The 57,249-nt window shown below is 73.0% G+C and carries 46 protein-coding genes (2 of these 46 only partly in view); 32 read left to right on the forward strand and 14 right to left on the reverse strand.

Annotated elements, in window-relative coordinates; all coding sequences use genetic code 11:
* Both dxs and folE2 read left to right on the forward strand, forming a co-directional pair.
* Window positions 1–1,628 carry the 3' portion of a 1-deoxy-D-xylulose-5-phosphate synthase gene (dxs, locus tag AACH11_RS05540; protein ID WP_341373199.1) on the forward strand. 286 nt of this gene lie to the left of the window's left edge, so the window shows 1,628 of its 1,914 coding nt (coding positions 287–1,914); its start codon lies beyond the left edge, outside the window; it ends in the stop codon at window positions 1,626–1,628.
* 79 nt (window positions 1,629–1,707) lie between these two features.
* Entirely contained in the window at window positions 1,708–2,517 is an 810-nt protein-coding gene (folE2, locus tag AACH11_RS05545; RefSeq protein WP_341373200.1) for a GTP cyclohydrolase FolE2, read from the forward strand.
* 30 nt (window positions 2,518–2,547) lie between these two features.
* Here the strand turns inward: folE2 and AACH11_RS05550 are convergent, their stop codons facing one another.
* Both AACH11_RS05550 and AACH11_RS05555 read right to left on the reverse strand, forming a co-directional pair.
* Window positions 2,548–4,062, reverse strand: coding sequence for an ATP-binding protein (locus AACH11_RS05550; RefSeq protein ID WP_341373201.1), 1,515 nt, complete (start codon window positions 4,060–4,062; stop codon window positions 2,548–2,550).
* Between the two features lie 224 nt (window positions 4,063–4,286).
* Window positions 4,287–4,919 carry a response regulator gene (locus AACH11_RS05555; RefSeq protein WP_341373202.1) on the reverse strand — a complete coding sequence of 211 codons (633 nt, stop codon included), beginning with the start codon at window positions 4,917–4,919 and terminating at the stop codon, window positions 4,287–4,289.
* Window positions 4,920–5,372: 453 nt separating this feature from the next.
* On the opposite strand from AACH11_RS05555, the gene AACH11_RS05560 reads away from it, so the two are divergent.
* From AACH11_RS05560 to AACH11_RS05575, 4 genes are all read left to right on the forward strand, one after another.
* Window positions 5,373–7,535, forward strand: a complete 2,163-nt coding sequence (locus tag AACH11_RS05560) for a TonB-dependent receptor family protein (protein WP_341373203.1) — start codon at window positions 5,373–5,375, stop codon at window positions 7,533–7,535.
* A 49-nt stretch (window positions 7,536–7,584) separates the two neighbouring features.
* Complete coding sequence (locus AACH11_RS05565; protein WP_341373204.1) at window positions 7,585–8,508, forward strand: quinoprotein dehydrogenase-associated SoxYZ-like carrier; 924 nt, start codon at window positions 7,585–7,587, stop codon at window positions 8,506–8,508.
* 47 nt (window positions 8,509–8,555) lie between these two features.
* A complete protein-coding gene (locus tag AACH11_RS05570; RefSeq protein ID WP_341373205.1) occupies window positions 8,556–9,746 on the forward strand; it encodes a quinoprotein relay system zinc metallohydrolase 1 in 1,191 nt (396 codons plus the stop codon).
* Window positions 9,747–10,073: 327 nt separating this feature from the next.
* Window positions 10,074–11,828, forward strand: coding sequence for a PQQ-dependent methanol/ethanol family dehydrogenase (locus tag AACH11_RS05575; RefSeq protein WP_341373206.1), 1,755 nt, complete (start codon window positions 10,074–10,076; stop codon window positions 11,826–11,828).
* Between the two features lie 126 nt (window positions 11,829–11,954).
* Here the strand turns inward: AACH11_RS05575 and AACH11_RS05580 are convergent, their stop codons facing one another.
* On the reverse strand, window positions 11,955–13,082 hold the full coding sequence (locus tag AACH11_RS05580) for an HD-GYP domain-containing protein (RefSeq protein ID WP_341373207.1): 1,128 nt from the start codon (window positions 13,080–13,082) through the stop codon (window positions 11,955–11,957).
* 269 nt (window positions 13,083–13,351) lie between these two features.
* Here AACH11_RS05580 and AACH11_RS05585 point away from each other — a divergent pair, with 269 nt between their 5' ends.
* The 3 genes from AACH11_RS05585 to AACH11_RS05595 are packed head-to-tail and all read left to right on the forward strand — an operon-like array spanning window position 13,352 to window position 15,887.
* The gene (locus AACH11_RS05585) at window positions 13,352–14,254 is read left to right on the forward strand and encodes a sulfurtransferase (protein WP_341373208.1); all 903 of its coding nucleotides are present in this window, start codon (window positions 13,352–13,354) and stop codon (window positions 14,252–14,254) included.
* 19 nt (window positions 14,255–14,273) lie between these two features.
* Window positions 14,274–15,353 carry an aldo/keto reductase gene (locus AACH11_RS05590; RefSeq protein ID WP_341373209.1) on the forward strand — a complete coding sequence of 360 codons (1,080 nt, stop codon included), beginning with the start codon at window positions 14,274–14,276 and terminating at the stop codon, window positions 15,351–15,353.
* Window positions 15,354–15,395: 42 nt separating this feature from the next.
* Window positions 15,396–15,887, forward strand: coding sequence for an aminoacyl-tRNA deacylase (locus AACH11_RS05595; RefSeq protein ID WP_341373210.1), 492 nt, complete (start codon window positions 15,396–15,398; stop codon window positions 15,885–15,887).
* Window positions 15,888–15,945: 58 nt separating this feature from the next.
* Here the strand turns inward: AACH11_RS05595 and AACH11_RS05600 are convergent, their stop codons facing one another.
* From AACH11_RS05600 to AACH11_RS05615, 4 genes are all read right to left on the reverse strand, one after another.
* Window positions 15,946–16,224, reverse strand: a complete 279-nt coding sequence (locus AACH11_RS05600) for a hypothetical protein (RefSeq protein WP_341373211.1) — start codon at window positions 16,222–16,224, stop codon at window positions 15,946–15,948.
* Between the two features lie 94 nt (window positions 16,225–16,318).
* Window positions 16,319–17,692, reverse strand: a complete 1,374-nt coding sequence (locus AACH11_RS05605) for a DUF3422 domain-containing protein (protein WP_341373212.1) — start codon at window positions 17,690–17,692, stop codon at window positions 16,319–16,321.
* A complete protein-coding gene (locus AACH11_RS05610; RefSeq protein WP_423228696.1) occupies window positions 17,689–19,221 on the reverse strand; it encodes a sensor histidine kinase in 1,533 nt (510 codons plus the stop codon). Before AACH11_RS05610 ends, AACH11_RS05605 begins: the two co-directional genes overlap by 4 nt.
* An 81-nt stretch (window positions 19,222–19,302) precedes the next feature.
* Window positions 19,303–20,232, reverse strand: coding sequence for a LysR family transcriptional regulator (locus AACH11_RS05615; RefSeq protein ID WP_341373295.1), 930 nt, complete (start codon window positions 20,230–20,232; stop codon window positions 19,303–19,305).
* Window positions 20,233–20,433: 201 nt separating this feature from the next.
* Here AACH11_RS05615 and AACH11_RS05620 point away from each other — a divergent pair, with 201 nt between their 5' ends.
* The 11 genes from AACH11_RS05620 to AACH11_RS05670 all read left to right on the forward strand — a co-directional run bounded on the left by AACH11_RS05620 (window position 20,434) and on the right by AACH11_RS05670 (window position 33,526).
* Window positions 20,434–21,936 (forward strand): ribulose-bisphosphate carboxylase large subunit, encoded by a 1,503-nt coding sequence (locus AACH11_RS05620; protein WP_341373213.1) that lies wholly within the window; start codon window positions 20,434–20,436, stop codon window positions 21,934–21,936.
* A gap of 361 nt (window positions 21,937–22,297) precedes the next feature.
* Window positions 22,298–22,738, forward strand: coding sequence for a ribulose bisphosphate carboxylase small subunit (locus AACH11_RS05625; protein WP_341373214.1), 441 nt, complete (start codon window positions 22,298–22,300; stop codon window positions 22,736–22,738).
* A gap of 32 nt (window positions 22,739–22,770) precedes the next feature.
* Window positions 22,771–23,787 (forward strand): CbbX protein, encoded by a 1,017-nt coding sequence (gene cbbX, locus AACH11_RS05630; protein ID WP_341373215.1) that lies wholly within the window; start codon window positions 22,771–22,773, stop codon window positions 23,785–23,787.
* A 149-nt stretch (window positions 23,788–23,936) separates the two neighbouring features.
* Window positions 23,937–25,013, forward strand: a complete 1,077-nt coding sequence (locus AACH11_RS05635; RefSeq protein ID WP_341373296.1) for a class 1 fructose-bisphosphatase — start codon at window positions 23,937–23,939, stop codon at window positions 25,011–25,013.
* Between the two features lie 466 nt (window positions 25,014–25,479).
* Window positions 25,480–26,358, forward strand: coding sequence for a phosphoribulokinase (locus AACH11_RS05640; RefSeq protein WP_341373216.1), 879 nt, complete (start codon window positions 25,480–25,482; stop codon window positions 26,356–26,358).
* Between the two features lie 40 nt (window positions 26,359–26,398).
* A complete protein-coding gene (gene tkt, locus AACH11_RS05645; RefSeq protein ID WP_341373217.1) occupies window positions 26,399–28,525 on the forward strand; it encodes a transketolase in 2,127 nt (708 codons plus the stop codon).
* Between the two features lie 81 nt (window positions 28,526–28,606).
* Window positions 28,607–29,374, forward strand: a complete 768-nt coding sequence (locus AACH11_RS05650) for an HAD-IA family hydrolase (protein ID WP_341373218.1) — start codon at window positions 28,607–28,609, stop codon at window positions 29,372–29,374.
* Window positions 29,375–29,469: 95 nt separating this feature from the next.
* Window positions 29,470–30,546: a class II fructose-bisphosphate aldolase gene (gene fba, locus AACH11_RS05655; RefSeq protein WP_341373219.1), complete on the forward strand. Its 1,077-nt coding sequence runs from the start codon at window positions 29,470–29,472 to the stop codon at window positions 30,544–30,546.
* A gap of 583 nt (window positions 30,547–31,129) precedes the next feature.
* Complete coding sequence (gene rpe / locus AACH11_RS05660) at window positions 31,130–31,822, forward strand: ribulose-phosphate 3-epimerase (RefSeq protein ID WP_341373220.1); 693 nt, start codon at window positions 31,130–31,132, stop codon at window positions 31,820–31,822.
* 14 nt (window positions 31,823–31,836) lie between these two features.
* Window positions 31,837–32,628, forward strand: coding sequence for an HAD-IA family hydrolase (locus AACH11_RS05665; RefSeq protein ID WP_341373221.1), 792 nt, complete (start codon window positions 31,837–31,839; stop codon window positions 32,626–32,628).
* A gap of 205 nt (window positions 32,629–32,833) precedes the next feature.
* On the forward strand, window positions 32,834–33,526 hold the full coding sequence (locus AACH11_RS05670) for a substrate-binding domain-containing protein (RefSeq protein ID WP_341373222.1): 693 nt from the start codon (window positions 32,834–32,836) through the stop codon (window positions 33,524–33,526).
* Between the two features lie 21 nt (window positions 33,527–33,547).
* On the opposite strand, the gene AACH11_RS05675 is transcribed toward AACH11_RS05670, so the two are convergent.
* From AACH11_RS05675 to AACH11_RS05690, 4 genes are all read right to left on the reverse strand, one after another.
* Window positions 33,548–34,582 carry a VWA domain-containing protein gene (locus tag AACH11_RS05675; RefSeq protein WP_341373297.1) on the reverse strand — a complete coding sequence of 345 codons (1,035 nt, stop codon included), beginning with the start codon at window positions 34,580–34,582 and terminating at the stop codon, window positions 33,548–33,550.
* Window positions 34,583–34,632: 50 nt separating this feature from the next.
* Window positions 34,633–35,871, reverse strand: coding sequence for a DUF58 domain-containing protein (locus AACH11_RS05680; protein ID WP_341373223.1), 1,239 nt, complete (start codon window positions 35,869–35,871; stop codon window positions 34,633–34,635).
* 21 nt (window positions 35,872–35,892) lie between these two features.
* Window positions 35,893–36,858 carry an AAA family ATPase gene (locus AACH11_RS05685; protein ID WP_341373298.1) on the reverse strand — a complete coding sequence of 322 codons (966 nt, stop codon included), beginning with the start codon at window positions 36,856–36,858 and terminating at the stop codon, window positions 35,893–35,895.
* 237 nt (window positions 36,859–37,095) lie between these two features.
* Window positions 37,096–38,154: a S1C family serine protease gene (locus tag AACH11_RS05690; RefSeq protein WP_341373224.1), complete on the reverse strand. Its 1,059-nt coding sequence runs from the start codon at window positions 38,152–38,154 to the stop codon at window positions 37,096–37,098.
* Between the two features lie 218 nt (window positions 38,155–38,372).
* Here AACH11_RS05690 and AACH11_RS05695 point away from each other — a divergent pair, with 218 nt between their 5' ends.
* Window positions 38,373–39,329 (forward strand): TatD family hydrolase, encoded by a 957-nt coding sequence (locus tag AACH11_RS05695; protein WP_341373225.1) that lies wholly within the window; start codon window positions 38,373–38,375, stop codon window positions 39,327–39,329.
* On the opposite strand, the gene AACH11_RS05700 is transcribed toward AACH11_RS05695, so the two are convergent.
* A complete protein-coding gene (locus tag AACH11_RS05700) occupies window positions 39,278–40,096 on the reverse strand; it encodes a mechanosensitive ion channel family protein (RefSeq protein ID WP_341373226.1) in 819 nt (272 codons plus the stop codon). The genes AACH11_RS05695 and AACH11_RS05700 overlap by 52 nt on opposite strands.
* A gap of 106 nt (window positions 40,097–40,202) precedes the next feature.
* Here AACH11_RS05700 and AACH11_RS05705 point away from each other — a divergent pair, with 106 nt between their 5' ends.
* The 3 genes from AACH11_RS05705 to AACH11_RS05715 all read left to right on the forward strand — a co-directional run bounded on the left by AACH11_RS05705 (window position 40,203) and on the right by AACH11_RS05715 (window position 43,679).
* Window positions 40,203–40,736, forward strand: a complete 534-nt coding sequence (locus AACH11_RS05705) for a DNA-deoxyinosine glycosylase (protein ID WP_341373227.1) — start codon at window positions 40,203–40,205, stop codon at window positions 40,734–40,736.
* 10 nt (window positions 40,737–40,746) lie between these two features.
* Window positions 40,747–41,583, forward strand: coding sequence for a class I SAM-dependent methyltransferase (locus AACH11_RS05710; RefSeq protein ID WP_341373228.1), 837 nt, complete (start codon window positions 40,747–40,749; stop codon window positions 41,581–41,583).
* Window positions 41,584–41,756: 173 nt separating this feature from the next.
* Window positions 41,757–43,679 (forward strand): serine hydrolase domain-containing protein, encoded by a 1,923-nt coding sequence (locus tag AACH11_RS05715; RefSeq protein WP_341373229.1) that lies wholly within the window; start codon window positions 41,757–41,759, stop codon window positions 43,677–43,679.
* A gap of 469 nt (window positions 43,680–44,148) precedes the next feature.
* Here the strand turns inward: AACH11_RS05715 and AACH11_RS05720 are convergent, their stop codons facing one another.
* Window positions 44,149–44,937, reverse strand: coding sequence for a hypothetical protein (locus tag AACH11_RS05720; RefSeq protein WP_341373230.1), 789 nt, complete (start codon window positions 44,935–44,937; stop codon window positions 44,149–44,151).
* Window positions 44,938–45,141: 204 nt separating this feature from the next.
* A complete protein-coding gene (locus AACH11_RS05725; protein ID WP_341373231.1) occupies window positions 45,142–47,544 on the reverse strand; it encodes a helicase-related protein in 2,403 nt (800 codons plus the stop codon).
* Window positions 47,545–47,709: 165 nt separating this feature from the next.
* Between AACH11_RS05725 and AACH11_RS05730 the strand changes: the two genes are divergently transcribed.
* The 8 genes from AACH11_RS05730 to AACH11_RS05765 all read left to right on the forward strand — a co-directional run.
* Window positions 47,710–48,324, forward strand: a complete 615-nt coding sequence (locus AACH11_RS05730) for a LysE family translocator (protein WP_341373232.1) — start codon at window positions 47,710–47,712, stop codon at window positions 48,322–48,324.
* A gap of 324 nt (window positions 48,325–48,648) precedes the next feature.
* Window positions 48,649–50,190 carry a glycosyltransferase family 2 protein gene (locus AACH11_RS05735; protein ID WP_341373233.1) on the forward strand — a complete coding sequence of 514 codons (1,542 nt, stop codon included), beginning with the start codon at window positions 48,649–48,651 and terminating at the stop codon, window positions 50,188–50,190.
* Complete coding sequence (locus tag AACH11_RS05740; RefSeq protein ID WP_341373234.1) at window positions 50,187–51,326, forward strand: bactofilin family protein; 1,140 nt, start codon at window positions 50,187–50,189, stop codon at window positions 51,324–51,326. The genes AACH11_RS05735 and AACH11_RS05740 overlap by 4 nt, the downstream gene beginning before the upstream one ends.
* 108 nt (window positions 51,327–51,434) lie before the next feature.
* The gene (wecB, locus tag AACH11_RS05745) at window positions 51,435–52,649 is read left to right on the forward strand and encodes a non-hydrolyzing UDP-N-acetylglucosamine 2-epimerase (RefSeq protein ID WP_341373235.1); all 1,215 of its coding nucleotides are present in this window, start codon (window positions 51,435–51,437) and stop codon (window positions 52,647–52,649) included.
* Window positions 52,650–52,728: 79 nt separating this feature from the next.
* A complete protein-coding gene (locus AACH11_RS05750; RefSeq protein ID WP_341373236.1) occupies window positions 52,729–53,625 on the forward strand; it encodes a YaiO family outer membrane beta-barrel protein in 897 nt (298 codons plus the stop codon).
* Between the two features lie 104 nt (window positions 53,626–53,729).
* On the forward strand, window positions 53,730–54,548 hold the full coding sequence (locus AACH11_RS05755) for a hypothetical protein (RefSeq protein ID WP_341373237.1): 819 nt from the start codon (window positions 53,730–53,732) through the stop codon (window positions 54,546–54,548).
* A gap of 5 nt (window positions 54,549–54,553) precedes the next feature.
* Entirely contained in the window at window positions 54,554–56,113 is a 1,560-nt protein-coding gene (locus AACH11_RS05760; RefSeq protein WP_341373238.1) for a hypothetical protein, read from the forward strand.
* A protein-coding gene (locus tag AACH11_RS05765; protein WP_341373239.1) for a polysaccharide deacetylase family protein crosses the window boundary here: on the forward strand, window positions 56,110–57,249 show its start. Its footprint extends 1,143 nt past the window's final position; only the first 1,140 of its 2,283 coding nucleotides appear in the window; the start codon lies at window positions 56,110–56,112; its stop codon lies off the right edge, out of view. Before AACH11_RS05760 ends, AACH11_RS05765 begins: the two co-directional genes overlap by 4 nt.

The following is a 57,249-nucleotide window of genomic DNA, read 5'->3' on the forward strand; positions in this document are numbered from 1 at the left end:
TCGGTGGCATCAGCGGCTTCCCGCGCCGCGCCGAGAGCGAGTACGACACCTTCGGCACCGGGCATTCGTCGACCAGCATCTCGGCCGCGCTCGGCATGGCCCATGCCGCGCGCCTGAAGGGCGAGCACCGCCGCGTGGTGGCCGTCATCGGCGACGGCGCGATGACCGGCGGCATGGCCTTCGAGGCGCTGAACCATGGCGGTGCTCCGGGTGGCGCCGGCCTGGCCGACATGCTGGTGATCCTCAACGACAACGACATGTCGATCAGCCCGCCGGTGGGCGCGCTGAACAAGCACCTGGCACGCCTGATGAGCGGCCGCTTCTATGCCGCCGCGCGCGAGGGCGCCAAGAGCGTGCTGAAGAACACGCCGCTCTACGAGTTCGCCCGCCGCTTCGAGGAGCACACCAAGGGCATGGTCGTGCCCGGCACCATCTTCGAGGAGCTCGGCTTCACCTATGTCGGCCCGATCGACGGCCACGACCTGGACGCGCTGATCCCCACGCTGGAGAACCTGCGCGACAAGAAGGGCCCGCAGTTCCTGCACGTGGTGACCAAGAAGGGCTACGGCTACGAGCTGGCCGAGGCCGACCCGATCAACTACCACGGCCCGGGCAAGTTCGATCCGGCCGTCGGGCTGACCCCGCCGGCCACCGCGCCGAAGACGACCTTCACCCAGGTCTTCGGCCAGTGGATCTGCGACATGGCCGCTGCCGATGCGCGCCTGGTCGGCATCACGCCGGCGATGCGCGAGGGCTCGGGGCTGGTCGAGTTCGAACGCCGCTTCCCGACCCGCTACCACGACGTGGGCATCGCCGAGCAGCATGCCGTCACCTTCGCCGCCGGTCTGGCCTGCGAGGGCCTCAAACCCGTGGTGGCGATCTACTCGACCTTCCTGCAGCGCGGCTACGACCAGCTGATCCACGACGTGGCGCTGCAGGAGCTGCCGGTGATGTTCGCCATCGACCGGGCCGGCCTGGTCGGCGCCGATGGCGCGACCCATGCCGGCGCCTACGACATCCCCTTCCTGCGCTGCGTGCCCAACATGGCGGTGCTGACCCCGTCCGACGAGGACGAGTGCCGCAAGGCGCTGACCACCGCCTGGCGCCGCCCGCAGCCCACCGCCGTGCGCTACCCGCGCGGTGCGGGCTGTGGCGCGCCGGTGTCGGCCGGACTCGACGAGCTGCCCTGGGGCCAGGGCGTGGTGCGGCGCGAGCGCCAGGGCGCGGCGGCCGACGGCCAGCGCGTGGCCATCCTGGCCTTCGGCACGCTGCTGCAGGCCGGTCTGAAGGCCGCCGAGGCGCTGGACGCGACGGTGGCCGACATGCGCTTCGTCAAGCCGCTGGACCAGGACCTGGTGCTGCGGCTGGCGCGCGGGCATGACCTGCTGGTCACGCTGGAGGAGGGCGCGATCGCCGGCGGCGCCGGCAGCGCGGTGCTCGAATGCCTGGCCGCGGCCGGGGTCACGGTGCCGGTGCTGCAGCTCGGCCTGCCCGACGAATTCATCGAACACGGCGACCACGCGCGCCTGCTGGCCGGCATCGGCCTGGACGCCGCCGGCATCGAGGCCGCGGTGCGTCGCCGGTGCGGCCCTGCGCTGCAGCTGGTGCGTCCGTCCGACGCCGCCTGAGCGCGTCCCGCGCATCCCCGGGCCCGCCAAGGACATTTGAATGATGCGATCCTTTCGGCTGGCTTGATTGAGTCCTGCTATGAACCAACTGACCGACGCGCTGCACATTCCCGACACCCAGAGCGAGCGTGACCAGCGCCATCTGGCGATCCAGCGCGTGGGCGTGCGCAGCGTGCGCTGGCCGCTGACCGTGCGCGTGGCCGGCGAGCCGCAATCCGTGCAGGCGCAGTGGGCGCTCGACGTCGCGCTGCCCGCCGAGCAGAAGGGCACGCACATGTCGCGCTTCGTCGCCTGGCTCGACAGCCTGCAGGCGCCGCTGGACGCGCCCGAGCTGCAGGCCCAGTTCGGCCGCATGCTGGAGCTGCTGCATGCCGATGCCGGCCGCGTCGAGGCCGCCTTCAGCTTCTTCGTGCGCAAGCGCGCGCCGGTCTCGGGCGTGCAGAGCCTGCTCGACTACCGCGGCCGCTGGATCGCCGAGCGCGTCGACGGCCGCACCGTGCTGTGGGCCGAGATCACCGCGCCGGTCAAGAGCCTGTGCCCGTGCAGCAAGGAGATCTCCGACTACGGCGCGCACAACCAGCGCTCCGAGGTGACGATCCGCGTCGAGCTGCTGCCGGCGGCCGTCGACGGTGCGCAGGCCCTGCAGTGGACCGAACTCCTGCGTTATGCCGAGGAATCGGCCTCCAGCGAGATCTGGCCGCTGCTCAAGCGTGCCGACGAGAAGTGGGTGACCGAGCGCGCCTACGAGAACCCGAAGTTCGTCGAGGATCTGGTGCGCGATGTCGCGCTGCGTCTGAACGCGGATGCGCGCATCGGTCGTTATCGCGTCGATGTCGAGAACTTCGAGAGCATCCACAACCACAGCGCCTGGGCCCGCATCGAGCGCTGAGCGCGGGCCGCGGGCCGCAGGCCGGCCCGTTCAGCCGGCCTGCACGGCCGCGCGGTCGACCGTGGCCCGGGGCGCGAGAGGCTTCGGCGCCGGCACGCTCGGATGACGTGCGGCCGACAGCCTGGCCAGCAGTGCGTGCAGCCGCGCCAGGGGCGGCGGCTTGGGCCAGCAGTCCAGCGCCCCCAGGGCCCGGGCCCGCAGCCACAGGCGCGGGTCGACCGCCGCGCTGACCACCACCACCGGAATGCGGCGCAGCTGGGCGTCGGCCTGCCAGGCGCCCAGCAGCTCCCAGCCGCCGGGCAGGGCCGGATCGACCAGCACCAGGGCCGGCCGGCAGGTCTGCGCCAGCGCCAGGGCCTCGGTCAGGCTGGCCGTCTGACGGACCAGCCAGGGGCGGGCCGATGCGGTGCCCGCGGTCGCCGTGCTCGCCGTGTTCGCCGTGTTCGCACGAGGGGCGACCAGCCGGGCGTCCAGCCACTGGGCGAGCACCGGGTTGGCGTCCACGCACAGCAGAGCCGGTGCACCCTGCGTTGACCGCATCGCCGGTGCGGACCCCGTCGCCCCTGCGGGCTGGGCCGTGTGCGCAGCCCGCGCCGCGAGGGTGTCCGTCACGGTGCTGGCGGGGTGGTCGATGGGGTGGCTGAGGGCGTGGTTCAGGGCGTGTTCCAGGGCGAGCCTGGCCGCCGGCTCGCGGACCGTCGCCGGTGCGCCCGGGTCGCTCGCCCCGTCGACCTCGACCGGCGCGGCGCCAGCGGTCGCCGCCGCCCGCCCGGGCAGCCGGACGGAGACGACGCTGCCGCGACCCGGCTCGCTGTGGAACTCGAGCTGACCGCCCATGCGCCGCAGCAGCGCGCGCGACAGGGCCAGGCCCAGCCCCTGGCCCTGGCCATCGGTCCGGCCCAGGCGCTCTCCGGGAATGAAGACGCGCTCCAGCGCGGCGGCATCCAGGCCGGGGCCTTCATCGTGCACGCTGAAGCAGGGCCCGGGGCCGACGTGCACGGCCACGGTCGTGCCCTGGCGGCTGTATCGAACCGCATTGGCGATCAGGTTCAGCAGCACCTGCAGCGTGCGCCGTGGATCGGCCCAGGCGGTTGCCGTGGGTTCCGTGCCGGCCAACCGCAGGCTCAGGCCGCGGCGCGCGGCCGGTGCCGTGTGGAAGCCCAGGGCCTGCGTGGCCAGGCTCTGCAGGTCGACCTGCTCGGCATGGCAGGGCCAGAGCCCGCTGTCGGAGTCCCTCAGATCGTCGAGCAGGCCCAGCAGGTGGCGTCCGGCCGACATCAGGTGCTCGAGCTGGTGGCGCTGCCGTGGGCTCAGCGGAGCGTCCGCATCGTCGGCCATCAGGGCGGCCAGATCCAGCATGGCGGCGGCCGGGCCCTTGAGCTCGTGCACCGCGGAGTCCAGCAGCCAGCCCGCGGCCGGTTCCGGCGCGGCGACGGAACCCGGCGTGCCGGGGCGTGCGGTGCGGATCGGCTGGCCCCTGCGCAGGGTCGGGCCGGGGCCCGGTCCGGTGGTGGACAGGCGGGGGGCGGACGGGAGCTGAGGCAACACGGTCTCCGGCGTACGGGCGCCGGACATCCGCACGCCTCGCGGACGATTGTTCAGCCGTGGGCCGGTGGTCGCAGTGGGGAGCTCTTGACTCGGCCCGTACAGAAGGCCCGGCGCGGTGCGCGGGCGGACTGGACCCGGATGCCGGCGTCATCACCCGGCAATCCCCCGGGCGGACATCCGCACCGGCGGTCAGCGCCCTGAGACGCCGACCCGCAGGGCGGTCATTTCTCGACCAGCCCCTCGCGCACGGCCAGACGCACCAGCGCGGTGACCCCGTTGACGCCGAGCTTGGACATGATGCGGCTGCGGTAGGTGTCGACCGTCTTCGGCGACAGGTGCAGCTGGGTGCCGATGGTGGCCGAGGACAGGCCGTTGACGACCATGGTCACGATCTGGCGCTCGCGCGGCGACAGGATGGCGAAGGGGTCGTTCGGCGCCTCGTCGGTGAGCGCCTGCAGCGCCAGATCGGCGACCTGCGGGCCGAAGAAGCGGCGGCCGCCGGCCACCGTCTCGATGGCCTGCAGCAGCTCGGCCGCCCCGGCGTCCTTCAGCACGTAGCCGGCCGCGCCCAGGCGCACCGCCTCGGCGACGTGGCGCGGCTGGGCCGACATCGTCAGCACGATGGCCTTGACCGGCGAGTCGCGGCGCTTGAGTTCCTGCAGGACCTCGAAGCCCGAGCGCTCGCCCAGGCCGAGGTCCAGCAGCATGACCTGGGCCTGGCGCTGCTGCGCCTCGGCCACGGCCTGGGTGGGGTCGCTGCTTTCGCCGACCACCTGGTGGCCGGCCGTCTCCAGCAGGGCGTGGAGACCGTCGCGCAGGATCAACTGGTCATCGACGAGGTAGATGCGTGTCATCAGATCGGGGCTCTGGGCTGGGACGTCGGCGGGCGGACGGGCAGGCCGCGCGGGCCCGCGGTCCTCCGCAGGGTGCGCTCTCTCGGAACGCCGGGGAAGTCTTCACGCCCGGGCCTTCGACCACCTGACACCGCGCCTGCATGATCTTGATGCAGCTCATATCGGACTCCCCCGCGGCGACTTGAGAGCGCCTTACATCCCGCCACGATACCAAACGTCCGGCCTGTGCTGATCCGTTCTGGCGCACTGCTCGGGAAAACGTGGGCTTGGAGCAGCGTCGTGCCCACGGTTTGATGCGAGGTGACGGTGCCGCGCCACGGGCCGTGCCTGTGCGACGCTGGTACAGGTCGGGGGCCGTGGCGGTGGTGCCCGGGCCGTGTGTCCGGTCCCGTCGTCCCCTCTGTCTTCCACCCTGTGCGCCGCTCCGGGCGTCGATGTCCGGAGCCTGTCGAGATGCCCTGTTTCCGTCTACATCCGCTGGCACGTGCCGGCCTCGTGCTGTGCCGCTGGCTGCCCGCGGTCTGTGTCCTGGGTCCGGCTGCGGCCCGTGCCGCGCAGGCGGATGCCGTGCCGCCCGATGCGCCGGCCGCCGTCGAGCGCGTGGTCGTCACCGGCGCCACGCGCGCGGCGCGCACCCTGGATCTGCCGTTCGCCGTCTCGACCATCGATGCCGCCGCGCTGCGTGCCGGCGGGCCGATGCTGGACCTCTCGGAGGCCACCGCCCTGGTGCCGGGCCTGACCGTCAACCAACGCCACAACTACGCGCAGGACCTGCAGATCAGCTCGCGCGGCTTCGGCGCGCGCACCCCGTTCGGCGTGCGCGGCCTGCGCCTGTATGCCGACGGCATCCCCGCCACCATGCCCGACGGCCAGGGTCAGGTCGCGCACTTCGACCTCGCCGGCGCGCAGCGCATCGAGGTGCTGCGCGGTCCGTTCTCGGTCCTCTACGGCAACAGCTCGGGCGGCGTGATCGCGCTGTTCGGTGCCAGCCCGCGTGAGCGGCGCACCGAGTTCGCGCTGGACGCCGGATCCTTCGGCCTGCGCCAGGGCCGCTTCGCCGTCGCCTTGCCCTCGGTCGACGGCAGTCCCGATCTGCGCGCCAGCCTGACCCATGCGACGCTCGACGGCTACCGTCCGCAATCGGCGGCCGATCGCACGCTGGCCCAGCTGCGCAGCAGCTGGCAGGACCGCGACGACCGGGTGGTGGTCTCGCTGTCGGCGCAGCGCCAGCAGGCGCAGGATCCGTTGGGGTTGATGGCGACCGATTTCGCGATCGATCCGCGGTCGACGATCTCCACGGCGACGACCTACGACACCCGCAAGTCGATCGAGCAGACGCAGTGGGGCGTGAACTGGCAGCACCGCTTCGGCGAAGGCGGCGCGCTGCAGGATTCGGCGGTGACGGTGTATCAGGGCTGGCGGTCGGTGACGCAGTTCCAGGGCCTCCTGCCGACCTTCCAGGGCACCACAAGCAGCGGTGGCGTGATTGACTTCGACCGCACCTATGCCGGTCTCGACGGTCGGCTGAACTGGCGGTTCGGGACGGTGGATCTGGTGACGGGGGCGGCCTACGAACGTCAGACCGACGACCGTCAGGGCTACCAGAACTTCCTGGGCACGGCGGTTGCGCCGACTGCCCGCGGCGTGGTCGGTGCCCTGCGCCGCGATGAGACCAATCGCGCGCGTTCGCAGGACGTCTACGCCCAGGCCACGTGGCCGCTGGCGACCGACTGGACCTTGACCGCCGGCGTTCGCTCGGGCGAGGTGACGCTGTCGACCTCGGATCGCTACATCACGTCGGACAACGGCGACGATTCCGACCGCATGGCGCTCAGCTACACGAATCCGGTGGTCGGCCTCGCCTGGAAGGTGACACCAAGGTGGTCGGTGCATCTGAGTGCCGCGCGTGGTTTCGAGTCGCCCACGCTGGGCGAGCTCGCCTACGGCAGCACATCGGGCGTTGGGGGCTTCAACCGCGATCTGAAGGGGCAGTCGAGCCGTCAGGTCGAACTGGGCACGAAATGGTCCGATGCCCGCAGTTCGGCCGAGGTGGCGATCTTCGAGGCCGACACCCGCAACGAGATCGCTGTCGATGCCAGCTCGGGTGGCCGTACGACGTATCACAACGTCGGTGATACGCGGCGCCGTGGCCTTGAAATCGGTGCATCCGCCCGACTGGCCCCAGGGCTTTCCGTCCAGTCGGCACTGACCTGGTTGCAAGCCGAGTACCAGCAGAGCTACTCGACATCGGCGGGCACGGTCGCCGCCGGCAACCGCATCGCCGGCACCCGCCGCGGCCAGCTCGCGGCCGATCTGGCCTGGCGTCCGGCGCCCGGGCTCGGTGAGTGGGCGCTGGAGTGGCGGGCCTATGCCGCGCTGATGGCCAACGACGTCAATGACGCCCATGCGCCGGGTTATGCGCTGGTCAACCTGCGTTGGCGCGGCGAGGTGGCCCTGGGGGCGGAGGACGCACTGGAGCTGCTGGCGCGCGTCGACAACGCGGCGGGCCGTGTGCACGTGGCCAGCGTGATCGTCAACGACGGCAACCGGCGCTACTTCGAGCCCGGCGCACCGCGCAGCCTGCTGGTCTCGGCCCGCTGGCAGCACCGCTGGTGAGTCCGGCGCCGTCGGCCACCCCACCTGACCCCCGAGCCGGAGCCGCCCGATGCGCCGCACCCCGCGCCCCCTGCCGATGCCGCCCCGCGCGTCGGCGAGTCCCGGAGCCCTGAGCCGTCGTCGGCTGTCCGGCTGGCTGCTGGCGCCGCTGCTGGGCGCGGCGCGGTCGGTGCCGGCCGGCCCGGCCGCGGTGGCGGCTGCGCTCGGCGCGGCCGGCGGGGTCGGCATGGCGGGATCCGCGCAGGCCGCACCGCCATCGGACATCGATCCCTTCGGCAGCCTGGTGTGGCCTTCGCTGCGCCAGGAGTTCCTGGGCGCTGATGCACGGGTGGTGTTCGACGACCGGGTGCAGGTCCAGGGCCCGCCCTTCGCCGAGGACCCGATGAACGTGCCGATCAGCGTGCGGGCGGCGCTGCCCGAGGTGCGGCGCCTGATCGTGCTGGTCGACCGCAACCCGATCCGCAAGGTGCTGGAGCTGCAGCCGCTGGCCGCTCAACCGACGGTCGCCTTCCGTTTCAAGCTCGAGCAGGCCTCGCCGGTGCGTGCCGCGGCGCAGACGGCCGACGGGCTGTGGCATGTCGGCGGCACGCAGGTCGATTCGGCGGGCGGCGGCTGTACCGTGCCCGGCGGCAGTCGCGCCGACGGCAGCTGGTCGCAGACGCTGGGCCAGGTCAGCGGTCGCCTGTTCGAGGCCGACGCGACGCGCGCGGCGGGGGCGGATGCCGCCAGCCGTCTGCGGCTGCGCATCATGCATCCGATGGACACCGGCCTGGTCAACGGCGTGCCGGCCTTCTACGTCAGCCGCCTGGTGGTGCGCGATGCGCGCGAGCGCGAGCTGCTGCGCATCCAGACCTTCGAGCCGGTCAGCGAGAACCCGGTGTTCTCCTTCGACTTCGCCGAGCCGCCGCTGCGTCCGCTGCGCATCGTCGGCCAGGACAACAACGGCAATCGCATCGACAGCGTGCTGCCATGATCCATCCGCTTTCCGATGCCGTGAACCGTGCCGGCCCGTCCGGTCCCGTGAACCCGACCGGTCCGCGCCCCCTCCGTCGGGGCCGCCGGCTGCGCCAGCGTGCGCTGCTGGCCGTGCTGGCCACCGTCTGTGCCGGGCTGTTCGGGGCGTCCGTGCCGTCGGGCGGCGGGCAGGGCCCGCAGGGCTGGGACGGCGAGGGCTGGTCGCCGTTGAGTGCGCGCCAGGCGATGCGTGAGCTCGGCCGTGCGATGCCGCTGCCGGCGGCCCAGGCCCAGACCCAGAACCAGACCCTGTTGCAGGTCGCGCGGGCGTCGGCCGATGGCGCCGAGCCGCCACGCCCGCCGCGTCCGGATCCGGCCCGGCTGGACTACGGTCTGCAGGCCCGTGCGCTGGCTCCGGGCGTCTGGGTGGTCGAGGGCCGCAACGAGGACTTCAGCCGCGACAACGGCTGCAACATCATCAACACCGGCTTCATCGCCACCGGCCAGGGCGTGGTCGTCATCAACACCGGCCCCAGCCGCCGCTACGGCGAGCAGCTGCGCGCGCTGATCGCCCGCACCGTGGCCGAGCCGGTGGTGCAGGTGCTGCACCTGAACCAGCATCCGGACTATTTCCTCGGCAACCAGGCCTTTGCCGACGTGCCGCAGCTGGCCACCGTCTCGACGCGGGCCGGCATGACGCGCGAGGCCAAGGCCTACGAGGACAACCTCTACCGCCTGTGCGGCGACTGGATGGGCGGCACCGAGGCGCGGCTGCCGGCGCAGACCATCGGCGCCGGGCCCTGGCGGGTGGGCGCGCGCGAGTTCGTGCTGCACGAGTACCGCGGTCACACCGACAGCGATCTGGTGCTGGTCGACCGCCGCAGCGGCGTGGCCTTCGTCGGTGGCCTGGTCTTCGCCGACCGGGTGCCGACGACGCCGCATGCCGATCTGCCGCGCTGGATCGCGTCACTGCAGACGCTGCAGGCCGCGCCGGATCTGCGCTGGCTGGTGCCCAGTCACGGGCCGGTGCGCCCCGGTGGCGCCGATCTGGCGGCCACCGCCGACTACCTGCGCTGGATGGACCGCCAGTTCGGCCTCTGGGCCGCGGCCGGCCTGGAGATGAACGAGGTGCTGCGGGCGCCGGTACCCGCCGAGTTCAGCCGTTGGGCGGCCTGGCCGACGGAGTGGACCCGCAACGTGGCCCACCTCTATCCGCGCTACGAGCGCGCCGCGCTGGCGGCGACGGTCGCGCGCTGAGCGTCTGGATCGTCGATCCGGTCCTGTCATCGCGGCAGCCCGTGTACATTGCGCGTTGGGGTGGCCGCAGGGCCGCTGCCGCGCCGCTGCGCGGGCATGCCCCGGGTCGGTGTTGCGTTGTCCCAGCCTGGGTCGGCCTGTCCTGTGCGACGCTGGAGCAGTCCTGGTCGACGGGGCTGCGGGACAACCCGCAGTCAGTTCGGGCTTACACGGCCGAAGTCCCCCATTTGGAGCCTCTCGGCACATGGCACGCATGTTGCCCTTGAGGCCATCCGGAACAGCGGGAAATCCTCCCGTCTGTGCTGACCCCCCCTGGAGGAGACCACCATGCAATTGAAGCTCTCGACCCTGCTCGTCACGCTGGGCTGCGCGATGATGGCCGGCACGGCCGCCCACGCCGCCGGCGTCACGGACCAGATGATCGACAACGATGCCAAGTCCACCGGCGATGTGCTGAGCTGGGGTATGGGCAACGAAGGCCAGCGCTACTCGCCGCTGAAGAAGGTCAACACCGGCAACGTCGGCAAGCTGGTGCCGGTCTGGTCGTTCTCCTTCGGTGGCGAGAAGCAGCGCGGCCAGGAGTCGCAGCCCGTCATCCACAACGGCAAGATGTTCGTCACCGGTTCGTACTCGCGCCTGTTCGCGCTGGACGCCTCCACCGGCAAGAAGCTCTGGAAGTACGAGCACCGCCTGCCCGACGGCATCATGCCCTGCTGCGACGTGATCAACCGCGGCGCCACGCTGTACGACAACCTCGTGATCTTCATGACGCTCGACGCCCAGATCGTCGCGCTGAACCAGGACACCGGTGACGTGGTCTGGAAGGAGAAGATCGACAACTACGCCGACGGCTACTCGGCCTCGGCCGCGCCGCTGATCGCCGGCGGCCTGCTGCTGACCGGCGTGTCGGGTGGCGAGTTCGGCGTCATCGGCCGTGTCGAGGCGCGCAACCCCAGGACCGGCGAGCTGGTCTGGGTGCGTCCGACCGTCGAAGGCCACATGGGCTACAAGTTCGACAAGGACGGCAACAAGACCGAGAACGGCATCTCGGGCACCACCGGCAAGACCTGGCCGGGTGACCTGTGGAAGACCGGTGGCGCCGCCACCTGGCTGGGTGGCACCTACAACGCCAAGACCGGCCTGGCCTACTTCGGCACCGGCAACCCGGCGCCGTGGAACAGCCACCTGCGCAAGGGCGACAACCTGTTCTCGTGCTCGACGGTCGCCATCGACGTCAAGACCGGCCAGATCGTCTGGCACTACCAGGGCACCCCGAACGACGGCTGGGACTTCGACGGCGTCAACGAGTTCGTCACCTATGACGCGGGTGGCGGCAAGGTGCTGGGTGGCAAGGCCGACCGCAACGGCTTCTTCTACGTCATCGACGCGAAGAACGGCAAGCTCGAGAACGCCTTCCCCTTCGTCAAGAAGATCACCTGGGCCACCGGCATCGACCTGAAGACCGGCCGTCCGAACTTCGTGCCGGAGAACCGCCCGGGGGATCCGACCGCCGGTGCCGACGGCAAGAAGGGCCAGAGCGTCTACGCCGCCCCGTCCTTCCTGGGCGGCAAGAACCAGATGCCGATGGCCTACTCGCCGGAGACCAAGCTGTTCTACGTGCCGGCCAACGAGTGGGGCATGGAGATCTGGAACGAGCCGATCACCTACAAGAAGGGTGCCGCCTACCTGGGCGCCGGCTTCACGATCAAGACCAATGGCGACGGCCCCATCGGCGCCATGCGCGCGATCGATCCGAAGACCGGCAAGATCGTCTGGGAAACCACGAACAACGCGCCGCTGTGGGGCGGTGTGCTGACCACCGGTGGCAACCTGGTGTTCTGGGGCACGCCGGAAGGCTATCTGCAGGCCGCCGACGCCAAGACCGGCAAGGTGCTGTGGAAGTTCCAGACCGGTTCGGGCGTCGTCGCCCCGCCGGTGACCTGGGAACAGAACGGCGAGCAGTTCGTGGCCGTGGCCTCGGGCTGGGGTGGCGCCGTGCCGCTGTGGGGTGGCGAGGTCGCCAAGAAGGTCAGCTACCTGGAGCAGGGTGGCTCGATGTGGGTGTTCAAGCTCGCCAAGTGAGCTGAAGGCCCGCGGCGCGGGCCGGTCGATCGTTGACCGGTCCGCCTGATCCACCTGATCCGTGCCCCCAGGCCGTGTCCGTCCGCGAGGATGGCACGGCCTGTGTGCTTGTGGCCCCGGCGGGCCTCAGGTCTCGGCCACGCCCATCAGTTCGGCCGTGCTGATGGTCAGTGGGCGCGCGGCGCCCTGCATCAGCCCCTGCACCGCCTGGCCGGCCTGGCTGGTGTCGCGCCGTACCGGACGGCTCAGCGTCTGGCCGCCCGCCGTGGTCATCACCGCGACCACCGGCGTCATCACCGTCGGGCCTCGCCGCACGACGATGCCGCACTCGCCGTTGGCCAGGCGCACCCAGCAACCGGGCGGGTAGACGCCGAACTCCTTGACCAGCGCGGCCGTCATCGGATGGCCCTGGTCCTGCATGAACATCTGCCGCCCGGCCTGGTCGGCGGCCATGGCCTCGCGCCCGGCGCGCGGGCTGAGTTTGGCGGTGTAGACATCGGCACGGTGCACCAGGGCCGCGATGTCGCCGACCTCGCGCAGGCCCTTGGGATAGCCCTGGCCGTCGGCCGTCTCGTGGTGGTCCTCGACCGCCCGCAGCCAGTCGGCATCGCTCACGCCGCCGAGCTCCAGCAGGCGGCGGCTCTCGATCGGGTGGGCATGGATGGCCCGTCGCTGTTCGGGCGTCGGTGGGGTGGTCTGCGTGGCCAGCAGGCCCTGCAGCTCCAGCATGCCGACGTTCATCGTCAGCGCGGTCTTGAACGCGCGTTGCACGTCGGCCTCCTCCCAACCCAGACGGCGGGCGACCAGCTGGGTGCAGATCGCCGCATGGACCGCGTGGTCGGTGCCGTACTTCAGCAGCGGGTTGTCGGCCGGCCGCAGCACCTGGAAGATGGCCAGATCGGGATCGCGCTCGATCAGCGCCCGCACCGGACCGGCGGCCTCCTCGACGGTCTCGCGGAAGCCGGCCTCGCCGGCGCGCAGCAGGCTCTCGCCGAGCTGGTCCAGGCAGCGCTTCCACATCCGGGGCAGCTCCTGTGGCTTGGCCATGCGCAGGGCGTCCGCCTGCGACTGCAGCTCGGCCAGATCGACCAGCGCGCCACGCTGCATCAGCGCCTGCAGCTGGGCCGGTGTGCGCAGCAGCTGCCCCTTGGCCAGCAGCAGCGTGCGGTCGTGGTCGCGGACGTTGAAGGGCAGGGGCTGGCCCAGCACGATGCGATGCTGGACGAGCGACAGGGGTGAGAACTGCTGGGTCATGGCCGACGGTCTTGCGGGCGGACGGGATTCGGCACAGACGCGGTGCCGGGGCGGTCCTGGATTTATCGGTCCGCCCCGATCGGACTTGAGGGGAGATCACGACCGCGCGCTGGGAGGCCGGCGCTGCGTCGCTGCCGCCGGTCCGTGCGCATCCGGGCCTGCGGGGCCGCACGCGGCGGCCACGTGCGGCAGTTAAGCTCGCTCCGTCCGTCCGCATCCGGCTGCGACCGCCGCCGCGGACCCGATCCCCGCACCCCCGGCCGTCTTCCATGCACCGTCCCGATCCGGATTCCTGCCGCGACGCGCTGTCGCCCCTGATTTCCGCCCCGGCGCTCCAGGCGCTGCTCAGCGCCTCGGCAGCGGGCGGTCGGCCACGGGTGCGCGTGCTCGACTGCAGCTTCGACCTGGCCGATCCCGAGGCCGGCCGGCGAGCCCATGCCGAGGCCCGCATTCCGGGCGCCAGCCATCTGCACCTCGATGCCGACCTGTCGGCGCCCAAGACCGGCCGCAACGGCCGCCATCCGCTGCCGGCGCCGGCCGATTTCGCGGCCCGGCTGCAGGCCCTCGGCCTGGACGAGGGCGATCACCTGGTGGTCTGTGACCGCAGCGCGGCGATGTTCGCCGGCCGGCTGTGGTGGATGCTGCGCTGGATCGGCCATGCGCGGGTGCAGGTGCTCGACGGCGGTTTCGCCGCCTGGCTGGCCGCCGGCGGTGAGGTCGAGCGCACGCCGCCGGCCCGCACCACGCCGGCGCCCGGCCGCTTCGGCCTGCGACCGTCGCTGCAGTCGACGATCGACCACGCGCGGCTGCGCGCCGGCCTCGGTCAGCCGCCACGCCTGATCGTCGATGCCCGTGCGCCGGACCGCTTCCGCGGCGAGAACGAGACGCTGGATCCGGTCGGCGGCCACATTCCCGGTGCCGTCAACCGCTTCTTCCGCGACAACCTCGCCGCCGACGGCTGCTTCAAGCCCGCGGCCGCCCTGCGCGCGGAGTGGGACGCGCTGCGCGATGGCCGGGCGCCGTCGGATCTGGTGCTGCAGTGCGGCTCGGGTGTCACCGCCTGCCACCACGCGCTGGCGCTGGCGGTGGCCGGCCTGCCCGAGGCGGCGCTGTATCCCGGCTCCTGGAGCGAATGGTGCGCGCAGCCGGACGCACCGATCGCCCGCGGCTGACCCTCCGGAGATCCCGAAGATGACGACCCTTCCGAGCCTGCCCCGCGTCACGCTGGGCCGCAGCGCCCTGCAGCTGACGCCCATCATGCTGGGCACGATGACCTTCGGCGAGCAGGTCGACGAGCCGACCGCCCACGCCATCCTCGACCGTGCGCTGGCGCTCGGCATCGACGCCATCGACACCGCCGAGATGTACGCGGTGCCGGCCCGGCGCGAGACCTTTGGTGCCACCGAGACCATCATCGGCCGCTGGTTCGCCGCCCGGCCGGGCGTGCGGCGCAAGGTGGTGCTGGCGACCAAGGTCGCCGGCCCCTCGCGCGGCATGGACTGGGTGCGCGGTGGCGCCATGGACCTGACGCCGCAGGCCATCGTCCAGGCCTGCGAGGACAGCCTGCGGCGCCTGCGCACCGATGTCATCGACCTCTACCAGATCCACTGGCCCAACCGCAACGCGCCGACCTTCGGCGCGCTCTACCTCGACCCGGCCCAGGACCGCGCGCAGACCTCGATCCTGACCCAGCTGCAGGCGCTCGACGGCCTGGTGCGCGCGGGCAAGGTGCGCCACATCGGTCTGTCCAACGAGACGCCCTGGGGCGTGTGCGAGTTCCTGCGCCTGGCCGAGCAGCACGGCCTGGCCCGCATCGTCAGCACGCAGAACGCCTACGCGCTGACCAACCGCGTGCCGGACAACGGCCTGGACGAGGTGCTGCACCACGGCGGCGTCTCGCTGCTGGCCTACAGCCCGCTGGCCTTCGGCGCGCTGACCGGCAAGTACGACGCCGACGGCTTCGATCCGGCGATGGCCGCCCCCGGCCGGCTGGCGCTGTTCGAGTCGATGCGGCGCCAGCGCTGGGGCCGGCCCGAAGCGCTGGCGGCCGCGCGGCGCTACAACGCGCTGGCCCGCGAGCACGGGCTGAGCCCGGCGCAGATGGCGCTGGCCTTCGTCTACGGCAACTGGCGCGTGGCCTCGACCATCATCGGCGTGACGTCGGTGGCGCAGCTGGAGCAGGCGGTGGCCGCCTGGGGCACGACGCTGTCGCCCGAGCTGCTGGCCGCCATCGATGCCGTGCGCTGGACGCTGCGCGATCCGGCCCAGTGAGCCTGAACCCGACCCCGACCCCGACCCTGACCCTGACCCGAGATGGCCAAGAAGGACCGACACGTCAGCGAGACCCCGGCGACGCAATGGCTGCGCCGCCACGGCATCGACTTCACCGAGCACGTCTACGACTACGTGGACCATGGCGGCACCGCCGAGAGCGCGCGCCAGCTGGGCTGGGACGAGCATGCGGTGGTCAAGACGCTGGTGATGCACAACGAGCGGTCCGAGCCGCTGATCGTGCTGATGCACGGTGACCGTCAGGTCAGCACCAAGAACCTGGCGCGCGAGATCGGCGCCAAGAGCGTCGAGCCCTGCAAGCCCGAGGTGGCCCAGCGCCACAGCGGTTATCTGGTCGGCGGCACCTCGCCGTTCGGCTTCCGCCGCGAGGGCGTGCCGCTGTACGTGGAAGCCGGGGTGCTGGCGCTGCCGCGCATCCTGATCAACGGCGGGCGGCGCGGCTATCTGGTCGGCATCGCGCCGGACGTCCTGGTGGCGGTGGCCGGCGCGCGATCGGTGCAGTGCGCGAACTGAGGCCGCCGGGCTGACCGCCCGGCCACGACCCGGTCGCGGGGATGCCGCGACCGTCCGCTCAGCGTTTGGTGCCGGGCACGTAGGCCACGGTGGTCAGGCTGGCCGTGGCGCCCAGTTCACGGGCGTTGTCGATCTGCGGGGCGGCGGCGACCTGCGTCGACTCCGGCCTGGCCGGCGCCGGGGCCTGTGCCACGGCCGTGGCCCGGGCCATCTGTTGCGGCATCGGCGCCGGGCGCTGGGCGCCGGACCACCAGACGGCGATCCCCACCACGGTGAGCGTCAGCGCATTGGCCACGCGGGGCACCGTGTAGGACCGGTGTGTCGAGAAATTTGCCATGCGATGAAGTATCGGACGGCACCGTGACAGCCTCAAGCGCTCACCGTCCTGCATCCCCGGGGCTGAACCACCTATTCAAGGGGGTGCTTCCGGCTCAGTGCAGATGGGCCCGCAACTTCTGCACGAACAAGTAGACACAGGCCAGCACAGGCACGGCCGCCAGGCCCGTCACCACGTCGGGCTGCAGGTGCAGCGGCTCCAGCCAGGGCAGGCTCTTCGCGCCCTTGGCCAGATAGCCGACCAGGCCGAGCGCGTAGTAGCTGATGGCCACCACCGACAGGCCCTCGACCGTCTGCTGCAGCTGCAGCTGCTGCTTCTGGCGCTGGGCGAGGGCGCGCAGCAGCTCCTGGTTGCCCTCCTCACGCCGGACCTCGATGCGGATGCGGGCCAGGCTCATCGCGCGGCTGATGCGCTCGGCCACGTCGGTCAGGCGGGCGTCGGTGCTGTCGCACAGGGCCATGGCCGGCGCGAAGCGGCGGGCCAGGAAGCCCGACAGCGTCTGCACGCCGTCGATGCGCTGCTCGCGCAGATCGGCCAGGCGCCGCTCGACGATGCGGTGGTAGGCGCGCGTGGCCGAGAAGCGGTAGCGGGTGCGGGCGGTGCTGTGCTCGACGGCGGCGGCCAGCCGGGTCAGGGTCTCGAAGGCCCGGCCGTCGTCGGCCGACTGGTCGTTGGCCATCGCGTCGACGGTGCCCTGCAGCGTCTGCTCCAGCGCGGCCAGCTCGCCGGCCTCCTGCTGGGCGACGGGAAAGCCCAGCATCGCCAGCATGCGGTAGGCCTCGATCTCGCAGACGCGCTGGGCCTCGCGGGCGGCCTGTTCGGGCACCAGGCCGTAGTCCAGCAGCACGAAGCGGGTGAAGCCGTCGGTGCCCAGCCGCAGATGGGTCAGCAGCGCGCAGCGGCGGGCGTCGGCGATGAAGGCGCCCATCAGCGCGCCGCCGTCGTCCTGGCCGCTGGCCGTGCCCTGGACCGCCAGCAGCGCCTGGCAGCGCGGCAGCAGGTCCTCGCTGGCGCGGGCGTCGAGCAGCAGCACGTGGGTGGCCGCCAGCATGCGGCCGGCGCCTTCGCCCGACAGCAGCGCCACGAAGGCGTCGGGCAGCATCGGCAGCGCGCTGGCCTCGCGCAGCAGCGCACCCAGGCGGGCGTCGTCGAGCGCGTCGCCGCGCTCGTCCAGCGGGCGGTTGACCTGCCAGCTGATGAACTCGCCGTGGCGCTCGTACTTCAGCGCGAAGCCCGGGGCGTGCAGCACATGGTGGCGCACGCCGGCCGGCGGCGCCGAGGCGCCCGCGGCCAGGCACAGCGTGCGCAGGGCCTGTTCGGCGCGTTCGGGCCGCATGCCGGCGTTGACCCAGTAGGAGACGACGCAGGTCGGCCGGGCGGGCAGGGCGGGGCGGGCGTGCAGCTCCTGGTGCAGCTCGAGCAGGTCACGGGGCGGGAACGGCACCCCGTGCGTGGCGGCTTGGATCATGGGGATGGGTCTGGGATGGTGGGGAAAGCGGGCGGTGTCGGTGAGGCGGCCGGGATCGGGCCGGACGGATCGGCGCCTGCGGGCACCCCGGTGGGGGCGGCCAGCGGCAGCTCGACGGTGAACAGGGCGCCCTGCGGCGCGGCATGGGCGGCCTGCAGGCGGCCGCCGTGGCGCTCGACGATGCCGTAGCTGATCGACAGGCCCAGGCCCGTGCCCTTGCCCACCGGCTTGGTGGTGAAGAAGGGGTCGAACAGGCGCGACAGGTGCTCGGGTGCGATGCCCGGGCCGCGGTCGAGGAACTGCAGCCGGGCCTGATCGGCGCTGCGGGTCAGCGTGATCCGCAGCGCGGGCTCACCGCGCGCGGCGGCGGCCTGCGTGTCGGCCGCCGGCAGGCTGGCGACGGCATCCGCGGCGTTCTGGATCAGGTTCATCATCACCTGCAGCAGCTGGCCGGGGCTGCCGCTGACGGTGCAGCCCCGGCCGTCGTCCGGTGGCGTGAAGACGATGTCGAAGCTCGGTGCCGTGCCCTTGCGCACCCAGTGGATGGCCCGCTCGACCACGGCGGCCAGATCGACCGGCTGGCGCTCCTCGCGGTCGACCGCCGAGAAGCGCTTGAGGCCGTGCACGATGTCGGCCGTGCGCTGGGCGCCCTCCAGCGTGCCGGCCATCAGCGAGCCGAGGTCGGCCAGCGTGTGGTCGATGCGCAGGCGCTGGCGGGCCTGCGCCAGCGTGGTGCCGTCGGAGCCGCCGTGCAGCAGGCCGAGGTACTGCGACAGGCGCTCGGTGTAGCGCTTGAGCGCGTGCACATTGCCCAGCACGAAGCTGATCGGGTTGTTGAGCTCGTGCGCGACGCCGGCCACCAGGCGGCCCAGCGAGGCCATCTTCTCGCTGTGCAGCAGCTGGGCCTGGGTGCGCTTGAGCGCCTCGTGCGCCTCGCGCAGCTGGTGGTAGGCGCGCTTGAGCTCGCCCAGCGGCCGGCCGACGAAGACATGGCCGGCGCGCCGGCCCTGGGCATCGATGCGCGGCGTGCAGTTGAAGTCCACCGGCACGGCCTGGCCCTGGGCATCGCGCAGGTCGACCTCGGCCACGCTGCCGACGGCGCTGTCGACGGCCTCGGCCATCGCGCGGCGCAGCCGGGCACCGTGCGCCCCGTCCGGGCCGCCGACCAGCAGGTCGTCGAGCGGATGGCCGCGCAGCGCGGCCTCGCCGCGACCCACCAGCGTGCGCAGCGCGGCGTTGGTCTCCTCGATGCGGCCCTGGGCGTCGCAGGCCACCAGCACGTCGCTCATCGCCGACAGCAGGCTGAAGATGAACTGCTGCGACTGCTCCAGCGCGGCGTTCTTCTCCTCCAGCGCGATTTCGTCGCGCACCAGCTGCGAGTAGACCTCGTCCATGCGCTGGATCACGTCCAGCCAGGCGCCCTCGTCCAGGCCCTCGGGGGGCACCGCCGGCAGGGCGGGCGGGGGGGGCATCGCCTCGCCCGGGCGGGGCGCGTGGGGCAGCGGGTCGGGGGCTTCGGCGCGGCTCATCGGTGCAGGGCGGGCGGAGGGATCGACGGGGCGGCGGGGTGCGCGATGCTAGGGGCAGGACGGGCGCGGGCCAAGCGGTGCTCAGCCCTGCAACGGTGTGTCGGCGTACATCGCGGCCAGATGGGCCTCGCCGCGCTCCAGGATGAAATAACGCAGGGCCTCGGCTGCTGGCGACAGCAGCTTGGCCGCGGTGTTGACCACGTGCCAGCGCCGCATCAGCGGCAGGCCCTCGACCGCCGGTGCGGCGATCAGGCCCATGCGCCATTCCAGTCCGATCGTGTGCAGCGAGATCAGGCTGACGCCGAGCCCGGCCATCACCGCCTGCTTGATCGCCTCGGTCGAGTGCATCTCCATCACCACCATCGGCATCAGGTGGTGGCTGTCGAGGTACTCGTCGAGCGCGGCACGCGTGCCCGAGCCGGGCTCGCGCACGATGAAGGGCTCGCGCGCCAGCGCGGCCGCGGGCACGCTCTCGGCCTGGGCGAAGGGATGGGTCGGCGCCGTGACCAGCACATGCGGGTGCATGGCGAAGGGCTCGGCCCGGCAGGCGAAATCCTTGGGCGGGCGGCCCATGATGGCCAGATCGATCTCGTTGGCCTGCATCAGCGCGGCCAGCTGCTCGCGGCTGCCCAGGCGCAGCCGCACCTCGATGCCCGGATGCTCGGTGTGGAACTGCGCCAGCAGCTGCGGCAGGAAGTACTTGGCCGACGACACCATGCCGACGTTGAGCGTGCCGCTCTCGATGCGGGTGAAGCGGGCCATCGCGTCCTCGGCCTCCTTCAGCGTGCCCAGCAGGCGTCGTGCGTAGACCAGGAAGTACTCGCCGGCCGTCGACAGCACCAGGCGCCGGTTGCCGCGGTCGAACAGCGACAGGCCGACCTGGTGCTCCAGCTCCTTGATCTGCATCGAGACGGCCGGAGGCGTCAGGTGCAGCGCGTCGGCCGCGCGCTGGACGCTGCCGAGCTTGACCACTTCGGCGAACACGCGCAGCTGGCGGAAGGTGATGTTCAGGGCCATGGCGGGCGACAGCGCAGGGTGGAATGCTTCAGGGAAACCCCGTAAGTACCGTCACTGAATTAAGCCACAGCTGAAGAAAAAGCGAAACAGGTCTGACTTTGCCTGAAGGGTCCGGCTGCCTAGAGTGCGTTCCATCGACCTGAAACCACCCGCTGCAGACCGCGGCAGCCGGGTCCCACCGCCGAGGAGACCGCGATGAACAAGCCCGTCGAGACCGCCCTGCTGGATGCCGCCGTCCAAGGGGGCGACAGCCAGATCACCGATCAGAAGAAGCGTTATTCGGCCGGGGTGCTGAAGTACCGCCAGATGGGCTACTGGGTGCCGGACTACGTCCCGAAGGAGACCGACACGCTGTGCCTGTTCCGCATCACGCCGCAGGAGGGTGTGGACCCGGTGGAGGCCGCGGCCGCCGTGGCCGGCGAGAGCTCGACCGCCACCTGGACCGTGGTCTGGACCGACCGCCTGACCGCCTGCGACAGCTACCGCGCCAAGGCCTACAAGGTGGAGGCCGTGCCGGGACGAGCAGGCGAGTACTTCGCCTGGGTGGCCTACGACATCATCCTGTTCGAGGAAGGCTCGATCGCCAACATCACGGCCAGCCTGATCGGCAACGTGTTCAGCTTCAAGCCGCTGAAGGCGGCGCGGCTGGAGGACATCCGCATGCCGGTGGCCCTGGTCAAGACCTTCAAGGGCCCGCCGACCGGCCTGGTGGTCGAGCGTGAGCGGCTGGACAAGTTCGGCCGCCCGCTGCTGGGCGCGACCACCAAGCCGAAACTCGGCCTCAGTGGGCGGAACTATGGTCGTGTGATCTACGAGGGCCTGAAGGGCGGCCTGGACTTCATGAAGGACGACGAGAACATCAACTCGCAGCCCTTCATGCACTGGCGCGACCGCTTCCTCTACGTGATGGAAGGCGTCAACAAGGCGAGTGCGGCCACCGGCGAGGTCAAGGGCAGCTACCTGAACGTGACCGGCGCGACGATGGAAGACATCTACGAGCGCGCCGAGTTCGCCAAGGAGTTGGGCTCGGTGGTGATCATGGTTGATCTGATCATCGGCTGGAGCGCGATCCAGAGCATCGGCAACTGGGCGCGCAGGAACGACATGATCGTTCACATGCACCGTGCCGGCCACGGCACCTACACGCGGCAGAAGAACCACGGCGTGAGCTTCCGCGTGATGGCCAAGTGGCTGCGCCTGGCGGGGGTGGACCATCTGCACACCGGCACCGCGGTGGGCAAGCTGGAAGGCGACCCGATGACGGTGCAGGGCTACTACAACGTCTGCCGTGAGTCGTACAACCGGCAGGATCTGCCGCGCGGCCTGTTCTTCGACCAGGACTGGTGCGACATGAAGAAGGTGATGCCGGTGGCTTCGGGCGGTATCCATGCGGGCCAGATGCACCAGCTGATCGACCTGTTCGGTGATGACGTGATCCTGCAGTTCGGTGGCGGCACGATCGGTCACCCGGCGGGCATCCAGGCGGGTGCGGTGGCCAACCGCGTGGCGCTGGAATGCATGGTGAAGGCGCGCAACGAGGGGCGTGACCTGAAGACCGAGGGGCCGCGGATCCTGCAGGACGCGGCGCGCTTCTGCACGCCGCTGAAGCAGGCGCTGGACACGTGGAAGGACGTGTCATTCAACTACGCATCGACGGATACGTCCGACTTTGCGGTGACGCCGGCTGTGGCGGCTTGATTCCTGTTGTCTGAGCGGGATCGGGGAGGTTTCGGGGCTTCCTGACGTCCGTGTCCCCCGGCCTTCGCTTCGCTCAGTCCTCCTCCTTGACCTCCCGTCAGGAAGCCCCGAAACCTCCCCGATCGGCAGGGTCCCGGCACGCGGGGCGCCGCATGCGGAGATCGTGAGGGGATCAGGCTGTTGGGGTGTCTTCTGAAGCGAAGTCAAGGGGGAGCCGGCAGGCCGCAGGCCTGACGGCGGAGGACATGAGCGGAAGAAGACACCCCGGCGGCCTGATCCCGCGCGCAGAACGATGCACGACAGCCACCTCGCCCAATACGGAAACGCGAGACAAACGCTCAAACGAAGGAGTCAAGACACCATGATGACCAACCCCACCGGCCGCATCACCCAGGGCATGTTCAGCTTCCTGCCCGACCTGAGCGACGCCGAGATCGCGCTGCAGATCCAGTACGGCCTGAACCAGGGCCACGCCTGGAGCGTCGAGTACACCGACGACCCGCATCCCCGCAACACCTACTGGGAGATGTTCGGCATGCCGATGTTCGACCTGCAGGACGCCGCCGGCGTGATGGCCGAGCTGGCCGAGTGCCGCAAGACCTTCCCGAACCACTACATCCGCCTGATGGCCTTTGATTCGACCCGCGGCGTCGAGTCGATCACCATGAGCTTCATCGTCAACCGCCCCGCCGACGAGCCCGGCTTCATGCTGGAACGCCAGGAGTGCGAAGGCCGCCACGTCCGCACCACGATCCGCGCCTATGCCGCCGACCGGCCCGAAGGCCGCCGCTACGGCGCCTGAGGATCCCAGGTCCAGGCCCACCAGGATCCGCCATGCCCGCTCCGCTCTACGCCATCCCGGGCGCCATCGCCAGTCCGGTGCCGGCCCTGCCGTCGGAAGACCCGGCCGGCACCTCGACGCCTCGCACCGTCGCCGAGGTGCTGCGCGACAGCCAGGTCGAGCGGGTGCTCGACGAACTGGACCGCGAACTGGTCGGCCTGCGGCCGGTCAAGCAGCGCATCCGCGACATCGCCGCGCTGCTGGTCATCGACCGCCTGCGTGCGGCCCACGGCCTGCACGCGGCCGCCCCCAGCCTGCACATGTGCTTCACCGGCAATCCGGGCACCGGCAAGACCACGGTGGCCCTGCGCATGGCGCAGATCCTCCATCGTCTGGGCCATGTGCGGCGGCCGCAGGTGGTCAGCGTCACCCGCGATGACCTGGTCGGCCAGTACATCGGCCACACCGCGCCCAAGACCAAGGAGGTGCTCAAGAAGGCCATGGGCGGCGTGCTCTTCATCGACGAGGCCTACTACCTGTACCGCCCCGACAACGAGCGCGACTACGGGCAGGAGGCGATCGAGATCCTGCTGCAGGTGATGGAGAACCAGCGCGACGACCTGGTCGTGATCCTGGCGGGTTATGCCGGGCGCATGGCCACCTTCTTCCAGAGCAACCCGGGTCTGCGCTCGCGCATCGCGCACCACATCGACTTCCCTGACTACCAGCGTGAGGAGCTGATGCACATCGCCGAGCTGCAGCTTCAGACACTGGGTTATGCCCTGGACGAGGGGGGGCGAACGGCGCTCGATGCCTACCTCGTGCAGCGCATGCGCCAGCCGCATTTCGCCAACGCGCGCAGCGTGCGCAACGCGCTGGACCGCGCGCGGCTGCGCCAGGCCTCGCGGCTGTATGCCGAGCGCGACCGGGTGCTGGGCCGCGACGCGCTCTGCACCTTGCAGGCCGAGGACCTGCGCACCAGCCGCGTCTTCGACGGCGGGCTCGACACGGACCGCGCCGCGGCCGATGCCGGGCGGACACCGCCGCTGGCGCCCTGCCGGCCAGCCTGAACGCCGGGTGCGCCTGCGCCCCTGGCCCCTGTCGATCCATGACGATCCATGAAGAACCGGAGGAGAACCTGATGTCGATTGCCCAATCCCCTGCCGCGTTGACGCCCCCCGCACCCACCGCGGCCACATCCGCCCCCTCGGCCGCCGGACTGCAGCCCGGCCGCACGACGCTGTCGAAGTTCCTGATCCAGCAGCTGTCCGACGCGCAGGACCAGGGCCGGCTGGCGGCCTTGCTGGTCGATGTGGCCGCCGCCGTGAAGGCGATCTCGGCGATGACGGCCAAGGGCGCGCTCGGCGGCTTTCTCGGTGCGCTGGAGCAGACCAACGTGCAGGGCGAGCAGCAGAAGAAGCTGGACGTGCTGGCACACGAGGCGCTGATCCATGCCTGCGACTGGGGCGGCCTGGTGGCCGGCATGGCCAGCGAGGAGCTGGCGGCGCCTTACGGGATTCCCGAGGGCTATGACCGCGGGCCCTATCTGCTGGTGTTCGACCCGCTGGACGGCAGCAGCAACACCGATGTCAATGTCTCGGTCGGCACCATCTTCTCGGTGCTGCGCCATGACGCGGCGCAGGCGCCTCAGACCGCCGATTACCTGCAGCCGGGCACGCGCCAGGTGGCGGCCGGCTACGCGATCTACGGCCCGGCGACGATGCTGGTGCTGACGGTGGGCAAGGGCACGCACGGCTTCACGCTGGACCGTGAGATCGGCAACTTCATCCTCACGCACCCGGATCTGCGCATTCCGGAGCAGACCTCGGAGTTCGCGATCAACACCAGCAACACGCGGTTCTGGGAGCCTCCGGTCCATCGTTACGTGACCGAGTGCCAGGCCGGCAAGGCCGGGGTGCGTGGGCGGGACTTCAACATGCGCTGGATCGCCAGCATGGTGGCCGAGGTGCACCGGATCCTGATGCGGGGTGGGGTGTTCATGTACCCGCGTGACAGCAAGGACGCGACGCGGCCGGGGCGGTTGCGGCTGATGTACGAGGCCAATCCGATCGGCTGGCTGGTGGAGCAGGCGGGTGGGCTGGCGTCGACGGGGCGGCAGCGGCTGCTGGCGGTGGGGCCGGAGGATCTGCACCAGCGGGTGCCGGTGATCCTCGGCAGCCGTGAGGAGGTCGAGCGGATCGAGCGTTATCACCGCGAGCACGATGCGGGGGCGGACCGGCCGTTCTACTCGCCACTGTTCAACGAGCGGTCGCTGTTCCGGGCGCAGGCGGCCTGAGTCGCTGAGGGCTTGGGCTCGTGCGTCTCGGCAATGCTGGGTCTTACCGGGCCGGGCGGAGCGTGGCGGCGGCGGGATCCGGGGCCTTTCACTCCGTGTCCCCCGGCACGCTGCGCGTGCCTCCTCCTTGACCTGCGTGAAAGGCCCCGGATCCCGCCGCCGCCCACCACCGCCCTGGCAGGGCGTCGGCATCGGTGGCCACGTCAGGTCCGTCATGCCCGCCCGCGGCTTCGTGCCAGGCCACGGCGGGTGGCAGGGCGGTGACGCTGGCCGACCGGTTCGCGCAGGTCAAGGAGGAGCCGGCCGCAGGCCGGCGGGGGACACGGAGCGAACCGGTTGGCCAGCGTCACCGCCGAGCGCAGCCCCTGGCACGCCCTGAACCACGGCCGAACCAGCCGCGACGTCGATCGGACACCGCCACGAACACCCGGATCAAGCAACGGATCACCACAGGAGACATCCCATCATGTCGCAACGACACCCGATCATCGCCATCACCGGCTCCTCCGGTGCCGGCACCACCACCGTGATGAAGAGCTTCAGCCACATCTTCCGTCGCGAAGGGCTGAAGGCCGCCGTCATCGAGGGCGACAGCTACCACCGCTACGACCGCCGCGAGATGCGCGAACGCGTGCGCCAGGCTGATGCCGGCGAAGGCCCGCGCATCAGCCACTTCGGCCCCGAGAGCAACCTGCTGGCCGAGCTCGGCCAGACCTTCCACCGCTACGCCGAGACCGGCACCGGCCAGGTCCGCAAGTACATCCATGATGCCGACGAGGCCCGCACCCTCGGCGGCGAGCCCGGCACCTTCACCCCCTGGGTCGACATGGAGCCGTCCGACCTGCTGTTCTACGAGGGCCTGCACGGCGGCTATGCCGATGCCGCACGCGGCGTCGACGTCGCCCGCCACGTCGACCTGCTGGTCGGCGTCGTGCCCACGATCAACCTCGAGTGGATCCAGAAGCTGCACCGCGACCAGCACCTGCGCGGCTACAGCCAGGAGGCCGTCGTCGAGACCATGTTGCGTCGCATGCCCGACTACGTGAACCACATCTGCCCGCAGTTCAGCCGCACCCACGTCAACTTCCAGCGCGTGCCCACCGTCGACACCAGCAACCCGTTCATCGCCAAGGACATCCCCTCGGCCGACGAGAGCATGGTCGTCATCCGCTTCGCCGATCCCAAGGGCATCGACTTCCCCTACCTGCTCAGCATGTTGCAGGGTAGCTGGATGAGCCGGCCCAACAACATCGTGTGCCCCGGCGGCAAGATGGGCCTCGCCATGCAGCTGATCTTCACGCCGATGATCCTGCGGCTGATGGATCTCCAGCGGCGTGGGCATTGAGCCACCGCAGCCTTCATTTCCGCTTCCAGGAGATCCGACCATGAACGCCCCCGAGACCGCGGCCCGCCTGGGCCCGTCCCCCAGCGCCGCGGCGCGACCCGAAGCCGATGCCGGCGCCAGCTCGGCCGCGGAGCCCGGCACCCGCCGCCTGGCCGACGCCTTGCGCATCCTGTGCGCTGACGCCATCGAACGTGCCCGCAGCGGCCACCCCGGCGCACCGCTGGGCATGGCCGAGATGGCCACGGTGCTGTGGCGCCAGTTCCTGCGGCACGACCCGGCCGATCCGGCCTGGCCCGACCGCGACCGTTTCGTGCTGTCCAACGGCCATGCGTCGATGCTGCAGTACGCGCTGCTGCACCTGAGCGGCCATGACCTGACCGTGGACGATCTGCGCGCCTTCCGCCAGTTGCACAGCCGCACGCCCGGCCATCCCGAGGTCGGCGTCACGCCCGGCGTCGAGACCACGACCGGCCCGCTGGGCCAGGGCCTGGCCAATGCGGTGGGCCTGGCGCTGGCCGAGCAACTGCTGGCCGCCGAGTACAACCGCCCCGGCCACACCGTCATCGACCACCGCACCTGGGTGATGCTGGGCGACGGCTGCCTGATGGAGGGCATCAGCCAGGAGGCGATCTCGCTGGCCGGCACGCTCGGCCTCGGCAAGCTGATCGCGCTGTACGACGACAACGGCATCAGCATCGACGGCGAGGTGCGTGACTGGTTCGCCGACGACACGGCCGCGCGCTTTCGCGCCTGCGGCTGGCAGGTGTTGGGCCCGCTCGACGGCCATGATCCGCAGGCGCTGACCCGCGCGCTGCAGCAGGCGGTGGCCGGCTCGCACGCGGTCGATGCCCGGCCGACGCTGCTGATCTGCCGCACGACGATCGGCAAGGGCGCGCAGGGCCTGGAAGGCACGGCCGAGGTACACGGGGCGCCGCTGGGTGCGGCCGGCATCGCCGCGCTGCGCGAGCGTCTGGACTGGCCGCATCCACCGTTCGAGCTGCCGGCCGACATCCGTGCGGCCTGGGACGGCCGGGCGGCCGGGGCCCGGGCCCGGGGCGAATGGAAGGCGCGTTTCGCCCGTTATGCGCAGGAGCATCCGGCGCTGGCCGCGCAGCTGCAGGCGCGTTGGGACGATCCGGTGCCGCCGGATTTCGCCGTGCGCAGCACGCAGGCGCTGGCGGCGCTGGTGCGGGGTGGCCTGCCGGCCGAGGCCACGCGGCGCAGCTCGCAGCGGGTGCTCGACGTGCTGGCGCCGCTGCTGCCGGCGCTGTTCGGCGGCTCGGCCGATCTGACGGCCAGCAACCTGACCGATTTCGCCGGCCATCGCCGGGCGCGGCCGCGCCATGCCGGCAACTACCTGAGCTGGGGCGTGCGCGAGTTCGGCATGGCCGCCGCGCTCAACGGCATGGCGCTGCACGGCGGCTGGGTTCCCTATGGCGGCACCTTCCTGACCTTCAGCGACTACAGCCGCAACGCGATCCGCATGGCCGCGCTGATGCGCCAGCGCGTGGTCCATGTCTTCACCCACGACTCGATCGCGCTCGGCGAGGACGGGCCGACCCACCAGCCCGTCGAGCACGTGGCCGCACTGCGCCTGATTCCGCAGCTGGAAGTCTGGCGCCCGGCCGATCTGGCCGAGACGGCCGTGGCCTGGCAGCAGGCGCTGCTGCGCGCCGATGGGCCGAGCGCGCTGGTGCTGACGCGCCAGGCGGTGCCGGTGGTGGCGACGAACGTCGCACCTGAGGTGATCGCGCGCGGCGCCTACCTGCTGGCCGAAGGGGACGGCATCGGCGGCGCCACACCGGGCTGGGTACTGGATCTGGTCCTGCTGGCCACGGGCTCCGAGGTCGGCCTGGCGCTGGCCGTGCGCGAGTCCCTGCAGCGCGAGCAGGGGCTGAGCGTGCGCGTGGTCTCCGCCCCCTGTGTCAGCCGCATCGAGGGCTGGACCGCGGCCGAGCGCCAGGCCCTGCTGCCGCCGCAGGTGCCCACGCTCGGCCTGGAGGCCGGCCATCCCGACGGACTGCGGCGCTGGGTCGGTCCGCGCGGGGCGGTGCATGGCATCGCCCGCTATGGCGAATCGGCACCGGGTGGCCAGTTGCTGCAGCACTTCGGCTTCGACGTGCCGGGCGTCTGCGCCGCGGCGCGGGCCCTGCTGCAGCAGGCCTGAGCCTCGCGCAGCCGACCTGGACCACCGCGCACCGGTTCCGCGCCGTGCGCGGCCCCATCCCCCCGACCTGAGGAGAGGCCCATGCCTTCCGTGCTGTTGTTCGACCTGGACGGCACCTTGATGGACACCGCGCCCGAGATCGCCGATGCGCTCGGCGACACCCTGGCCCGGCTGGGCCTGCCACCGGTCGACGAGGCGCGCGTGCGCGGCTGGATCGGCGACGGCGCCCGCGCGCTGCTCGGCAAGGCGCTGTGCGATGCCGGGGTCTTGTCCACGCCATCGCCCGTTGCCCCGCACCCCGCCGGAGACACGGCCGCAGACGCCGCCGGCGCGGCCCGACGGGACCTCACGGCCGGCCGTGGCGGCGATGCGGCCCTGCTGGCGCAGGCCTGGCGCGGCTTCGCCGTCGATTACGCCCTGCGCTGCGGCAGCCGCAGCCGGCTGTTTCCAGGCGTGGCCGCGCTGCTGGCGCGCTGTCGCGAACGGGGTCTGCGTCTGGCCGTGCTGACCAACAAGGAAGGCCGCTTCGCCCACCAGTTGCTGGTGCGCCACGGCATCGCCGAGGCCTTCGACCTGGTGGTGGCCGGGGACAGCCTGCCGGTGCGCAAGCCCGATCCGGCCGTCGTCCACCACGCCTTGCAGGCCTTCGATGCCGAGCCGGATCAGGCCTTGCTGATCGGTGACTCGGTCACCGACGTGCGCACCGCCCGCGCCGCCGGCATCGGCGTGTGGCTGGTGCGCCATGGCTATCCCGGCGGCGAGCCGGCCGGCGCCGATGCGCCCGACCGCTGGCTCGACCACTTCGACGCGGTCGAGCCCGAGGCCTGTGCCCGGGTGGCCATCGCCTGAGTTCTGTCGTCATCCGGGCGGACCATCCGATCCCGCCCGTCCGATCCTGGCTCCGTATCCACCCGTCATCTGACCCGACACGTGAGGAGACTTCCATGCCCCTGATCGCCCTGCGCCAGCTGCTCGACCATGCCGCCGAGCATGACTACGGCGTGCCCGCCTTCAACGTCAACAACATGGAGCAGATCCACGCGATCCTGCGCGCGGCCGAGGCCTGTGATGCCCCGGTCATCCTGCAGGCCAGCGCCGGTGCGCGCAGCTATGCGGGCGAGCCCTTCCTGCGCCGCCTGGTCGAGGCCGCGATCGAGCAGTACCCGCAGCGGCCGATCTGCCTGCACCAGGACCACGGCGCCTCGCCGGCGGTCTGCCAGCAGGCGATCCGCTCGGGCTTCTCCAGCGTGATGATGGACGGCAGCCTGCTGGCCGACCAGAAGACGCCGGCGTCCTATGCCTACAACGTGGAGGTCACGCGCCGGGTGGTCGAGATGAGCCACGCGGTGGGGGTCAGTGTCGAGGGTGAGCTGGGCTGCCTGGGCAGCCTGGAGACGGGCACGGCGGGCGAGGAGGACGGGGTCGGCGCGCAGGGCGTGCTGGGCCACGAGCAGCTGTTGACCGATCCGGCGCAGGCCGCCGATTTCGTGCGTCAGACCGGGGTCGACGCGCTGGCGATCGCCATCGGCACCAGCCACGGCGCCTACAAGTTCAGCCGTCAACCGACGGGTGACATCCTGGCCATCGACCGCATCGCGGCGATCCATGCGGCGGTGCCTGACACGCACCTCGTGATGCACGGCAGCTCCAGCGTGCCGCAGGAGTGGCTGGCGGTGATCCGGGAGTTCGGCGGGGAGATCCGCGAGACCTACGGTGTGCCGGTGGCGGAGATCGTGCGGGGCATCCGCAGCGGGGTGCGCAAGGTGAACATCGACACGGACATCCGGCTGGCGATGACGGGGGCGATGCGGCGGGTGATGGTCACGCGTCCGGACGAGTTCGATCCGCGCGCTTTCCTGAAGGCGGCGACGGCGGCGGCGCAGGACATCTGCCGCGAGCGTTTCGAGGCCTTCGGCTGTGCGGGGCAGGGGGGGCGGATCCGGGTGCTGCCGCTGTCGGCGCTGGCGGCGCGGTATGCGTCGGCGGGGGCTGCCTCGGCTGTTGAGCGGGTGGCGGCCTGAGGTCTTCGGCCTGGCTGGGTGTGGCGGTGCGGGACAGGGGCTGGGAGGTCCGGCTTTTGATGGCGCGTGGACGGGGGGCTTCGGGGGTATGGAGCTGGCTTCGGGCGTACCGACCTGGCTTCTGGCCTACCGAGCGGGCTTCGGGCGGCGGGGTGCCTTGCTCCGCGGCTGTCCCCCGGGCCTGCGGCCCTCCTCCTTGATGCCGCTGCGCAAGGCACCCCACCACCCTGCGCTGGCACGGGCTGCGCCGTGCGCTGTGCGCCATGTGTGTGTTGCGCGGGTGCGCTGTGTGTGTGTGGATGCGCTGTGTGGATGCGCAGTGCAGGTGCGCAACGCGCCAGCACATGCCAGAGCGGTGGTGAGGGCGGTGACGTGGGGTGAGGGGCGCAGCGACATCAAGGAGGAGCCGGCCACAGGCCGGCGGGGGACAGTCGCGGAGGCCCTCGCCCCATGGCGCCGTCCCCGCTCGATCACCCCCGCACCCGACCAGCCCCGGCCACCTTCACGCCCGAAAGAACGCCCGAACGCCCGCCATGCCCGCCCCCCAATCCGCGAGAAAAGCATCCGACATCAGGAGACAACCATGACCCACCCGCAACCCCTGCCCACCCTCATCGCCCCCAGCATCCTGTCCGCCGACTTCGCCTGTCTGGGGCAGGAGGTGGCCGATGTCGTCGCCGCCGGAGCGGACTGGATCCACTTCGACGTCATGGACCAGCACTACGTGCCCAACCTCACCGTCGGACCGATGGTGTGCGAGGCGCTGCGGCCCCATGCCGGCCGGGCCCTGATGGACGTCCACCTGATGGTCGAACCCGTCGATGCGCTGGTGCCGATGTTCGCCCGCGCCGGCGCCGGGCTGATCAGCTTCCATCCCGAGGCCAGCCGCCATGTCCACCGCACGCTGGCGCTGATCCGCGAGCACGGTTGCCAGGCCGGCCTGGTGCTCAACCCCGGCACGCCGCTGGGCTGGCTGGACGATCTGCTCGATGACCTCGATCTGGTGATGCTGATGGCCGTCAACCCCGGCTTCGGCGGCCAGCGCTTCATCGCCTCGACCTTGCCCCGCCTGCGCGCCGTGCGCACCCGGCTCGATGCCCATGCGCGGGCCACCGGGCGGCGCATCCGGCTCGAGGTCGACGGCGGGGTCAAGCCCGACAACGCCGGCGCCATCGTCGCGGCCGGGGCCGACACGCTGGTCGCCGGATCGGCGGTCTTCGGCAGCTCCGACCGCCGTGCCGCCATCGCCGCCCTGCGCGCGGCGGCCGCCACCTGACCTCCGGAGTGATGATGCTCGAAGCCCTGATCTGGGACGTCGACGGCACGCTGGCCGAGACCGAGCGCGACGGCCACCGCATCGCCTACAACCAGGCCTTCGCCGACGAGGGCCTGGACTGGCACTGGGACGAGGCCACCTACGGCCGCCTGTTGTCGACGGCCGGTGGCAAGGAGCGGCTGGCCCGCTGGTGGGCCGAGCGCGATCCGGGTGCCGCCGTGCGCCCATCCACCGCGCGCGCCATCGCCCATCTGTACGCGCTCAAGACCGCGCACTACGTGGCCACCGTCGGCCGCGGCACGATCGGCTTGCGCCCCGGTGTGCACCGTCTGCTGGTCGAGGCCCGGGCCGCCGGGTTGCAGCTGGCCATCGCCACCACCACCTCGCCGCGCAATGTCGATGCCCTGCTCAAGGCCACGCTCGGCGAGGCGGCGCCCGGCTGGTTCGCCGTCATCGGTGCCGGCGATGCGGTGCCGGCCAAGAAGCCGGCGCCTGACATCTATCATCAGGTGCGAACGGCGCTCGGTCTGCGCGCCGACCAGTGCCTGGCGCTGGAGGATTCGGCCATCGGTGCGCAGGCGGCCGTGGCCGCCGGCCTGGCCGTTCTGGTCACCCGCAGCCACTACACCCGCGACGAGACGCTGCCGCCGGTGCTGGCCGACCTCGACGGCCTGGGCTCGCCCGAGCGGCCGGCCCGCGGCTGGGTGCCGGGCGATGACGGCGCCCGGCCATGGCAGGGGCAGGTCGATCTGCCGTCGCTGCGGCGCTGGTGCGCGGCGTGGGCCGGCCTGCCAGCGGTGGTCTGAGCGGCGATCGGTCCGCGGGCGGCCCGCGAGCCGGCGGACCGCTCCCTCGGCCCGGCCATGCAGCCGCGGCATATCAGCTGTGCCGCGGCTGGCGGGTCACGCCGGCGGGGGCGGCCGTAGCATGCGGGCCTCCGGTCCTGTCCGGACCCTCCCGCGCCCCCGCGCCCTGACTGCCGCACGGCTCTGACCGTGCGCCCCCTAGCCCATGTCCGCTGCCCCGCTGAGCCTGCTGTCGTCGATGGCCACCCAGGCCCTGATCACCGATCTGATCGCTGCCTGGCAGGCCGGTCAGCCGGACCAGCCGGTGCGTGCCGAGGCCGTCGGTGGCGTCGATGCAGCCAGGCGGGTGCAGGGCGGCGAGGCGGTCGACATCGTCTTCCTGGCCGCCAAGGCCATCGACACGCTGATCGCCGCCGGCCGGCTGCAGGGCCCGCGCATCGACATCGTGCGCTCGGGCATCGCGGTGGCGGTGCGCGACGGTGCGCCGCGGCCCGACATCGGCAGCGAGGACGCGGTGCGCGCGGCCGTGCTGGCCGCGCCGACGCTGTCGTACTCGACCGGCCCGAGCGGGGTCTACCTGGAGGGCCTGTTCGCCCGCTGGGGCATCCTCGACGAGATCCGCCCGCGCATCGTGCAGGCACCGGCGGGCGTGCCGGTGGGCTCGCTGGTGGCCGATGGCCGCGTGGCGCTCGGCTTCCAGCAGCTCAGCGAGCTGATGAGCCTGCCCGGCATCGCGGTGCTGGGCCCGCTGCCCGACGCGATCCAGTCGATCACCACCTTCTCGGCGGCCGTCGGTGCCGACTGCACGCGGCCCGAGCGGGCCCGCGCGCTGCTGGCTTCGTTCAACGCGGCCTCGGCGGTGGCGCTCAAGCAGCGCCACGGCATGGCGCCGGCCTGAGCGGCGCGCGGCCTCGGCCCCTCAGCCGATACGGCCGAACCACCACAGGCTCAGGCCGGCGGCCAGCAGCGTCAGCAGCGCGCCGAGCGCGGCGGCCAGTGCGCTGACCTCGGTCTCGCGCGTCTCGACGACCAGGCGGCTGCTCAGGCCCTGGTAGACCTGCTTCAGGTCCTCGGCCGTGCCGGCGTAGAAGTACTGGCCGCGGGTGGTGGTGGCGATCTGCTTGAGCGTGTCCTCGTCGAGCTTGACGCGCATGCTCCAGCCCTCGAAGCCGATGACCTCGCCCTCGCGCGTGCCGATGCCCACGGTGTAGACGCGCACGCCGCGCTCGGCGGCCATCTGCGCGGCCTCCAGCGGGTCGGGGCCGGTGGTGCGCTGGCCGTCGGTCAGCAGGATGACGGCGGCCGAGTCGTAGCTGCCGGGGGCCACCGGCGCGGGGGGTGGCTTGCGTGCCTGGTCGGCCGGGGTGTCCTCGGGCATGCGCTGCTGGCCGGTGATCTGCGACAGATCGATGCCGGCCTCGGGGAAGATCGTGGCCAGCGACAGCACCAGGCCGGAGCCGATGGCGGTGCCGCGCTGCAGCTGGAAGCGGTCGATGGCGGCCAGCACCTCGTCGCGGTTGGGCGTCGGTGCCTGGACGACGGCGGCGGTGCCGGCGAAGCTGATCACGCCGACCCTCACTTCACGCGGCAGGCCGAGCACGAAGGCCTTGGCTGCGGCCTGCGCGGCCACCAGGCGGTTGGGCTGCACGTCGGTGGCCCGCATGCTGCCGGAGACGTCCATCGCGAGCAGCAGCGTCTGCTGGCGCGAGGGCAGTTGCAGCCGCGCCACCGGGCGCGCGCTGGCCACGATCAGGCAGGCCAGTGCCAGCAGCAGCAGGGCCGGTGGCAGATGCCGCCGCCAGTGCCGCTGGCCCTGGGCGGCCGCGCGCAGCAGGGCGAGCTGCGGCACCGTCAGCACCGCCTGGCGGCGCCGGCGCAGCAGCCACAGATAGACGGCCACCAGCAGCGGCAGCAGGGCCAGCGCCCACAGCGCCTCGCCCCACAGGAAGTGCATCGGCAGGCCCTGGCGCCAGTCGGGCAGCGTCAGTCCGAGGTCGCTCGGGTTCATGGTCGGGCTCCGGCGGCGTGAAGGACGGCTTCAGGGGCCGACCCAGGGACGGCTGCGGGGGCGGCCTGGGCCACGAGGGTCGGCGCCGGGCCTGCCGTGCGTGTGGGATCGCCCTGGCGGGCGCGCAGCCGGCGCAGTGCCAGCAGGCGCTGCAGCAGCTCGGCCGGCGCATCGGCGGGGCCGACCTCCAGCACGTCGGCGCCGCTGGCGGCCAGCTCGGCCAGGCAGGCCTGGTCACGCGCCTGGCGCAGCGCGATCAGGCGCTGGTGCAGGGCCGGATCGCTGCTGTCGATGCGCAGCTGCTCGCCGGTCTCGGCGTCCTGCACCGTCAGCCAGCCCACCGGCGGCAGGCCGCTGGCCAGGCCATCGTCGGCCGCCGCGCCGGCCTCGGCCAGCAGCACGGCCAGCAGCTCGTGGCGCTGGCCGAGGGCAGCCAGTTCGCGGCCCCAGCCGGGGGCGCTCAGGCCGTCGGTCAGCAGCACCAGCAGGCCGCGCTGGCGCAGCAGGCCGCGTGCGGCACCCAGCGTGCGCGACAGATCAGTGGCCGCGCCCGGCACCTGCGGCGGCAGCGCGTGCAGCCGGGCCAGCAGCTGCATCAGCTGGGCGCGGCCGGCGCCCGGGCGCAGCACCTGCAGCGGATGGCCGGGCACGTCGATCAGCGCGCCCAGGCGTTGTCCCTGACGCGTCAGCAGCGCGGCCAGCAGCAGGGCGGTGCGGCGGGCGCGCGCCAGCGGCGTGGCCTCGCCGGCCAGCCCACCGGCCGCGCCCAGGCTCAGGCTGGCCGACGCGTCGATCAGCAGCCAGGACTGCAGTTCGCGGTCCTCGGTCGTCTCGCGCAGCTGCGGCCGCGGGCTGCGGGCGCTGGCATTCCAGTCGATGCGCCGTGCGTCGTCGCCGTGCTGGTACTCGCGCAGGCCGGCCAGATCGACGCCGCTGCCGCGCCACAGCGTGCGGTGCGCGCCCTGCAGCCGGCCGTCGAGCCGGCGCAGCGTCGCCCACTCCAGGCGCTGCAGCCAGCGCAGGTCGTCCTGCAGTGCGGCCAGCGCGGCCCGCGCGTCGGTGGACGGGGCCGGAGGGCCGTCGTCGTCCGCCCGCTGCGCACGCCGGGCGCCGGTGCGCGTGGCCTCCCGGCCGGAGGCCGGTGGCGACGAGGACGGCGGGGTGCCGGCAGCGGCCGCGCCGGTCGGGTCGGCCGCGTCGTGCGTGCGGCGGGTCCAGGGCAGGTGCCAGGCCATGGTCGCGGTGCTCCGCCTGCGTCAGCCGCGGCTGGAGGCCGGCGGCGGGGCGATCTCGGGTGCCGGCACCGCCTGCAGCACCTGCTCGACCAGGGCATCGGCACTGATGCCGTCGGCCAGCGCCTGGTAGCTGGGCACGATGCGGTGGCGCAGGCAGTCGGCCGCCAGGTCCCTCAGGTCGGCCGTCAGCACATAGGGCCGGCCGCGCAGGAAGGCCAGCGCGCGGGCGCCTTCCACCAGCGCGATGCTGGCCCGCGGGCTGGCGCCGTAGGCCAGCAGCGGCGCCAGGCCCGGCAGGCCGTGGGCGGCCGGTCGCCGTGTGGCGCCGACCAGCGCCACCGCATGGCGGATCAGCGCCGGGTCGACATAGACGCCGCGGCTCTGGGCCTGCATCTCCAGCAGCTGCGCGCACGAGAGCACCGCCTGCGCGGCCGTCGGCGGGCCGATCACGCGCTGGACGATGACGAACTCCTCGTCGTCGCTCGGGTAGTCGACCCGCAGCTTCATCATGAAGCGGTCGAGCTGGGCCTCGGGCAGCGGGTAGGTGCCCTCGCTCTCGATCGGGTTCTGCGTGGCCATCACGATGAAGGGCGCGGGCAGGCGGTGGCTCTCGCCGGCGATCGTCACCTGGCGCTCCTGCATCACCTCCAGCAGCGCGCTCTGCACCTTGGCCGGCGCGCGGTTGATCTCGTCGGCCAGCAGCAGGTGGGCGAACACCGGGCCGAGCTGGGTGCTGAACTCGCCGCTGTGCGGGTGGTAGATGCGGGTGCCCACCAGATCGGCCGGCAGCAGGTCGGGCGTGAACTGGATGCGCTTGTGGCTGCCGCGCAGCGCGGCGGCCAGCGTGCGCACGGTCAGCGTCTTGGCCAGGCCGGGCACGCCCTCGACCAGCACATGGCCGCCGGCCAGCAGCGCCACCATCACCCGCTCCAGGAAGCGCTCCTGGCCGACGACCACGCGCTTGATCTCGTAGAGCAGGCGCTCCATCGTGCGCGCGGCGGCCTGCGCCTGCTCGGCCTGGGCCGGGCCGGGCAGGGCCTGGGTGTCGGTGGCCGGGGCGGCGATGTCGGCGGATGGCGGCAGGGTCGGGTTCATCGCGGGCTCCTGAGGTGGGCGGGCAGGCGGAGGGGGTCGACGCGGCGTGCGGGTCCGGGCGGGGGCCGGTGAATCGGCGGCTCGGTGACTCGGTGACTCGGTGAGGCTCGGTCGTGCCTGGCGCGGTCGTCAGAACGGCGGCATGCCGACGGCGCCGGCCGCGCTCTCGATCGGCACCGCGAAGCCGATGCCGATGAAGGTGCGCGCCGAGGTCGGGTTCATGATGGCGGTGACGATGCCCACCACATGGCCGTCGAGCGTGACCAGCGGGCCGCCGGAGTTGCCCGGATTGGCCGCCGCGTCGAACTGGATCAGGTTGGACAGCGCGCTGCCGCCGGGCGAGCGGAAGGCCCGGCCCAGGCCCGAGACCACGCCGGCCGAGGCCGAGGGCCCGATGCCGAAGGGGTGGCCGACGGCCATCACCGGCTCGCCCGGGGCCAGGCCCTGGGTGCTGCGCAGCGTGGCCGCGTGCAGGTCGTCCGGGATGCGCGAGGCCTGCAGCACGGCCAGATCCTGCGACGCGTCACGGCTGACCACCTGGGCCGGCGAGTCGCTGCCGTCGGCGAAGGTGATGGTCAGCTCGTCGGCGCCGTCGACCACGTGCAGATTGGTCAGGATCAGCCCGGTGTCGACGATGACCACGCCGGTGCCCACGCTCAGGCCGGCGCCGTGGCCGGGCGTGCCGCGGTCCTGGGTGCGGGTCGGACCGCGGCTGTTGCGGGCCGGTGGCGGCGGCTCGGCATGGGCCCGCGCACGGCCCTCGATGCGCACGACCGACGGCGCGATCGCCGCGTAGGCGGCGGTGGTCTGCGGCGGCAGCGGCTGCTTGACGAGCGAGGCCCGCAGCTCGGCCTCGATGCGCTTGAGCGTCAGCGGTGGCGGCGGGGTCGTCAGCCCCAGCCGCGGCGCCCAGCCGGGCCAGCCGGCGGCGACGGCGGTCAGCAGCAGCGCCAGCGCCCAGTACAGGCGTTCGCGGCGTGCCGATGGACGGATCAGGCGAGAGAGGCGGGTGGGGCGGGCCGGGCCGGCGGAAAGGACGGCGGTGTCGGCGGTGCCGGTGGTGCCCGCGGCTTCGGCCGTGCCGGTGTCGGCGACGACCGGGCGCGTGGGCGCGGCGGCCTCCGGTGGCGGCCCGGGTCGCGGGGCACCGGACGGAGAACGGCTGAACAGCGGCGTGCGGGGGGCCATCGTCATCCTCTCCCACGGCGCGCCTGCGCGGCGCCGTGTCTCGCACGGTGCGGAACGCGACCGTGACGGTGGACCGTATCACGCGGCGTGCCAGCCCGATGCCCGGAGCTGCGCCAAGTCCCTGCGCCATTCCCGGACGTCGTGTGCGCCGATGCACGGAACCCACGGCCGGGGCGGCGGTGCGCGCCGCCGCGTGGTGCTCAGGGCATCATGGCCGGATGGACACGGCCTGGATCGACACCCACTGCCATCTCGACGCGCCCGAGTTCGCGGCCGACCGCGACGCGGTGCTGCAGCGCGCGGCCGCCGCCGGCGTGCGCCAGCTGGTGCTGCCGGCGGTGCAGGTCCGTCATTTCCCGCAGGTGCAGGCGCTGGCCCGGGCGCACGGCCTGGGCTATGCGCTGGGCGTGCATCCGCTGTACGTGGGGCAGGCGGCGGAGGGCGACCTGGAGCGCCTGGCGCAGGCGCTGGACGAGGCGCGCGACGACCCGCATCTGGTGGCCGTCGGCGAGATCGGGCTGGATTTCTTCGTGCCGGGGCTGGATGCCGCGCTGCAGCAGCACTGGTACCGCGCGCAGCTGGCGCTGGCCCGGCGCCACGGCCTGCCGGTCATCCTGCACGTGCGCCGCTCGGCCGATGCGCTGCTGGCCGGCCTGCGGCGCTGCCCGGTGCCCGGCGGCATCGCGCACGCGTTCAACGGCAGTGCGCAGCAGGCGCAGGCCTTCGTCGGACTGGGTTTGCGGCTCGGCTTCGGCGGCACGCTGAGCTTCGAGCGTTCGCTGCAGATCCGCGCGCTGGCCGCGGATCTGCCCGCGCAGGTGCCGGTGCTGGAGACCGATGCACCGGACATCCCGCCGCAGTGGCTCTACCGCACCGCGGCGGTGCGCGCGGCCGGCGAGCCCCAGGGCCGCAACGAGCCGGCCGAGCTGCCGCGCATCGCCGCGGTGCTGGCCGGCCTGCGCGGCTGGAGCCTGCAGGAGACGGCCGCACAGTGCCGGCTCAACAGCCTGGCGGCGCTGCCGCGGCTGGCGGCGCTGGCCGGCCTGCCGCGGCCTTCGCCGGTCACGCCGCCGTCAACGTCGACATCGGCATCGACATCGGCATTGACGGCAGCTGTGCCCGATCAGCCCTGCGGCCGCGAGGCCACGGCCAGCGGCGTCTCCGGCACCGGGTAGCCGGCGCTGCCGAAGGTGGTGACCACCGCCTTGTGGGTGTCGAAGTAGACCTGCCAGTAGTGGTCGGTGTGGCAGTAGGGGCGCACGGCCAGCAGCGGGCCTTCGGGCGTGAACTGCAGGATCTCGACGTCGGGCGCCGGCGTGGTGGCCACGTTGGGGATCGCGGCCAGCGCGGTCTTCAGGCGCGCGATGGCGTCCAGCGGGTCGACGCTGTTGGCCACCTTGGCCACGCAGTCGACGCGGCGGTGCGACAGGCTGGAGAAGTTCTGGATGCTCTCGGAGAAGATCTTGTTGTTGCCGACGATCGTCAGCACGTTGTCCGGCGTGACGATGGTGGTGCCGAACAGGCCGATCTCCTGCACGGTGCCGACCACGCCCCCGGCGCTGACGAAGTCACCGACCTTGAACGGCCGCAGCACCTGCATGAACACGCCGGCGGCGAAGTGCGTCAGCAGGCCGCCCCAGGCGGTACCGATGGCCAGACCGGCGCCGGCCAGCAGCGCGGCGAAGGACGTCGTGCGCACGCCGAAGATGTCGAGGATCGACAGCGCCAGCACGATGTTCAGGATCACGTTGATGATCGAGACCAGATAGTTCGACAGCGTCGCGTCGACCTTGCCGCCGCGCGCGAAGGCCGCCTTCAGCAGCCGCAGCACGAGGCCGATCAGCCAGCGGCCGATGACCCAGGCGGCCAGCGCGCCCAGCAGCTTGAGGCCGAAGTCGGCCCCTTCCGTGGTCAGGAAGTTGATGATGGTGTCGACGTACAAGGTGTTTCTCCTGTGGTGTGGCGGCATCGTTGTCTGACGCCGGATCGCAGCGGCATCATTCCAGCCCCCCGAGGACGGGGGTCCCATCCCCCCTTGTTTGAAGTCCATGTCGCTCGCAGGATTGCCCCCGCTCGTGGATTCCGGCACGCAGCTGCTGATCCTGGGCAGCTTCCCGGGTGTCGCGTCGCTGACACGCCAGCAGTACTACGCCCATCCGCGCAACCTGTTCTGGCCCTTGCTGGCCGATCTGCTGGGCCGGCCGATGGTCGATCTGCCCTACGCGCAGCGGCTGCAGGCGCTGCAGGACGCGCACATCGGCGTCTGGGACGTCTATGCCTCGTGCCGGCGCGAGGGCAGCCTGGACAGCGCGATCCGCGAGGCCGTGCCCAACGACCTGCGCGGCCTGGTGGCGCGGCTGCCGGCGCTGGCCGGCATCGCCCACAACGGTGCGGCCTCGGCGCGCGAGATGCGCGTGACCGGCACGCTGGGCCTGCCGGTCTGGCGCCTGCCCAGCACCAGCCCGGCCAATGCCGGGCAGAGCCGGGCCCACAAGCGGGCGGCCTGGGCCGCCGCGCTGCAGGCCTGCGGCATCGCGGTGCGGCCCCTGGCCGATGCCGGGGCGCCGCCCGCCCTGCGGTGACAATCCCGCGATGAGCGAGACCCCCCGCAAGCGCGCCACCGGCGGCGCGCGCACCGCCCGCCCCGCGCGGCGCCAGACCGAGCTGGCCGGCGCCACCATCAGCGAGTTCGACGGCGTGCGCTACCTGCACCTGGGCACCGACTGGGTGCAGGGCGCGATGCGCCTGCGCAAGCCGCGGGCCCTGGAGCTGGACTACATCCAGCGCATGATGGCCTGGCTGCTGTGGCGGCCGATCGACCGCCTGGAGCCCGATGGCGGCCAGGCCGTGCAGCTCGGCCTGGGCGCGGCGGCGATCACCCGCTGGACGCACCAGGTGCTGCGCTGGCCGACCCGCGTCGTCGAGCTCAACCCCAGCGTCATCACCGCCTGCCGGCTGTGGTTCCACCTGCCCGACGACGATGCGCGGCTGCAGGTGATCGAGGACGATGCCGGCGCCTGGGTGCAGCGACCCGAGCAGGCCGGCACGGCCGACGCGCTGTGCGTCGACCTCTACGACCACGACGCGGCCGCCCCGGTGCTCGACGACGAGGCCTTCTATGCCGCCTGCCGCGACCTGCTGGTGGCCGGCGACGCGCACACGCCGGGCGGGCTGATGACGGTCAACCTGTTCGGCCGCCAGTCCAGCTTCGCGCGCAGCAGCGCCCGCATCGCCGAGGCCTTCGGCGCCGACCAGGTCTGGCAGCTGGCGCCGACGCCGGAGGGCAACACGGTGGTGGTCGCCGGCCGTGGCGTGATCGTGCCCGACCGCGAGACGCTGACCGCCCGTGCCGAGGCGATCGAATCGCGCTTCGGCCTGCCGGCGCGCAAGTGGCTGCGCATGGTGCGGCCCTGGACGCCGGTGGTCTGAGCGGCCGCGCCCGCCGGTGGCCTGGACGGCCGCGGCCGCCCGGGGGGGCCAGCTCCGTGGCCGTGCGCCCGTCGCACCGGCCGGTGCGCGCGGGCTGGGCGTGACGGCCGGGGCGGGGCATGATGGCAGCCCCACCGCTTCCTCCGGCGTTGCCACGCCGGGCCCGGCGCCGCATGTCCACCTTCCTCGCCCGCGCCCTGGGCGCTGTCCGTCGTCTCCCGCGGGAGCGGTCCTGCCGCTGGCTGCCGGTGGTTCTCGGTCTGCTGCTGGCCGGCTGTGCCGGCGCACCACCGCGCCCGCAGCCGGTCGCCGCCGAGGACTGGGACGGCCTGACCCGCCAGCTGCGCGAGCTGATCCGCCACGAGCGCCGCGCTGGCGACCTGGCCGGCATCAGCATCGCGCTGGTCGATGACCAGCAGGTGCGCTGGCTGCACGGCCAGGGCTGGGCCGACGTGGCGCGCCGCATTCCGGCCGATGGCCACACGCGTTACCGCGTGGGCTCGGTCAGCAAGCTGCTGACCGACACCGCCGCGCTGCAGCTGGTGGCCGAGGGCCGGCTGGGGCTGGATGACCCGCTCTCACGCTGGCTGCCCGAGCTGCGCATGGCGCGGCCCTGGGGCGGGCCCGAGCCCACCGTGCGCCAGCTGATGACCCACCATGCCGGCCTGCCGCGCGACTGGCCCGGTGGCATGTGGGGCAGCCCGGCCGCCGATTTCCGCCAGCTGCCCGCCCTGCTGGCCGACCAGAGCGCAGTGCTGCCGGCCGGGCGCATGCTGGCCTACTCGAACGTCGGTGTCAGCCTGCTGGGCCTGATCGTCGAGCGGGCCGCCGGCCAGCGTTTCGAGCCCCATCTGGCGCGCAGCCTGCTGCAGCCCTTGCAGATGGACGACGCGGCCTTCGAGGCCGAGCCGCTGCGCGAGGGTCCGCGCGCGGTGGCCCGCGGCCACCAGGGCAGCCAGCCGCGCGAGGAGCCCGGCCTGCGCGACGTGCCGGCCGGTGGCCTGAGCGCCAGCGTCGCCGATCTGGCGCAGTTCCTGCGGCTGCAGTTCGCCCACGGCCGCGCCGGTGACGGCCGCACGATCCTGCCCGAGGACCGCTGGGCCGAGTCGCTGCGGCCGCAGAACGCGGAGGTGGCGCTGGACGGCGAGCTGCGCGTCGGCCTGGGCTGGATGCTGGGCACCTTCGGCGAGGACACGGTGCGGGGTGGCGGCCCGGTCGCCCACCACGGCGGCGCCACCTGGTTCCACCGCACCCAGCTGATGATGCTGCCCGAGCAGCGGCTGGGCGTGGTCGTCGCCTCCAACGACGCGGCCGCGCAGGCGGCCGTCAACCGCATCGCCCAGCGTGCGCTGGCCCTGATGCTGCAGGCCCGCACCGGCCGCCTGCAGGGCTCGGCCGAGGCGGGCTGGCAGCCGGCGGCCGAGCCCTGGAGCCGCGCCGCCCGCCAGGCCTGCACCGGCGACTGGCTGAGCGAGGCCGGCCCGGTCGAGATCGTCGATGACGACGGCCGTCTGCGCGCGCGCCTGGGCGTGGGGCCGCAGGCCCGCCGCCTCTGGCTGGCCGAAGGCGAGGACGGCCGCTGGTCGCCGCGCTGGCGCCTGTTCGGCCTGCTGCCGGTGCCGCTCGGCGTGCTGGAGCGCATCGGCATCGACTGCCCGCGGCTGGACGGTCGCGACGTGCTGCGGGCCCACCTGGACCAGACGGCGCTCGTCATCGGCCACCGCCTGCCGGCCGCGACGCCGCTGCCGCCGGAGGCCGCCGCGCTGGTCGGCCGTTACCGCGTCATCGGTGCGCCCGGCGAGCGGCTGCCGTTCGACACCCTGCAGCTGCGCGAGGCCGAGGGGCGGCTGTGGCTGTCGTTCCAGCAGCCCGAGGCCTTCGGTGGCGAGCCGGTCTGGCTGCCGCTGCAGCCGCTGCGGTCTGCCGCCACGGATGCCGCCATGGATGCCGCCGCCGACACCTGGCTGCTGCCCGGCCCCTGGGGCGATACCGGCTCCCGGCTGCCGCTGCGCGTGGCGCGCGACGGCGCGGGCCGCGTCCAGCCGCTGCAGACCTTCGCCTGGGGTGGCTGGACCTTCGTGCGCCGCGCCGACTGAGCTGTGGACAAGCCCGCGGCCGCGTCACGGCGCGGTCAGGCGCATGCTGCGCGAGCGGAAAATCCCGTGGTGACAGCCACTTGCCGCGCTTGTCCCCAGCCTTGTCCCCGCCGCGGCTTGTCCCCGGCTGTGGTGCGCAACCCTGTGCGCGGTGTGTGGCGGGCCCCGCCAAGTCCTTGTCAGCCGTGGACTTGCGTTGGAATGCCTGCAAAAGAGGCAGCTTCTCCCGTCTGTTCCAGTGATCGCAGGCGCGGGCCGGCGGGCTCCACCGCGGGTCCCCGTGCGCTGCACAGCCTTGTCCACAGCCCGGGCTTGTCCCCGTCTGCCGTGGGTGGATGTGTGAACAACATGTGACGGACGCGCGCAAGTCCTTGTCAGGCCTGATGCATCCTTGGATTGCCCGAAAATGAGGCAGGACCGGGGGCCTGCCGTCGGCGGGTGATCGATGGATCAGCCGGCTCCGGCACCGTCAATCCGCGGGATCACAGGGGCCATCGGCCTGTCCGGCCACCGGCCCCTGTCGTCCGAGCACCCAGACCGCCAGCAGCACGGCCAGGCCCGCGTGCAGCTCCAGCGCCTCTTCCAGCGTCTGCCACGCGGCCTGGGCCGGGTGGGTGGCGTCGATGGTGACAGCCACCCCCAGCAGCAGGCTCATCCAGATCAGCAAGGGCTGGCAGGCCGGACCGGCAGCCGATCCGCCCAGACGCCGCCACCCTGCCAGGACCCGCACACGCTGCGCGCGCCAGGTCCGTGCCACGATCAGCAGCAGCGGCGTCAGCACGGCCAGCATGGCCCAGGGATGACGGCCGCCGACGCCCAGCACCAGATCGACCAGATCGTGCACGGCGTCGATCTGCACACCGCCGAGCTGGGGCATGCGCAGGCCGAACAGGCGTTCGCCCCAACTGAGCTCGTCGAGCGCGCACACCAGCGCGAACCCTCCCAGCGGCACGATCATCGGCGGCAGCGGTCGCTGGCGGGGGAGGCAGCAGGCCGCGCGCAGGGCGGCCAGGGCGAAGACGGCCGCCGTCAGGGTTTCGATGGGGCCGTCCTCCTGGCCCCAGTCCGCCAGCCGCTGCGGATCCAGGCGGGCCAGGGCGAGGCCGGCAGCCAGCGTCAGCGCCAGCAGCGCGATGGCCAGCCGCGGCAGGGCGTGCAGGCCAGGCGGGCGGTCCGCCGCGGGGGGCGGGCCGGGCCGCGGGAGCAGGACCGGGCCTGGCGTGGCATGGGGCGTGGAACGGGGAGCTTGGGCGGTCATCGGCGGACAGGTGGCGGTCCGCCGCATGAACCGGCCCGTTCAGGACGCGGGCCGTACGCCGGTCGACGGACCATCGGGCGCTGCCCGGCTCATCGGCTGCCGCCGTCCCGGCTTGCGGCTGCCGGCTGCCATGCGCGGGCCGTGCGCGTGCCCTGCATCACGGGCGCCGATGGCGCCGGCATGGCCTTGCCCGCCCGCCCGGCCTCAGCGCCGTCCGCGCCGCGGTCCCCGGCTGCCGTGGCCACCCTGTCCGCGCGGTGGGCGCGGGCCGCCGTGGGCACCCCGCTCGCCCCGTCCGCCGCCGCCGAAGCCGGCGCGCGGCCCGCGCTGCAGCGACAGCGCGCGCTGGCCGGTCAGCTGGCGTTCGATGCCGTCGTTGAGCTCCTCGCGCAGCGCCTGCACATCGCTGACGTAGCCATAGACGCCCGGGAAGCGCAGGTCCAGCCACAGCCACAGCGTGCAGGCGCGCAGCGCCTGTTCCATGCGGTCCAGGCGGCTGCCGCCATGCACCTGGTCGAGGAAGGCCGGCGGGTCGACCTCGCCCATCAGCGCGTGCTGGCGGGCCCAGTGCAGGTACTGCACCCGCACATCCTCGATGCGGGTGTCCACCGGCGCCTGGGCATAGGTGAAGCGCTGCATCAGCGGCAGGTCAGGCGCGGCCTCGTCCAGCGCCTCGGCCAGCGCCAGCATCTCGTCGAGCTGGGCGACGGCGAAGTGCGCGTCGTCGAGCATCAGGCGCTCGACGAACACGCCCAGCACCTCGCGCAGGCTGCGCGCGCCCAGGCGGGCCGAGATCGTCTGCACATGCCAGCCGTTGGGGGCCACCGGCGCCTTGAACTCCTTGGGCGCCTTGGAGGTGCGCGCCATCAGCTCCTTGAGCCAGCGCCCGGCGTTGGGCTCGGCGCTGTCGAGCACGCCGGCGAAGCCCTCGTCCTGGATGCCGAAGCGCCCGGCGCGGCCGGCGATCTGGTGCACCTCGCTCTCGCCGAGCAGGCGGTCGGCCACGCCGTCGAACTTGGTCAGCGTCGAGAACAGCACGCGGCGGATCGGCAGGTTCAGGCCCATGCCGATGGCGTCGGTGGCCACCAGGATCTGGCTCTCGCCCTGGGCGTAGCGCTCGGCCTCGCGGCGGCGCACCTCGGGCGGCAGCGCGCCGTAGATGACCGAGACGCTGCGGCCCTGCTCGGCCAGCTGGTCGCGCAGGCCCAGCACCGAGCGGCGGCTGAAGGCCACCACCGCGTCGCCCTGGCGCAGCGATTCGAGGCTGACCGGCCGCGGCAGCAGCTCGACCTGCTGCTTGCGCTCGAAGTGGCGCGTGGTGCAGCGCTCGCCGCACAGGCCCAGCAGGTTGCGCAGCGCCGGCACCGCGAAGTCCGAGCAGATGATGATCACCTCGCGCGCCGGCACGGCGACCACGGCCTGGGTCCAGGCCCAGCCGCGCGAGGGGTCGAAGATCATCTGCGCCTCGTCGATCACCGCGACGTCGATGACGGTGTTGGTCGACACCATCTCGATCGTGCTGGAGACCGCGCGTGCGCCGTCGATGCGCACGCTTTCCTCGCCGGTCAGCAGCGAGCAGGGCACGCCGCGGGCGACCAGCCGGTCACGGCCTTCGAGGGCCAGCAGGCGCAGCGGCGCCAGGTAGGCGCCGGATTCGGCCGTGGCCAGGCGCTCGAAGGCGGCGTGGGTCTTGCCGCTGTTGGGCGGGCCGACGTAGAGGGTGACGGTGCGGCCGAGCTCGCGCGCCTTGGGGAAGCTGTCGGGATAGCCGTGGAAGGCCAGCTCGTGGTTGAGGCCGGCCAGCGTGTGGGCCTCGGTGACGCGCTGCTCCCAGCGGTCCTGCACGCGGGTCAGCGCTGCCAGCAGGGTCTCGGTGCTGGCGTGCGGCGCGGCGCACTCGGCCTGCAGCCGCGGCAGCAGCTCGCCGAGCTGCTGCGGCGCCAGCGCATGGCTGCGCGCGACCAGGCGCCGCAGGTGGTCGGTCAGCGTGGCGGCCTGCGGGTGGGCGGGCTTGGCGCCGAGCTCGCGCAGCAGGCGCTCGCGCTCGCCGTGCACGTACCAGGCCCAGACCGGCGCATCGGCGATCTCGACGCGGAAGGGCACCGGCATCGGCCACTCCATGCCGTCGTCGCCGGTCTGGTCGGACTCCGGCGGCACCGGCACCGGCACCGGCCAGGCGATCTGGCGCCAGAAGCGCCCGCCGTGGCGGCTGATGCCCATCGCGTCGAGCGCGCTGCGGCGCTTGATCAGCAGGCTGCGGGCGTCGGGCGCGCCGCCGAGGGCGTCCAGATGGGCGAGGGCGGCGTCCATCAGCTGCGGATGGATCCAGCGGCTGGGCCGCGTGCCCGAGGCCTTCTGCAGCTGGATCATGCCCAGCTGGTCGAGGTGGGCGTCGGGGCCCGGGTGTTCGGTGTCGAGGTAGTCGCCGGGCGATTCGACCTGGGGCAGGGCCCAGGCGTTCTGGCGCACGCGGGCCAGGGCCAGCAGGTCCAGATGGGCCGGCAGGCGCTGGGCATGGGCCGGGTGGGGCAGGTGCAGGGCGGCGGCGGGTACGGCCGGCGCGACGGGGGCCGCTGCGGCGGCTTCGGGTCTTGGGGTGTCGGACATCTCGGGCGCGACTCTAACCGGCCGCGCGGCGGTGGTCGTCGGCGCGGGGTGGCGGGCGGGTTGGTGCGCAGGGTGTCGGACCCGGTGTCGGGCGGGTCGATGGCGCTGGCATCATCGGACGTGCGGGCCGGCGCTGGGCTGGGGCCCGCGTGCGAAGGTCACCCCATGTACGGCATCCACGACTACCCCGGTTTCGTCCTCGCGGTCATCGTCTTCCTGGCGATCCCGGGGCCGGGCAATCTGGCGCTGATCACCTCGACCGGCCAGGGCGGGGTGCGCGGCGGGCTGGCGGCGGCCGGCGGCGTGATCGCCGGCGACCAGCTGCTGATGTGGACGGCGGTGGCCGGCCTGGCCGCGGTGCTGTCCGCCTCGCCGCGGCTGTTCCATCTGCTGCAGTGGGGCGGGGCCGTCTATCTGGCCTGGCTGGGTTTGAAGATGCTGCGTGCGCGGCCCGGTGCCGCACCGACGCTGCAGATGCGCCCCGGCCACTGGTTCCGCCAGTCGATGACGATCACCTTGCTGAATCCCAAGGCGGTGATGTTCTACATGGCCTTCTTCCCGCTGTTCGTCGACCCGGCCACGCACCGCGGCCTGCCGACCTTCGCGCTGATGGCCGTCACCATCGCCACCTTGACGCTGGCGTACTGCGCGATCGTCATCGCGCTGACGCGCCATTTCGCCGATCGGCTGCGGGCCAGCCCGCGGGTCGGCACCTGGCTGCAGCGCACCGGCGGCGGCCTGCTGCTGGCCTTCGGGCTCAAGCTCGCCCTGGGGCGCTGAGCACCGGCGCCGCGGGCGCCGTGATCGACCCCTCAAGTTCCGCGCGCGCCGGCCGCTAACAAGGGCAGGGCGCGGGGACCGACCGCCTCCCGACACCGTCACCGCCGGCCTGCCGGCACCCTGACCGTGACGGGCTGCGCGTGCCGGTCCGGCACGGCCGTCCAGAAATCCGGACGGCAGCCGATATCCCGCCTTCGAACCACACGGCTGGCCGTCAGGCCGTCCGCGTGGCGCAGGACCGCGATGGCGGTGCACCCGGTCCTCGCCGGCCGGTGCGCGATGCCATCGCACGGCGGCCCAAGGGGCCGGGAAGGATCGAGCATCGTGCCGCTGCCGCGCAAGGCCCCCGTCGACGGGCCCCCCGCCGCCACCTGCCGCGGACCTCGACGCCGCGTCGCGCAGGCCGTGCTCGCACTGGCCGCCTGCGGCGCCGCGGGCTGGGCCACCGCCGCCCTGGTGCGCCCGGCCGACGCGCAGGCCGCCGAACGCGGTCTGGGCGTGATGACGGTGCACAGCGCCTTCGGCGAGACCTGGGCCTGGACCCTGTTCTGGCTGGTGGCCGTGCTGGTGACGCTGCTGGCGATCTACGCGCTGCGCCACTACGTGTTCTCGCTGAACCGGCTGTTCGGCCACCAGCGCCATCCGTACTCCAGCATCGTCAGCGCCGACTGGCCGCACGTCACCGTGCTGGTGGCCGCGCACAACGAGGAGGCGGTGATCCGCGACTGCCTCGAGAACCTGATGCAGGTCGACTACCCGGCCAGCCGCATGCGGGTGATGCCGGTCAACGACCGCAGCAAGGACCGCACGCGGGAGATCATCGACGAGGTCGTCGCCCGCTTTCCCGGCCGCATCCAGCCCTTCCACCGCGAGGGCGGCAAGCCCGGCAAGGCGGCGGCGCTGAAGGACGCCTGCGAGCGCGTCGACACCGATTTCATCATCGTCTTCGATGCCGACTACCTGCCCTCGCGCGGGCTGATCCGGCGGCTGATGGCGCCGTTCTTCGACCCCGAGGTGGGCTCGGTGATGGGCCGCGTGGTGCCCAACAACGTCGGCGCCAACCTGCTGACGCGGCTGCTGGACCTGGAGCGCTCCGGCGGCTACCAGGTCGACCAGCAGGCGCGCATGAACATGGGTCTGGTGCCGCAGTACGGCGGCACCGTGGGCGGCGTGCGCATGAGCGCGCTGCGCGCCATCGGCGGCTGGCACGACGACGTGCTGGCCGAGGACACCGATCTGACCTACCGCCTGCTGCTGGCCGGCTGGCGCACGGTCTATCACAACCGCGCCGAGTGCTACGAGGAAGTGCCGCAGACCTGGGCCGTGCGGGTGCGCCAGATCAAGCGCTGGGCCAAGGGCCACAACCAGGCGATGGTGCGCCACAGCGGCGCGCTGCTGTGGCGCCGCGGCATCGGCTGGGGCGAGCGCCTGGACGGCCTGCTGCTGCTGGGCGTCTACCTGATGGCGCCGATCCTGATCAGCGGCTGGTTCCTCAGCCTGCTGATGTACCTGACGGTCGAGCAGACGCTGGCCGCCCCGGCGCTGGCCATGCTGGCCTTCATGACGCACAGCGCGCTGGGCAACTTCGCCGCCTTCTTCGAGATCTCGTCGGCGCTGCACCTGGACCGCACCCGCTACCGCTCGACGCTGATCGCCTTCAACTGGCTGGGCTTCCTGGTCAGCTCGGTGGCGATCGCCCGTGCGGTGCTGGAGCAGCTGGTGCTCGACCGCCTGCCCGGCCGCGGCTTCACCTGGGACAAGACGGCGCGCTACCGGCAGGCGCCGGCAGCCGGCGCCGCCGCGCCCGGTCCGTCCGCCGATGCGCCAGCGCCCGGTGTCCGTCCCCCCGGAGGATCCTCCCGATGAACAGCAGCCAGATGCTGGCCTGGGCCGCGCTGCCGGCCGCCACCGCCACCGTGATGCTCCTGCCGCTGCTGCCGGCGCTGCGCGAGTGGTGGCGCCCGCGCGACACGCGCCCGCTGCACATCGATGCGCAGGACGCGCTGGACCCGACCTACATGGCGCGCAGCTTCTCGGCCCGGCTGGCCGAATCGGTGGCCCGCGGTGACCGCAAGCTCGGCCAGAGCCGGCTGATGCTGGCGCCCGGGCGCGGCAGCTGGCCGCTGAAGGACGACGAGTGGAAGCGCGGCCGCAATGCCCATGTCTGGCATGCGGCGGCCGATGTGCAGATGCCCGACGGCGTGCATTTCCTGGGCGAGGTCGCGACCCCGGCCACGCTGGAGACGGCGCCGGGCTGCGTCTACCGCGCCCTGTGGGCGGGCGCCAGCCTGCGCCTGGCCGAGCACGGCCACCTGCTGCGCTGGGCCCACGGCCGCCAGGTCGAGGTCGGCACCGGCTGCCGGCTGGCCGGCCGCGTGACCGCCGACGAGACGCTGACGGTCTGGGGCCGCAGCTTCTTCCTGCTGCTGCACGCCCCGGTGATCAGCTTCGGCACCCGGCCGGGCGGGCAGCGCATCGCGCTGGCCGCGCCGCGCCGCGCCGAGCACGGCGGCCTGCCGCCCGAGGTCGACTGGGATCCGGTGTCCGGCCGCGGCGTGGCCTCCGGCGACCTGCGCTGCCCCGAATGGAGCGCCTGGCGCGGCGATCTGCTGTGCCGTGGCGACCTCGAGATCGGCACCGGCAGCCATGCCGACGGCAGCCTCAAGGCCCATGGCGAGCTGGGGCTGCAGGCGCACTGCCGCATCCAGGGCAGCGTGTTCGCCGAAGGCGCCATCCGCGTCGGCGAGAACGTGCAGGTGCTGGGCAATGTCTGCTCCGAGACCGCGATCGCGCTGGAGCCCGGCTGCGTGATCGGCTCGCCCGAGCGGCCGGCCACCGTCAGCGCACCGCGCATCGACATCGGCCCCGGCGTGATCGTGCACGGCACGGTCTGGGCCGCCGAGCGCGGCCAGACCCGCCACGAGACCCCGGTGCCGCCCGAGACCGCGCTGGTGCCGGCCGAGCGCCGTCGCCGACCGAGCGACGAGCGCATCGAGGCCTGAGGCCCCCGCTTTCCCTCCACCACCGACGCCCGGACGCCGCCACCGCGCCCACGGATCCCTCCATCGACCCCGTCCACCGTGACGCCGTCCCGCCGCCTGTCGCCCACCATGACGCTGCCCGTCCCGACCACCGCCCTGACCCCTGCCGCGCCGACCGCCGCCGCGCCGGTGCTGATCTCGGTCGGCACCCGGCCCGAGATCATCAAGATGGCCCCGCTGCACGCGGCGCTGAAGGCCCGTGGCATGGCCGTGTCCTGGGTCCACACCGGCCAGCACCGGGAGATGGCCGACACGCTCTACGACTTCTTCGGCATCCGGCCCGAGCACGAGATCGCCCTCGACCGCCGCGACAACACGCTGGCCCACCTCAACGGCCAGCTGCTCGAAGGCCTGTCGGCGCTCTATGCCCGCCTGAAGCCGGCCGCGGTGCTGGTGCATGGCGACACCACCAGCACGCTGGCCTCGGCCCAGGCCGCGTTCTACAACCAGGTGCCGATCGGCCATGTGGAGGCCGGTCTGCGCACCGGCAATGCCCGCGAGCCCTTCCCCGAGGAGAAGAACCGCGAGCTGACCGCGCGCCTGGCGCAGTGGCATTTCGCGCCGACCGCCGGCGCCGCAGGAAACCTGCGACGTGAGGGGCTGGCCGAGACCGCGGTGCACGTGGTCGGCAACACCGCCGTCGATGCCGCGCTGCAGACCTGTGCCCGCCTCGATGCCCTGATGGCCGACGGCGCCGCCGTGCTGCCGGCCGCCCTCGACGCGTTCCGCCGGCGGCTGGACGCGGCGGCGACGGCGCGCCTGATCACCGTCACCGCCCACCGGCGCGAGAACTGGGACGGCGGCATCGCCAGTGCCGCACGCGCGGTGGCCCGTCTGCTGGCCACGCACCCGGACCTGCACGTGGTCTGGCCGGTGCACGGCAATCCGGCCGTCAGCCAGACCGTGCGCGGCGTGCTGGGCGCGCTGCCGCCGGCGCAGGCCGAGCGCCTGCTGCTGTGCGAGCCGCTGGACTATCCGGCCCTGCTGTGGTGCCTGCGCCGCAGCGTGCTGGCGCTGACCGATTCCGGCGGCATCCAGGAAGAGGGCGCCGCGCTGTCGACGCCGGTGCTGGTGCTGCGCAACACCACCGAGCGGCCCGAGCTGATCGAGGCCGGCGCCGGCGCGCTGGTGGGCACCGACGAGGCCCAGGTGCTCGCCGAGGTCAGCCGCCTGCTGGGCGATGCGGCCGCGCTGCAGGCCATGCGCGACGCGGTCAACCCCTTCGGCGACGGCCACACCGCCGAGCGCGTGGCCGCACTGCTGCAGCACGACCTCGGTGGTTGAGGGGCGGTCCGTCCGTCGCCCGCACCGCCCGCCGCCGCCTTCCTGCCCCCGACTCCTCACGCCGTCTTCCAGGTCCGCCATGCACGCACCCGTCGCCCGTCCGCTTCCGTCCCGTCCTCTGGCCCGTCCTCCGGCCCGTGTGCAGCAGGGCTCGCCCGCCGGCCTCCGGTCGGTCTGCGCCTGGCCGCTGGCCGTCGTCGGCGCGCTGCTGGCCGGCCAGGCTCTGGTGCCGCGCAGTGCCCACGCGGCCGGCGCCGGCCTGCAGCCCAAGGCCACGACCGTCGATCTGCTGGCCAGCGGCGGGCGGCTGAGCGCCGGCCTGGGCTCGACCGGCGCCGTCTCGCTGCGCGGCGTGAGCCGCCTGGACAACGGCGACCTGCTGCGCGGCGAGCTGCTGCGCGAGCGCAAGTTCGGTGAGACCGGCGGCATCGCCGGCCTCGGCTACACGCGGCAGATCCATCCCGACCATGCGCTGACGGCCACCGTCAGCCGCGGCCAGGGCGGCCTGAGCTGGGCCCGCATGCGCGGCGACCTGGAGCTGGCCAGCACCTGGGGGCCGGCGCGCAATCTCGTCACCCGCATGGCCGTCTACCGTGCCCGTTACGACAGCCAGCGCAGCGACACCGGCCTGCGCCTGGGCCTGGCCGTCTACATGCCCGGCGGCCTGGCCCTGGAGGGCGGGGTGACCTACAACCGCAGCCAGCCCGGCAGCGTCGGCACCGCCATGCCCTTCGTCGCCGCCACGCTGGGGCAGGAGGGCGATCGCATCGTCAGCCTGCGCGTGGCCCATGGCCGCGAGGGCTGGCAGCCGATCGGCGAGGGCCTGTCGGTGCAGGACTTCACCAGCACCACCGTCGGCCTGAACTGGCGCCAGTGGCTGGCCAGCGACTGGGGCGTGCTGGCCCAGGCCGAGTACTACCGCAATCCGACCTACCACCGCACGACGCTGGGCGCCGGCCTGTTCGGCCAGTGGTGAGCGTGGCCCGTGCGCATCCTGCCGCTGCCGCCCGCGCCAGCCGGGCCGGTGTCCCCCGCGCCCCTGGCCGTCGTGCCTGCCCACGCTCCTGAGGAGTCCCCGCGATGAGCACCTCCAGCGCCCGCAACCCTCTGATCGCGCTGCGCCGCCGTGGCGCGGCCGGCGGCGTGATCCTGCCGCACCGCTCGATCTGGTCCCTCAACCTGCCGGGCAGGCGCCTGGCCATCGGCCTCGCGCTGACGCTGCTGTTCACGCTGCTGCTGAGCCTGGCCAAGCCCTGGATCAGCCTGTTCTGGGTCGAACAGATGCGCGAATGGATGCAGGCCCTGGGCCTGGCCCAGCAGATCGGCGTCGATGACGCGGTGCCGTCCAGCCAGGGCCAGTACCTGCTGTCGCTGCCGGTGCCGATGGTGCATCTGCAGATGCCGGCGCCGGTGCGCCCGCTGCTGATGATCCACGGCGGGGTGGCGGTGCTGGCCTGGCTGGCGGTCGGCTTCCTGCCCGATGCCGGGCGGCCGGCGACCTATCTGGTGCGCTTCGCCGCGATGATCCATCTGTGCGCGGTGGTGTTCTTCGCCTTCTGGGCGCCGGTGTTTCCGCATGACGAGACCGGCCACATCGCCTGGGGCCTGCACCGCAACTGGCTGTTCATGCTGCTGACGCCCTGGCTGCACCTGTTCACCTACTACATGTTCCCGTTTCCCTGGTGGCAGCGGATCGCGCTGACGGGTCTGACGGTGGGCTGGCTGGCGCTGCTGGGGCCGCTGCAGTTCGCGCTGCACGCACAGGCGCTGGCGGTCTTCGGCATCGTCGTGATGCCGCTGCTGGAGACGCTGGCCGGCGTGATGCTGCCGATCCTGGGCATGGTCGCGCTGTTCGGCTGGGCGATGAGCTGGAACGACCCCGAGGACCTCCAGGGGTGAGCGCCATGGGCCTCCGCCTGCGCCTTCCGCCGGCCCTCTCGCTGGCGCTGCCACTGGTCCTGCCGCTGGCCTTGTCGCTGACCTTCTCGCCCACCGCGCGGGCGGCCGGGGCCGCGCCGCTGCCCGGCAGCCCCTGCCCGGCGCAGCCGCTGGCCGATGCCGCCCTGGCCGAGGCCGCGGTGCAGGTGCTGCGCACGCTGGCCGTGCAGGCGCCGGGCCAGCCGGCCGACGGGGCCTGGCGGGTGCAGAACGATGCCGCCCACGAGAGCGGCGATGCGCCCCCCTGGCAGCGCATCTCCGCCTATCCGGCCAACCTCGCCCTGGTGGGCATGCTGGCGGCCGCGCCGCAGGCCGTGCGACCGCTGGCCGCCGACTGGCTGCGCTGGCAGGCGCGGGCGCTGGCGCCCGGGCGTACGCCCTGGCCCGGCGTGCTGCCCGACCACTGGCTGCAGGTCGACACCGGCCGCCTGTTGCGCTGTGCGCCCCCGGGCGCGCCGCGGCCGGCGGCGGCGCGGGGCACGCGCTGCGAGGCGGTCGATGCCCACGACAGCGCCGCGGCCAGCCTGCTGCTGGCGGCCCAGGCCTGGTGGCGCCACACCGGCGATGCGAGCCTGCTGCGCGAGCCGCTGCTGCGGCGTGCGCTCGGCGATGCCGCGGCCGCGCTGCGCCGGCTCGACGACGGCCAGGGCCTGAGCCTGGCCGCGCCCGACTATCCGGTGGCCTACCTGATGGACGCCGTCGAGGTGGCCGCCGGCTGGGCCGCCTGGGCCCAGTTGCAGGCCGAGGTCTGGCAGTCGCCGGCCGCCGCCGCCGACGGCCGGCGCCAGGCCCGGCGCGTGGCCAGCGCCATCCAGACCCGGCTGTGGGACGCCGCCGCCGGCCGCTGGCGCGTCCATGCCCGCGCCGCGGCGCCCGATGCCACCCGCTGGTATCCGGACACCGTGGCCCAGGCCTGGCCGCTGCTGTGGGGCCTGGACCAGCACCTGGCGCCGCCCGCCGCCGAGCAGCTGCGGCAGCAGGCGCGCCAGGCCTGGCAGGCGGCCGTCGGTGGCTGGCAGGCCGCCGCGCCTGCGCCGGCCCCTCCGCCCGGATCGGTGGCGCCCGCGGCGGACGACCCGGTCGCGCTGCGCCCTGCGCGCTGGGCGCTCGCGCCGGCCGACGGCGACGGCTTCTGGTGGCCGTCGGTCGCGGTGGCGGCGGCCTGCACCGGGGATCCGGTGTCGGCCCAGATCTGGCTCGGGCGGGCCCGCGCGGCCTGGCTGACGCCCGCCGCCGCGCCCGATCCGGACGCCCATCCGGCCACCGTGATGACGCGCTTTCCGGCGCCCTTCGAGATCGGCGACCTGCTGTGGCTGGCCTGGCTGCTGCCGCCGCCGCCGCCGCCGCCGCCGCTCGCCCCCTCGGCCGCCGTCCCTGCGGCGCTGCCCCCGGCCGCGCGCCAGGCCGCGTCCCTGGCCGTGCCCCTCGCCCCGTCCGCCCGCTCCCCGGCCGCCCCTGCGGCCGTGGCGCTGACCGCTGTTCCCGCCCCTGGACCTGAACGTCATTCCGGAGAGATGACCCGATGAACAAGACCTCGCGCCCGCGCGCCCTCGAACGTTGCCGCCAGCTGGCCCGCACCTGGCTGCGCGGCCTGCGTCTGCGGCTGCGCCACTCCCTGGCCGCCGCCGCGGCCGCGCTGTGTGCCGGCCTGGCCCAGGCCGCCCCCGTCGACAGCCTGACCCTGCTGGTGCCCGACGGGGTCGACCTGCAGCACTGGAGCATCAAGGTCTGGGTCGACAGCGCGGCCGAGGAGGGCCTCAACATCGAGCTGATGACCGACAGCCAGCTGCTGGCGCTGGGCACCGGTGCGGCGCGCGCCGTGCCCGGCCTGATCGTGCCCGACTCGGCCCACCTGCGGGCCAGCGACGCGCTGATCGCCGCGATCAAGCAGTACGCCTACACCGGCGGCAAGCTGATGCTGGTCTATGACGCCGGCGTGCTCGACACCAGCGGCTTCTTCCCGACCGGCGGCCGGCCCAGCCGCTTCGCCGACATGGTCGGCCTGGACTACGCGCTGTGGAACGACGGCGCCGGTGCCGAGACCATGGTCGGCTTCGGCCCGGTCGTCGGCACCCGGGCCCGCCTGGACAGCCTGTCGATGCCGCCGGGCAAGTACCTGCCCTACCAGCCGCCGGCCAGCCTGGCCACGACCACCGCCAGCACCGCCTTCGTGCCCGTCACGGCGGCCGATCCGGGCGGCAGCGCGCGCCTGCGCGGCCTGCTGCAGCAGCGCCAGATGGCGCGCATCGACGAAGGCTCGGGCAACGTGCGCAAGCGCCGCCTGAACCAGCTGCGCCAGCAGCTGGGCCTGGGCGTCGAGCTGGGCGCGCCGGTGAAGTTCAACCGCCGCAACCCGCAGGCCTTCCGCGCCCGTGACCGCCACATCTACGACCTGCTGCGCCGCAACAGCTTCGAGGTCGACGCGGTGATCAACGCCGACGGCCGCAGCGCCACCGAACGATCGGTCAACGAGGGCGCGGCCGGCGACGGCTCGCTGCAGACCATCAGCGGCTACGGCTACGGGGCGCTGAACTACTTCAGCTACGTCACCACCGGCACCTTCCCGGGCACCGTCTACCTGTCCTCGCCCGAGCACGGCCTGGCCGCCGGCATCCGCACCTACGGCAGCGGCCAGCTGCTGTTCGTCAACATGCCGCTGGGC

It is taken from the genome of Pseudaquabacterium rugosum (genome assembly GCF_038066575.1).
GTDB lineage: Bacteria > Pseudomonadota > Gammaproteobacteria > Burkholderiales > Burkholderiaceae_C > Pseudaquabacterium > Pseudaquabacterium rugosum.

What these genes read in the sequence shown, in the direction of transcription:
- AACH11_RS05690 (WP_341373224.1), bottom strand. Translation starts at nt 38,154, where the DNA reads ATGGCCCCCCGCACGCCGCTGTTCAGCCGTTCTCCGTCCGGTGCCCCG.
- fba (WP_341373219.1), top strand. Translation starts at nt 29,470, where the DNA reads ATGCCCCTGATCGCCCTGCGCCAGCTGCTCGACCATGCCGCCGAGCAT.
- AACH11_RS05730 (WP_341373232.1), top strand. Translation starts at nt 47,710, where the DNA reads ATGTACGGCATCCACGACTACCCCGGTTTCGTCCTCGCGGTCATCGTC.
- AACH11_RS05670 (WP_341373222.1), top strand. Translation starts at nt 32,834, where the DNA reads ATGTCCGCTGCCCCGCTGAGCCTGCTGTCGTCGATGGCCACCCAGGCC.
- AACH11_RS05715 (WP_341373229.1), top strand. Translation starts at nt 41,757, where the DNA reads ATGTCCACCTTCCTCGCCCGCGCCCTGGGCGCTGTCCGTCGTCTCCCG.
- AACH11_RS05760 (WP_341373238.1), top strand. Translation starts at nt 54,554, where the DNA reads ATGGGCCTCCGCCTGCGCCTTCCGCCGGCCCTCTCGCTGGCGCTGCCA.
- AACH11_RS05600 (WP_341373211.1), bottom strand. Translation starts at nt 16,224, where the DNA reads ATGGCAAATTTCTCGACACACCGGTCCTACACGGTGCCCCGCGTGGCC.
- AACH11_RS05695 (WP_341373225.1), top strand. Translation starts at nt 38,373, where the DNA reads ATGGACACGGCCTGGATCGACACCCACTGCCATCTCGACGCGCCCGAG.
- AACH11_RS05560 (WP_341373203.1), top strand. Translation starts at nt 5,373, where the DNA reads ATGCCCTGTTTCCGTCTACATCCGCTGGCACGTGCCGGCCTCGTGCTG.
- AACH11_RS05650 (WP_341373218.1), top strand. Translation starts at nt 28,607, where the DNA reads ATGCCTTCCGTGCTGTTGTTCGACCTGGACGGCACCTTGATGGACACC.
- AACH11_RS05725 (WP_341373231.1), bottom strand. Translation starts at nt 47,544, where the DNA reads ATGTCCGACACCCCAAGACCCGAAGCCGCCGCAGCGGCCCCCGTCGCG.
- rpe (WP_341373220.1), top strand. Translation starts at nt 31,130, where the DNA reads ATGACCCACCCGCAACCCCTGCCCACCCTCATCGCCCCCAGCATCCTG.
- AACH11_RS05755 (WP_341373237.1), top strand. Translation starts at nt 53,730, where the DNA reads ATGAGCACCTCCAGCGCCCGCAACCCTCTGATCGCGCTGCGCCGCCGT.
- AACH11_RS05620 (WP_341373213.1), top strand. Translation starts at nt 20,434, where the DNA reads ATGAACAAGCCCGTCGAGACCGCCCTGCTGGATGCCGCCGTCCAAGGG.
- AACH11_RS05685 (WP_341373298.1), bottom strand. Translation starts at nt 36,858, where the DNA reads ATGGAGCGCCTGCTCTACGAGATCAAGCGCGTGGTCGTCGGCCAGGAG.
- AACH11_RS05705 (WP_341373227.1), top strand. Translation starts at nt 40,203, where the DNA reads ATGTCGCTCGCAGGATTGCCCCCGCTCGTGGATTCCGGCACGCAGCTG.
- cbbX (WP_341373215.1), top strand. Translation starts at nt 22,771, where the DNA reads ATGCCCGCTCCGCTCTACGCCATCCCGGGCGCCATCGCCAGTCCGGTG.
- AACH11_RS05675 (WP_341373297.1), bottom strand. Translation starts at nt 34,582, where the DNA reads ATGCACTTCCTGTGGGGCGAGGCGCTGTGGGCGCTGGCCCTGCTGCCG.
- AACH11_RS05625 (WP_341373214.1), top strand. Translation starts at nt 22,298, where the DNA reads ATGATGACCAACCCCACCGGCCGCATCACCCAGGGCATGTTCAGCTTC.
- AACH11_RS05740 (WP_341373234.1), top strand. Translation starts at nt 50,187, where the DNA reads ATGAACAGCAGCCAGATGCTGGCCTGGGCCGCGCTGCCGGCCGCCACC.
- AACH11_RS05640 (WP_341373216.1), top strand. Translation starts at nt 25,480, where the DNA reads ATGTCGCAACGACACCCGATCATCGCCATCACCGGCTCCTCCGGTGCC.
- AACH11_RS05555 (WP_341373202.1), bottom strand. Translation starts at nt 4,919, where the DNA reads ATGACACGCATCTACCTCGTCGATGACCAGTTGATCCTGCGCGACGGT.
- AACH11_RS05595 (WP_341373210.1), top strand. Translation starts at nt 15,396, where the DNA reads ATGGCCAAGAAGGACCGACACGTCAGCGAGACCCCGGCGACGCAATGG.
- AACH11_RS05585 (WP_341373208.1), top strand. Translation starts at nt 13,352, where the DNA reads ATGCACCGTCCCGATCCGGATTCCTGCCGCGACGCGCTGTCGCCCCTG.
- AACH11_RS05575 (WP_341373206.1), top strand. Translation starts at nt 10,074, where the DNA reads ATGCAATTGAAGCTCTCGACCCTGCTCGTCACGCTGGGCTGCGCGATG.
- tkt (WP_341373217.1), top strand. Translation starts at nt 26,399, where the DNA reads ATGAACGCCCCCGAGACCGCGGCCCGCCTGGGCCCGTCCCCCAGCGCC.
- folE2 (WP_341373200.1), top strand. Translation starts at nt 1,708, where the DNA reads ATGAACCAACTGACCGACGCGCTGCACATTCCCGACACCCAGAGCGAG.
- wecB (WP_341373235.1), top strand. Translation starts at nt 51,435, where the DNA reads ATGACGCTGCCCGTCCCGACCACCGCCCTGACCCCTGCCGCGCCGACC.
- AACH11_RS05710 (WP_341373228.1), top strand. Translation starts at nt 40,747, where the DNA reads ATGAGCGAGACCCCCCGCAAGCGCGCCACCGGCGGCGCGCGCACCGCC.
- AACH11_RS05665 (WP_341373221.1), top strand. Translation starts at nt 31,837, where the DNA reads ATGCTCGAAGCCCTGATCTGGGACGTCGACGGCACGCTGGCCGAGACC.
- AACH11_RS05605 (WP_341373212.1), bottom strand. Translation starts at nt 17,692, where the DNA reads ATGATCCAAGCCGCCACGCACGGGGTGCCGTTCCCGCCCCGTGACCTG.
- AACH11_RS05610 (WP_423228696.1), bottom strand. Translation starts at nt 19,221, where the DNA reads ATGAGCCGCGCCGAAGCCCCCGACCCGCTGCCCCACGCGCCCCGCCCG.
- AACH11_RS05580 (WP_341373207.1), bottom strand. Translation starts at nt 13,082, where the DNA reads ATGACCCAGCAGTTCTCACCCCTGTCGCTCGTCCAGCATCGCATCGTG.
- AACH11_RS05680 (WP_341373223.1), bottom strand. Translation starts at nt 35,871, where the DNA reads ATGGCCTGGCACCTGCCCTGGACCCGCCGCACGCACGACGCGGCCGAC.
- AACH11_RS05565 (WP_341373204.1), top strand. Translation starts at nt 7,585, where the DNA reads ATGCGCCGCACCCCGCGCCCCCTGCCGATGCCGCCCCGCGCGTCGGCG.
- AACH11_RS05720 (WP_341373230.1), bottom strand. Translation starts at nt 44,937, where the DNA reads ATGACCGCCCAAGCTCCCCGTTCCACGCCCCATGCCACGCCAGGCCCG.
- AACH11_RS05750 (WP_341373236.1), top strand. Translation starts at nt 52,729, where the DNA reads ATGCACGCACCCGTCGCCCGTCCGCTTCCGTCCCGTCCTCTGGCCCGT.
- AACH11_RS05590 (WP_341373209.1), top strand. Translation starts at nt 14,274, where the DNA reads ATGACGACCCTTCCGAGCCTGCCCCGCGTCACGCTGGGCCGCAGCGCC.